The following is a 54,135-nucleotide window of genomic DNA, read 5'->3' on the forward strand; positions in this document are numbered from 1 at the left end:
GCAACTTCTCCACACTCGGGCGTCCATAAGCGACCCGCTGTCCTCGCATGGACCGCGACCCTATGATGATCAAGAACGAAAGCCCCGATCACCCCACCTTCCCCCATGTGCGAAATACGGGGCTAGCTCCGCCCGCGCGCCGTCCCGCCCGTCCCGCCCGTCGCGCTCCGTCCGGAAGTTATGGCTGTGAAGGGTCCCTTCACGGACGCAGAGTCCGTGAAGGGACCCTTCACAGACCGCCATCTTGCCCAGCGGGGGTACGTTGGCAGAGGGCGGCGTCGGTGGAGAGGAAATGGTGGAACCCGATACCGGAACCACTGTCGAGTATTCGGTGGTCGTGCGGCTGAGCGGCGACTGCCCCCGGTCGTGTGCCGAACTGGCCGCATTGCCGGCGTTCGCGCCGAAAGCGGTGATCTTCGAGCTGAGCGGGCTTACCGCGTTCGCGCGCGAAGGCCTCGCGGTGCTGCGGGAGTCGGCTGGTGCGGGCCGGGCCGTGTTCGCCTGCCGGCCGGGCGGCGTCGCACGGCGGGTGCTCGAAGCGGAAGGCGTGCGCGTCGCCGATTCGGTCGCCGCGGCGCTGGCCGACGAGGACGACCCGCTCGGGCCGTCCGGAGTGGCGTTCCGGTCGCTCACCGAACGGCTGCTCACCGCGCCGAGCGTCGGCGCGGTCCTGCAGCACATCGTGGATGCGGCGGCGTCGCTGGTACCCGCCGCCGACCTGGTCTCGATCACGCTGCTCGCCCCGGACGGCCGGTTCCACACCGCGGCATACACCGATCCGGCGGCTGCGGAGCTGGATCGGCTCCAGTACGAACTGGGCGAAGGCCCCTGTCACGACGCCGCGTTGCCGGATCGCCCCGAGTTCATCGAACGCGCCGATCTGCGCGCCACCGGAACATGGCCGGACTGGGCGGCCGTCGCGAGTGGGCTGGGCTGGCGCAGCGTACTGGCGATCGCCCTGACCGACGACACCGTCCCCCGGGTCTCCGGAGCCCTGAACCTTTATGCCCGCACGCCCGGCGGACTGGCCGGCGCCGACCGCGACATCGTGCTGCTGCTGGCCAGCCACGCCGCGCTCGCCGTGGCCGAAACGGACGCGGTGACGCGCCACGAACTGCATCAGGCGCAGCTTCGGACCGCGCTGGACAGCCGGGATGTGATCGGCCAGGCGAAGGGCATCCTCATGGCCCGCCGCGGACTGGACGCCGATGCGGCGTTCGAGCTGCTGCGCCGGGCGTCGCAACAGTTGAACGTGAAGCTGGTGCAGCTCGCCGGAACGCTGGCGCGGCGGCACGCCGAGCTGGACGTCGTGGCGCCGGAGGAACCGGATCCGGTCTGAGCCGGGGCACCGGAGACCCGCGCCGGTTCTGTGGCCCCGCGCACGGTCCGGAGCCGGGCGATTGACCCGGGCGCCTCCGGGTAGCCGTTTTGAGACCGCACTCTCCGAGGAGGTCTCATGTCCACCAACGCTTATCTCTCGTTTCTCGCCATCGGGGTCGCCTTGATCCTGCTGGACGGCCAGATCATCTATCGCAGTGGCAAACGCTACCTCGGGAACGTCGACGGGAGCCCCGCCGCGGCGGCCTCGATGGCGCGGCTGGTGACGACGCTGTTCCACCTGTCGACCCTGGGCGTGCTGGCCCTGATCTCGACCATCGGCATCGGCGGCAGCGATTTGCCCGGCGTAGTCGGGCGAATCGGCGTGCTGCTGCTGGTTCTCGCCGCGGCACACGCCATCACCGTTGCCGCGCTGGCCCGGATCCGGGGCGAGCGGGAGGCGGAGGCGTTCGTCCAGGGCGGTGGCGCGTCGGCCCGGCGGCGGGCTGTCGAAATGCCCGGCCCGACCGTGACGCCGGTGCCGGGGCAGGAAGGGCTGCACCCCGATGTGAGCCCTTCGCTGGAGAACCGTTCTCCCTACACCGCCTCGTGACGATGGCGTGCAGGGCCACGACATGTCGTGGCCCTGCACGAGTGTTTCGCCGCCGGCCTGGCGGACGACGGGTCCTCGATCGCTCAGGACCCGCTTTCCGGTTCGGCGGGCTCCGGGCCGGGCGTCTCGTCCAGCATGTCGCGCAGTTTGGCGAGGGTCTGGGAAAGCAGGCGCGAGACGTGCATCTGGGAGACGCCGATCCGTTCCGCGATTTTCGACTGGGTCAGGTTCTCGAAGAACCGCATCGCGATGAGGGACCGCTCGTGCGGGGTGAGCCGGCGCAGCATCGGCCGGAGGGCCTCGTGGATCTCGGCTCGTTCCAGATCGGCGTCCTCCTCGCCGAGAAGGTCGGTCAGCGCCGCCGATTCCGCTTCGCTGTGGACGGTCCAGTCGAGCGAACTCGTCTGGTAGGCGTTCCCGGCGACCAGTGCCTCGGCCACCTCTTCCTGGTCGATCTCCAGCTGCTCGGCGAGTTCGCGCGCGGTAGGCGCGCGCCCCAGTTGCTGGGCCATCGTCGTGGTCGCCCTGGCGACCGCGAGGTGCAGTTCCTTGAGCCGTCGCGGAACGCGCAGGGACCAGCCGGTGTCGCGGAAGTACCGCCGGACTTCCCCCATCACGGTCGGCACGGCGAAGGACAGGAAGTCCTCCGTGCGGTGCGGGTCGAAGCGGTCCACCGCCCTGATCAGGCCGAGCCGGGCGACCTGGACGAGGTCCTCGCGTGGCTCGCCGCGGCCGCAGAACCGCTGCGCGATGTGCTCGGCGAGCGGCAGATGTTCGTCGATGAGCTTGGTGCGCAACCGTTCCCGGTTCGCGTCGTCTGGGGGAAGGGCACTCAGTTCGCCGAACCACGGCGCGCAGTGCGCGTACCCGTCGGTGTGCTGGTGAACGGCGGTCTTCATGGTCCTCCTGTCCTGGGCTCCTTGGTGAACTCGAGGCAGAGCCGCCATCCGTGCGGGTCCGGACCCGGCTCGGTCCAGGTGGCGACCGAATCGGTCAGCGCGCGCAGAATGTGCCAGCCGACCTCGTCGGGTCCGGGCGGCAGCATCGCCGACGACGAGGTGGCCATCGTCACCGTGATCCGGCTGTTGCGGCGGAATACGCATTCGACCTCGGCACCGTCGTCGGCCCGGAGGGCGATCACCGACACTGCCTCCTCGACCGCGAGTCGCAGATCGGCGAGCTCGTCGAGACTGAACCCGCCGGTACCGGCGAGTCCCTCGGCCACCATCCGGGCAAGGAACAACAGGTCCCGGTCGGCCGGCAGGCGCAACTCGACCATGGGCACAAACGCAGGCACCACCTTCGTAGCCGGACCCACACACTGATTCATCTGCTTGTCATTACCCGGTCCGCTGCGCGGTCAATCATCGTCACAGCGGTGTTTCGCACCGTGACCGAGCGAGTACCCGGGTGCGTGATCCGTTGGTCCGTTGTGGACAGTGGCCCGGTCAGTGCAGATCGAAGCGTGCCTCGACCGTGGAACCGGCCGGGCCGGTATGGAGCCGGACCAGATCGGCGAGGTGGTTGACGAGCAACAGTCCGCGGCCGCGCACCTGTCCGGGCACCGCCGGTCGCCGTCCGGCGAGCGGATCGGCGATCCTGCCCTTGTCGTGGACCTGGCAGATCAGCTGGTGGCCTTCGGTGGCCAGCCGGACCACCGCGGTGCCGCTGCCGTGTTCGATGCTGTTCGACACGAGTTCCGAGGCCACGAGGACGAAATCCGCCAGCCGATCGGCGGCGAAGCCGGCCCGCAGCGCCGCCTCGGTCGCCGCGTGGCGCAGCTGCGGAAGTTCGCCCTCGGCGATGGTCCGCGTGGCCGAACCGGGCGGCGCCGTGAGCTCCTGGTTGCAGTCGCGCAGGACCTCTTCGGGAGCGTATCCGGCGCTCGACCGCCATTCCCCGGTCCTGTCCACGAGCCACGGATGGGTCCGGGCGGCGTCCGCGAGCGCGGCCTCGCCGGCGGATTCGGTGTCGTAGGGACAGAGGACGGTCGCTGTCCGTGCGGAGAAGGACCGGTTGAGCAGGGCTTCGTGCTGCACGCAGGCGGGATATTTGGCGCTGGCACGGCTCGGCCACCGGAGCTCTCCGACGATCCGCACCTGCCGGCCGGGGTAGCCGTCGGCGAAAGCCCGCAGCACACCGGGGATGATGCGGCCGGGATTGCGGCCCTCCTCAGTCATGTCGACCATCCGGACCCGGGCCGCGTCGGCGCCCAGTTCCGCCTTTAGCAGCGCGAGACCGCGCGGCGGTACCGCGACCGCGACCGGATCCCCCGCGGCGACTCCGCCGCGCACGAAAGGAAGCGTCCCGGCGAGGAACTCTTCGGCGTCGCCGTAGAAGAACGCCGAGTGCAGGAACGTCGGTAGCGAGGACATCAGGGACGGCGCCGGGCATACGCACCGGCCGGAATCGGAAGTATGGTGATCATTTCCTCCACTGCCATCAGCGTACTGTCCTCACCACGATAACCGCGCGGTGGCTTACCCGGCGGCTTCGCGGCGCGGGCAGCATAATTCCGGCAGGGCGGCCAGCCGGCACCCGTCCCGGCCGCCGGTGCCGGGCTCACCGACCAGGGGAAGCGAGTGATGAGCGATACCACCGGGCCACCCGGCACGCTGTCGATCGAGCGGGACGACCGCCCCTCGATCGCCGTCGTGACCGTACGGGGCGAGATCGACCTGGCCACCACGCCGGCGTTGAAAGCGGCGTTCGGCGAAGCCCTCGCCGGGAAGCCGCCGACCCTGGTGGTGGACCTGAGCGGAGTGGGTTTTCTGGCGTCGGTGGGGCTGACGCAGCTGGTGATCCTGGCCCGGGACATGCCGGAGGGCACCGCGTTGCGGATCGTCGCATCCGGGCGGGCGGTCTTGCGGCCCGTTCAGCTGACCGGGTTGGAACACAGCCTGCCCCTGTACCCGACGATGGAGGCGGCGCTCGCCGCGGAGTGACCGCGCCCGGTCACACCTCCGTGGCGCCTCCATGCCGCTCGAGCACCACGAGCGCCACGTCGTCCTGGGGCGGGAGAGAGCCGACCATCTCGGCCATGATCCGGGCGCAGGCACGGTCCGGGTCCTCGGCCCGGACGAGTTCGGTGAGCCGCCTCATCCCGATGTCGACCAGCTGGTCCCGGCGTTCGACCAGGCCGTCGGTGTAGAAGACCACGGCAGTTCCCGGTGGAAGGCGCACGGTGGTGGTGCGCCGCGGCGCGGGGTCGATGGTCAGCCCGATCGGATGGTCCGCGGGTGCGGTCACGAGTGCGGCCGGGGCGCCGGGGGAGGCCAGGATCGGCGGCAGGTGCCCGGCGAGGGAAAGGACGAGATGTTCCCGCGCCGGGTCCAGTACGCCGTACGCGACGGTGGCCATCGCGCCGTGTTCGAAGTGATTGGCTTTGTGGTCGAGTTTGCCGAGGACTTCGGCTGGGTCGTCGCAGTCGAGCGCATAGGCGCGCAGGGCACTGCGCAACCTGCCCATGATGACCGCCGCTTCGAGGCCGTTTCCGGCGACGTCGCCGATGACGATGCCGATCCGTCCGCCGGGCAGGCGGAAGATGTCGTACCAGTCGCCGCCGAGCGCCGCGTGGGTGCCTGGCACGTAGCGAGTGGCGACGCTCAGGCCGTCGAAGTCGGGGAGGTTGCCGGGCAGCAGGCTGCGTTGCAGCGCGATGGTCGCCACCTGGTTCTGGAACAGGACCTCCGACTGGATCACGGATGCGAGGTGATCGGCCAGCAGCCGGACCGTTTCGACCTCGGTGGCGGTGAATTGGCGGTGCGCGACCGATCCGACGTGCAGTACACCGATCAATTCGCCTCCGGCGAGCATGGGCACACCGAGCATGGTGTGCAGGCCGCGCTCCCGCAACGGCGCGTTGAGCGCGGTGGGGCCGTCGTCGCGATCGATGACGAGCGGTTCGCGGCGCAGTGCGACGGTACCGGCGAACCCCTGTCCGACCGGAACCCGGACTCCCTGGTAAACCTCGTCCTCCAGTCCGGCGGCGCTGATCGCGACGAGCTGCCGCCAGCGTGCGTCGTGCCGCAGCACGGTCGCCGCGTCCACCCCGACGGCTGCGCACGCCCGCGCCAGGATTTTCCGGAGTTCGTCCGCGAGGTCGGCGTGGCCGGCCGCGGTCCCCACGATCTCGCCCAGCAGAATGCGCGATTCCGGTTCCGGCGCGTGCGGCGGCATGGCTTTACCCTAGCCGGGACGGGCGGGACCGGCCACGACTTGTCTCCGGTCGTGTTCGAAGCGACGGCGGACCGCGTCGCAAGCGCTCGGGCAGGGAAGGAGCCGGCGGTACCCGGGATGGCCCGGCGGGTGGAGAGCAACCGCCGTCGTCAGCGGCGTGCTCGCCGGATCCGGGTCTGCCCCGCGCCGCCGATCGGTGGCCGTCGTCGTGACCGAGGTCCGTGAAGGGTCCCTTCACGGACGCAGAGGCTGTGAAGGGACCCTTCACAGCCTCTCACCCGGCGTGGGAGCGTCACGGTTCGCGAAGGGGAGTGGGCGGGTCGCCGGCCCTTCGAGTACAGCGCCGTCCACATCGAACCGGGAACCGTGGCAAGGGCAGTCCCGGCTGCGTTCGGCCGGGTTGAACCGGACGAAGCAGCCGAGGTGGTGCAGCGGACAGACACCCCGTGCAGGCCGCCGTCGTAATGCCGGTAAACGCCTTTGCGGCCCGTGCCGTCCAGCAGGATCCGCGCTTCGCCGACGGTCGCCGCGTCGACCGGAGTGAGCCGGTCACCGACGGGGTCCTTCGCCACCTTCGCGTTCTGCCACACCAGCCGCACGTCCAGGCGGTCCTCGGCGGCGGTGAAGCGCTCGGGTGAAGGCACGGACCTCGGCGATGCTGCCGAGGTCACAGGTCACCGGCCGCACGTCGGCGCCGGGTACCTGCCACAGGACCGAGCCGGCGGCCTCGCCGGCGCGCTCGTCGGACCGCCCGAGCACCCGCAGCGAGGCCCTCAGCCGGGCGAACCCGGCCGCGGCGGCCAGCCCGATCCCGGAGGCGGCGCCGGTGATCAGCACGACCTTTCCCGGCATGGGCGGGCCGGCCGGGCAGCCTCCGCCGGACTCGCAACCCGAGGTTTCCGTAGCCGAGGACGATGCTCCGGTCCACGACGGTGTCGATGGCGTCCGCGAAGTTCATCCGTCCCGCATACCCCTTGCGCCCTCGTCCAACCCTCCACGTGTGCGACGCGGAAAAAGGGGTATCGCGTCGGCGACTGAGGATGGAGGTGCGCCGGTGAAGCTGGAGCCCGGGCACAAGGGGACCGTTGCGTTGCGGGAATATGTGCAAGCGGTGGCCGGGCTGCTGGGCGTCGAGGCCACGGCCTGCTGGAGTGAGCAGGCGCACCCCGCCACTGCCTACATCGCCTTGGCCGAGACCTCCCGGGAGCATCCCGGGAGGCTGCTGATGGCGCAGTGGACCAGCGACACCGGGTGGTGCCTGGCGCTGGAGCCGGATGCCGTGGAGGCTCCGGTGGTGATCGCACAGTGGCCGCGGCCGCGGTCGCCGAAACCGGCGGTGGTGGCCCGCCGGATACGCCTGCGCTTGAATGCCGGCGCACTGTCCGCTGTGGACGGACGTGGCGGCCGAAGGAGATCTCGTGGCTGAAACAACGGGCGGCGACATCCACTGTGGACGCTCCGGGTGGGATGGCCGCCGCACGGATCGCGGACGCCAGCAGGCAGCAGCCTGGGGCCGGTACACCGCGGGCAACCGCAGCAATCGCCACGCGGGCAGCTCGTCTCCGCGTGGCGACGCGGTCACTCTGCCGGGCGATGTCTGCTCGGCGGGCAAGCTGGGCACGGCGAACCTCCTCCTCGTCCTGTACCGCCTCGGCTACCCCGGTGGACGCGGGCGGGCGCCGGGTTTCGCCGGCTCCTGGCCCGGGTAGCCGGGCCGGGCAACCATTCGAGGAGGAGCCCATGAGCAGCACCATCACCGAAACAGTGGATGTCGACGTCCCGGTGACCACGGCCTACGACCAGTGGACGCAGTTCGAGTCCTTTCCCGAGTTCATGGAGGGCGTCGAGGAGGTCCGGCAGCTGGACGCGACACACACGCACTGGGTCACCCGCTTCGGCGGCGTCGGGCGCGAGTTCGACGCGACCATCACCGAGCAGCACCCGGACGAACGGGTCGCCTGGCATTCCGATTCCGGGCCGGACCACGCCGGGGTGGTCACCTTCCACCGCCTCGCCGACACCCGGACCCGGGTGACCGCCCGGATGGAGATCGATCCGGACGGGTTCGCCGAGAACGTCGCGGACAAACTGGGCATTCTCGATCGCCGGGTGCAGGGGGATCTGCAGCGGTTCAAGCGGTTCATCGAGGAGCGTGGGCAGGCGACGGGAAGCTGGCGGGGCGAGGTGCCACCGCCGGTCGGCTGACGCGTTTCCGGGGCCGCCTCGGCGGGTACGTGTCGCACATGGTTATCGACATCCCGCGCATCCCGCTGGCCGGTGGGGTAGCGCTTCCGCAGGTCGGGCTCGGCGTGTTCCAGATTCCGCCCGGCGACACCGCGGGCATCGTGCGCACGGCGCTGGCGGCGGGCTGCCGGCACGTCGACACCGCGCAGATGTACCGCAACGAGGAAGGCGTAGGCCAGGGCATCCGGGACTCCGGGGTGCCGCGTGAGGACGTCTTCGTCACCACGAAACTGGCGAACGACGCACACGGCCACGACAACGCGATCACCGCGCTCGAAGGCAGCCTGCAACGGCTCGGGACCGACTACGTCGACCTGTATCTGATCCACTGGCCGCTGCCCGCGCAGGACAAATTCGCGCGTACGTGGGAGGCGTTCGAGGAGTTGCAGCGGGCGGGCAAAACCCGTGCGATCGGCGTCTCCAACTTCCGGCCGGTGGACCTGGACCGGCTCGCCGAGGAAGGCGGCGCGGTGCCCGCGGTCAACCAGATCGAGCTGCATCCGCAGTTCCGGCAACCGGAAGCCGAGCGGTACCACCGCGCGCACGGCATCGTCACCGAAGCCTGGAGCCCGCTGGCGAAGGGCGACGTGCTGGGTGCCGAGGTACTCACCGACCTCGCGGCCAAGCACGGCCGGACCGCGGCGCAGATCGTCCTGGCCTGGCATGTGCTCCGGGGCCGGGTGGTGTTCCCGAAATCGGTGCACCCCGACCGGATCCGGGAGAACCTGGACGTGGCCGACATCGAACTGGACGAGGCCGAGCTGGCCGCGATCGACGGACTGGACGAGGGCCGCCGGACGGGCCCGGACCCGGCCACCTTCCAGGGCTGAGCGGGTGCGGCGACGCGAGGAACAGCTGTGAAGGGTCCCTTCACGGACTCAGAGTCCGTGAAGGGACCCTTCACAGCCTTGATCCGGGTGGGGTCGGTCAGGCGGGGACGGAATCGGTCTCGCGGTCCCACGCTCGGTGGCCGGCCAGCGCGATGAGCAACGAGTCCGCGAAGTCGTCGGGCAGGTCTTCCGCGGAAGCGCCGGTCGTGACGACGCCCCGGGCGACCTCGGTCCCCGGGCCGTCGGCGAAATTCTCCCGGACGTCGGCCGTTCGCAAGAGGTTCCGGCCCGAACCGGACGAGCAGTTCCGCTGGTTCGGTGGCGGCTGGGCGGTCAATGCCGAGCTGTCCGGACCGGATGCCTTCACCGCGGCGACCCGGTACGTCCGGGAGGAGGACGTCGCCGCCGGTATCCCGTGCGGCCCGGACGTGGCCCCGATCCGCGACGCCGTGCGGCGGTTCGAGAAGGCAGGCTTCACCGACCTGGCGCTGGTGCAGGTCGGCGGGGCGGAGCAAGCCGGGTTCCTGCGGTTCGCGGAGCACGAGCTGTTGCCCACCCTCCGGTAGGCCCCGGGGGGTGGGACAGCGCTTGCGGATCGGTTCCGTTCACGTCGAGGGCCACACGCATCGACGCTTGTTCTCCGGACCGCCGGGACTCGCCCCGTGCCGAGCCCGACGCGGGTCACTCGCGGCCGAGTGCCCTGGCCAGCTCTTGTTTCGTCATCGTCGAACGGCCGCGGATATTGCGTTGCCGGGCTTCGTTGTAGAGCTGGTCGCGGGTCGGGCCGCCCGGTCCGAGGCGCTTGCCCGAACGGTGCCCGCCGCGCTGCTGCGGGGACTTGTCCCGCAGCGAGGTTGTGCTGGCGCGGGCGGATTCGCCGCTGCGCGCGCGGTTCTTGTTCACCGTCCGGGCGGCGATCTCCGCTGCCCGGTCGTCGCTCGCGCCGCGGTCCTCCTGCGCGTTCTTGATGTGCTCGTACTGCCGTTCCCGCTTCTTGTTCCAGGCCTGCTGCGGCATGGTCGCTCCTTCCGTTCGGGCTGCCGTCCGGATTGCCCGGTGGGCGCGCGGCGAAACACCGGCCGCGACGAGGACGCACACCGGATTCGCCTACCGGCCACGGCCCGCACCGGACAGGGAGCACCCCTGCCATCGACGTTTCGCAGGCGGACATCTTCGTCCTCCAGATTTGATCAAATAATTGATCTTTATACTATTTTTCTGCCTCCTTGCCGTTTCGTGGCGCCGCCGGCGGGTAACTCGTCGTCCAAGCGTCAGAATCAGGAGGTCGGCGATGAAATCAGGAGCGCGGGTCGCGCTTGCCATAGGAGCGGGCTATCTTCTGGGCCGCTCCAAGAAGATGCGGCTCGCGCTGATGATCGCGGCCGCTGGGGCGACCGGGCGGGTGGGTACCTCGCCGGGGAAGCTCCTGCAGAACGGGCTGAAGCAGCTTGCGTCCTCCCCGGAGCTGGGCAAGCTGACGGATCTCGCGCGTGAGGAGCTGCTCGGTGCGGCCAAGTCGGCTGCGGTGACGGCGGCGAGCAGTCGCATCGAATCGCTGAATGAGCGGCTGCAGTCGGGCGGGTCCGAGGAAGACGAGGACGAGCACGAAGAGCAGGACGAGGACGAAGGCGCCGAGGACGAGACCGAAGAAGAGTCCGAGGCCGAGACAGAAGAGGAAAAGCCTCGCCGGCGCCGCGCGTCCAGCAAGGACCAGGACGACCAGGACGACCAGGAAGAAGCCGAACATCCTCGCCGTCGCCGGGCGTCCAGTCGCGAACACGACGACGGAGACGCACATCCTCGCCGACGCGCGGCGGCCGAGACGGAGCCGGAACGCCCGGCTCGGCGGCGGACGGCAAGCCCACGCTCGTCCAGCAGCGCGAAATCAACGCGCCGCACCAGTGAACGCGCGCCCGTCCGGCGGGCCCGGAGGTGACGGTGATGGCGGCCAAGCAACTGGGCAAAATCAAGGACAAGGCCACCGGAAACGGCTCGAACGAACTGACCGAAGCCCTGCGCGGGCTGACCCAGACCCTCAGCGCGAAGGCGACGGACGCACTGGCCAAGCGGATCACCTCGGCCTCTGGCCGGCTCACCGACTACGCGGGTGGGGGCGGCGGCGGTTTGCTCGAAGCGGTCACCGGCGGCAAGCCCGGCGTGCCGGGGAAGGCGGCGCTGGGCGCGGTCAAGGGCGGGCTGTCCGGCGTCCTGGACAAGGTGAAGGACGCGCTGCCCGGCGGCGGGGGTGGTGGCGGCGACAAACTCAAGGTCACCAACATCGTCGAGGAGATCGACATCGGTGCCCCCCTCGATCTCGTCTACGACCAGTGGACGCGGTTCACCGAGTTCCCGCGCTTCATGAAGAAGGTCGAAAACGTCGACCAGGTGAGCGAGGAGAAGCTCGTGTGGAAGGCGCAGGTCCTGTGGTCGCACCGGTCCTGGGAGGCCACCATCCTCGATCAGGTGCCCGGTGAGCGGATCATCTGGCGCTCCGAAGGAGAAAAGGGCCACGTCGATGGTGCGGTGACCTTTCACGAACTCACCCCGGACCTGACCAGGGTCGTGCTCGTGCTGGCCTACCACCCGCAGGGGTTGTTCGAGCGCACGGGCAACATCTGGCGGGCGCAGGGCCGGCGGGTCCGGCTGGAGCTCAAGCATTTCCGCCGGCACGTGATGACTGACGCGCTCCTGCATCCCGACGAGGTCGAAGGGTGGCGCGGCGAGATCCGCGACGGCGAGGTCGTGGACGACGAGGACGAGCACGAGGACGAGCACAAGGAAGAAGACGAGGAACCCGGTACACGCCGAAGGAGCAGACGATGACGACAGCGGTACAGCCCTCCGGTGGGGGAGGTGGACTCGACCGTCCGAGTTCGAGCAGCCTCGCCGACGTGATCGACACCATTCTGGACAAGGGACTGGTCATCGATGCCTACGTCCGGGTGTCCCTCGTCGGGATCGAACTGCTCACCATCGACGCCCGGGTGGTGGTCGCCAGCGTCGACACCTACCTGCGCTTCGCCGAAGCCGTGAACCGGCTGGACATCTCCAACACCGGTCAGAAGGGCCTGCCCGATCTGATCGAGGACATGAGCGAGGGCGGGGCCAAGTCGAAGACCAAGGGAGCGCTCGAAGCCGCAGGCGACGCACTGCGCGATCTCGTCGGTGACGACGACCACGAACCAGCGGAGCGCGGCCGGAAGGGCAGGGACTGACATGGCCGAAAAGGCTTTCTACGTCTATGGAATCGTCCCCGCCGACTGCGAGATCGACCCCGAGACGCGGGGCGTCGGCGATCCCCCGGCCCCCGTCACCGCGGTACGCCACGGCGAACTCGCCGCGCTGGTCAGCGAAATCCAGCAGGACAAGCCACTCGGCCGGCCCGAGGACCTGACCGCACACGCGGGACTCCTCGACGCGGCCGCGGCGCAGGTCCCGGTCCTCCCGCTGCGGTTCGGCGCGGTGGTGTCCGACGAGGAGGCTGTCGCCGCGGAACTGCTGGAAGGCAACGAGGACGATTTTCTCGCCGCTCTCCGGCATCTGGAGGGCAAGGCGGAATACGTAGTCAGGGCCCGCTACGTCGAAGACGCGATCCTCAGCGAAATCCTCGATGAGAACGAGAAACTGGCCCAGCTGCGGGAAACGATCCGGGGCAAGTCCGAGGACGCCACCCGCAACGAGCGCATCGCACTGGGCGAGCACATCAACAACGCCATCGCTGCGAAACGCGACGCGGACACGAAGACGGTGGCCGACGCTCTCGACTCGCTCGCCGTACAGGTCAACGTGCGAGAACCGACGCACGAGGAAGAAGCGGTGCATCTAGCACTACTGGTGGAAACCGAGCGGGAGGACGATCTCGAGGAGGCGGTCGGCGCGCTCGCCCGCGATTGGGAAGGCCGGGCCGAGGTGCGCTTGCTGGGGCCGCTCGCGGCCTACGACTTCGTCGTCACTACACGGCCGCAGGAGTAGCCGATGGGTCTCCTCGGCTCGATCCTCGGGTTTCCACTGGCACCGGTGCGCGGGGTGTTCGCCATCGGCGAGCTGATCCAGCGACGTGTCGACGAGGAGCTGCGCAGTCCCGCGTCGGTACGCGGCGAGCTGGAAGCCCTCGAGCAGGAGCGCGCGGCCGGCGAGATCTCACCGGGCGAAGAAGCCGAGGCACAGCAACAAGTCCTGAACCGGTTGAGCACCGACGAAACGAGGTGACGAACGATGGCAGCGAGGTCACGCGAGGAGATGTCCGCATCGACGGCGGCGGCCAAAGCGCTCAGCCACACCGCGGACCTGATCACGGAAAACCCAGCCGGCGTCACATCCGTCGAACCGGACGATGACGGCTGGCTCGTCGAGGTGGAAGTGCTGGAGGAACGCCGGATCCCGTCCTCCTCGGACATGCTCGCCCTGTACGAGATCGAGCTGGACCCCGACGGCGACCTGCTCGCCTATCGGCGGACGAAGCGGTACGCGCGCGGCCGCGGCGACATCGGGAACGGAGCCGGCTGACATGGCCTCGCAGCAGCCCACCCCGCTCTCGGCGCCGTCGAGCGGGTTGAGCCCCGGCGGCAACCACCAGCCGGCGAACCTCGGCGACATCCTGGAACGGGTGCTCGACAAGGGTCTGGTGATCGCCGGAGACATCCAGGTCAACCTGCTCGACATCGAACTGCTCACGATCAAGCTCCGGCTGGTCATAGCCTCACTTGAAACAGCGCGCGAGGTCGGCATCAACTGGTGGGAGACCGATCCATGGCTGACCGGTGACGGCGGACGGCAACTGGAGGACGAGAATCGCGAACTACGCGCCCGCATCGCCGAACTGGAACGCGCCCCGGAAGCCATTGAGGGGCCTACCTCGTGACTGAGTGTGGCCTCTGGCTGTACGCCGTGACGCGACGAGCCGAGCCCGGGACTGTGACGGGAGTAGCGGCCGAAACACCACGGGCCATCGAGGCGGCCGGGCTGACCGCGGTGGTCGGGGACGTACCCCTGAGCGTGTTCGGTGACGCAGCACTGCACCGCAATTTGGAGGACCTGGACTGGCTCGCCGCGGTCGCGAGGGCACACGACACGGTAATCGGCGCGCTGGTCGCGCAAGGCCCGGTCGTGCCGGTCCGGCTGACGACCGTGTATCGCGACGACGACGGGGTGCGCGCGGTCCTTCGGGAGCGGGAGGCCGAGTTCACCCGCGTGCTCGACAACGTGACCGGTCGGACCGAGTGGGGCGTCAAGGTTTTCCTCGAACAAGAGCCGGAAACCGGTTCCACGGTGGCAAATCCGGCCGCGCGGGGAGCCGGCACGGCATATCTCGCCCGGCGGCGAGCGGCACTGACTGCGCAGCAACAGCAGGAGCGCAGCGCTGGCGAGCAAGCCAGCCGGGTCCACACCCGGCTCGCCGAGCTCGCCGTCGCATCGCGCTTGAATCCGCCGCAGAACCGGACGCTGGCCGGGGAAGACGCACGGATGATCCTCAACGCGGCCTATCTGGTCGAGGACGACAAGGCGCGTTCCTTCACCGAGGCCGCCACCCGGTGCGACCGGGACGAGGAAACGATCCGCGTCCAGCTGACCGGCCCCTGGCCACCCTATTCCTTCTCGTCATGGGAGGAACCATGACCCAGCCGATGCCCGTAGCCGAACGCCCGGTCGCGCTCGTCGACCTGCTCGACCGCGTGCTCGCGGGCGGCGTCGTGGTGAGCGGGGAACTCACCCTGTCCATCGCGGACGTCGACCTCGTGCACATCTCGCTGCGTACCCTCCTGACCTCGATCACCGCGCTGCAGCCGAACGATGACTGAACCGGCTCGCCGCATCAACACCGACCCCGAGAACGTCGAACACGGTCTCGCGAGCCTTGTGCTGACCATTGTGGAACTGCTCCGGCAGCTCATGGAACGGCAGGCACTTCGCCGGGTGGACCACGGCGATCTCGACGACGAGCAGGTCGAGAAGGTCGGGCGCACACTCATGCTCCTGGAAGAGCGGATGACCGAGTTGTGCGACCAGTTCGGGATCGACCCGCGCGAGCTGAACATCGACCTCGGGCCGCTCGGCCCGCTGCTGTCCGACGACGGGTTTCCCGGCACGGGTGCCGGGAACACCCAATCGTCTCCTTAAATCAGGAGTAAGAGCATTTCTCATTTTGTGACGAAGCCCGGCACACCGCCGACCCCATCCATCTCATGCGAACCTTCGGAATCGGCACCAACGCCGCCACGACCTACCTCGAAGCCACCCACCCCGAACGCGCACGACCCGACCCCCACCCAAGCCTGACGATCGCTACCCTCCAAGCAAGCCGATCAACCAAGAATCCACGAACCCGTCGGCTTCTCGCAAGCCCAAACAGGAAACCCGATAGCCCACCCCATCGTGAATGTGACACACCGAGCAACCGTCTGCGACGTGGCGTTCCGGCCGGGCTCCGCCCGAGCCCGGAAGCTCGAAGCTCGCCACGACCGCCAATGCCGACGAGCACTCCGTGGTCAGCCCCGTTCCCATCCTTTGGGTCGTCCTGCCTCGCAAGCCCGGATCGGAGGTGTCGACCGTCGCGCCGCCGGGTAGCCGGGGGACATGGAAATCACCAGCAGCGGAGCGGACTTCCGCCGGGAACTGGGCCAGCAGCTGCGGGTCGATTCGGTCCGGGTGAGCAGCCACGCCGGTTCGGGTCATCCGACCTCGTCGATGTCGGCGGCCGACCTCATGGCGGTCCTGCTCGACGGCCATCTGCGACTCGACTACCGCCACCCCGGCGAACCGCACAACGACCACCTCGTCTTCTCGAAAGGGCACGCTTCTCCGCTCTACTACGCGATGCTGAGGGCCGCGGGCGCGATCGCCGAGGACGAGTTCCGCACCTACCGCACGTTCGGGAGCCGGCTCGAAGGCCATCCCACCCCGAGGATCCCGCCCACGGACGTCGCGACCGGTTCGCTCGGGCAAGGCCTGCCGGCCGGCGTCGGGCTGGCACTCGCGGGCAAGATGCTCGACCGGCTGCCGTATCGCGTCTGGGTTCTCTGCGGTGACTCGGAAATGGCGGAAGGCTCGATCTGGGAGGCATTCGAGCACGCTGCGCACTACGAACTGGACAACCTGGTCGCAATCGTCGACGTCAACCGGCTGGGGCAGACCACCGAAACGATGGTCGCCTGGGACATGGACACCTACGCCGCTCGTGCGGGGGCGTTCGGCTGGCATGCCATCACTGTGGACGGTCACGACGTCGAAGCGATCGAAGCGGCGTACGCCGATGCAGAGCGCACTCGCGGGAAGCCGACGGTGCTGTTCGCGAAAACGAAGAAGGGCAAGGGCGTCGCCGCGGTCGAAGACCTGCCAGGCAAACACGGCAAGCCACTGGACGATCCGGACGAGGCAATCGCGGAACTGGGTGGCCGCCGGAACCTGATCGTCTCGGTGGCGACGCCGGACACGTCCGTTCCGGTTCAGGACTGCCCGATCGAACGGGTCGAACTGCCCACATGGGAGGTGGGGGACGAGGTCGCGACGCGGGAAGCCTACGGAGAGGCGCTGGCCGCGCTGGGCAGTCGCGGCGACGTCGTGGCACTCGACGGTGAAGTATCGAACTCGACGCACAGTGACCTGTTCGCGAAGGCACATCCCGGGCGGTATTTCGAGATGTACATCGCCGAGCAGCAGATGATCGCGGCGGCCGTCGGATTGCAGGCGCGGGGATGGACGGCCTTCGCTTCGACGTTCGCGGCCTTCCTGTCGCGCGCTTACGACTTCATCCGGATGGCGGCGATCTCCCGTGCGGACCTCCGGCTGGCCGGTTCGCACGCCGGTGTCGCGATCGGGGCGGACGGGCCGTCCCAGATGGCGCTGGAAGACCTCGCCGCGCTGCGCGCCGTGCACGGCAGCACGGTGCTGCACCCCTCGGACGCGAACCAGACGGCACAGCTCGTCGCGCAGATGGCGGACCTGCCGGGCATTTCCTACCTTCGGACGTTGCGCGGGAAGACCCCGGTTCGGACCGCGGCGGACGAGATCGTGCGCATCGGCGGCAGCCGGACCCTACGATCGTCCGATCGGGACGAAGTGACGCTCATCGCCTGTGGGACCACTGTGGACGAAGCCGACCGGGCGGCCGGTCTGCTTGCCCGCGAAGGTGTTTCCGCCCGCGTGCTGGATTGCTACTCGATCAAGCCGATCGACGAGGTGGCTGTGCGCCGAGCAGCCGCGGAGACGCGCGTCGTCCTGACCGTCGAAGACCATTGGCCCGAAGGCGGTCTCGGCGACGCTGTGCTCGAAGCCCTTGCCACACTGCCGGTACCGGTGCACAAACTGGCCGTCCGTGAGATGCCGATGTCCGGGACTCCGGAGGAACTGCTGCGCATGGCCGGGATCGACGCGGGGGCGATTGCGACGACGGCGAAAACGCTCGTGGCGGCTTGACCGCCGATCAGGACGCCTTCGGCGTGCTCCTCGACCGCCTTGTACAGGCGCACCGGAATGTTCACCAAGCCGAACGAGAGCACACCTACCAGACCGGGCGCATCACTTCCTCCTGTGGCTAGTGCTGCAGGCTCCGCCGCACCAGCGCGGCCGCGAGGCGGGCGACGTCCTCGCCCGGCACCAGCTTCGCCAACCGGCGCGGATCGGCCGGCAGCCCGGCCCGCTCCGCACCGGCGAGGGCGCGACGATCGAAGTACGGACGCAGCCACGGCCAGACCGCCTGTGCCTCACGGCAGAAGATCTGCGCCCCGGTGGGGCCGATCCGCGGGAACTCCGCGACGAGCTTCTCCAGCTTCCGCGGATCGCGGCCGGCGGCGTCGCCCATCCGTCGCAGATCGTCTCGGTAGCGCTGCCGGATGAAATCGGCGCCTTCGCCGAGATGCTGCGACGTACTCTCGTCGTACCGCACGTAGTGTGCTCGCCCGAGCGCGTCGACACGTTGCTGCCAGGTCGAATCCCGCATCGCGGCGGGGGATCGCCAACCTGCCCGCGAGAGTTCGCGAGCAGCGGCGACCGCGAGGTCCGCGCTGATCCGGGTGGACAGCAGGGTGGTGAGGACCAGCAGCCGGTACAGCGGCTGTGGCTTGTCGGCCAGGGCGATCCCCGCTTCGCGGGCGTAGGTCGTGCCGTGTTCGGCGAGCAGTTCGTCCACGCGGCGCATGGGTGTCACCTCCCTGCAGGTGCGGCGTCCAGCATCTCGCGGAGCTGCTCCAGGGTCTGTGCGAGCAGCCGGGAAACGTGCATCTGGGACAGGCCGATCCGCTCGGCGATCTTCGACTGGGTCATGTTGCCGAAGAAGCGCATCGCGATGATGGCGCGCTCACGGTCGGGCAGGCGGCGCAGCACGGGTTGCAGTGCCTCGTGGATCTCGGCGCGTTCGAATTCGATGTCGTCCTCGCCGAGGAAGTCCGCCGGGGCCGGGGTTTCCGGCTCGTCGGGCAGCGCGCAGTCCAGCGAGCTGGTCCGGTAGGCGTTGCCGGCCACCAGTGCCTCGGTCACCTCTTCGGGGGCGAGGTCCAGGTGCTCGGCCAGGTCGGACCTCGACGGTGCGTGTCCGTATTGCTGGGACAGTGTGGCGGTCGCGTGTGCGACGGACAGGTGCAGCTCCTTCAGCCGCCGCGGGACGCGAATCGACCAGCCCGCGTCGCGGAAGTAGCGGCGGACCTCGCCCATCACGGTGGGCACGGCGAAGGAGAGGAAGTCGCTCGCCCGGTCCGGGTCGAATCGGTCGACGGCCTTCACGAGGCCGAGCCGGGCGACTTGGACGAGGTCGTCGCGGGGCTCGCCGCGGCCGCTGAAGCGTTGCGCGATGTGTTCGGCGAGCGGGAGATGTTCTTCGATGAGCTTGCGGCGCAGGCGTTCCCGCCGCACCTCGTCGGTGCCGGGCAGGGCGTTGAGCTCGTCGAACCACCCGGCGCAGTGCTCGTAGCGGTCGGTATGCGGTCTGCCGGCGGGTTTCATGGTCCTCCCGTCCTGGGCTCCTTGGTGAATTCGAGGCAGATCCGCCAGGTCCGCGCGTCCTGGGCGGGTTCGGTCCAAGCGGCAAGGGAGTCGGTCAGGGCACGCAGGACGTGCCAGCCGACCTCGTCCGGCCCCGGTGGCGGCATGGCCGAGGACGAGGTCCACAGGCTGACCGTGAGCCGATCGCGGCAGCGGAACGTGCAGTCCAGGATCGCGCCGTCGTCCGCGCGGACGGCCAGCGCCGAGACGCCCTCGTCCACGGCCAGCCGCAGATCGTCGATGTCGTCGAGACCGAACTCCGTGGTGGCCGCGATACTTTCGGCCACAAGGCGGGCGAGGAACAGCAGCCGGCGGTCAGCCGGCATGCGCAGCTCGACCTCAGGCGGGGGCGAGAACGCTGGGAGCGCTCCGTCCGCGCTGTGGTGCACACATTGATCCATGTACTGGGAATTACCCGGTGCGCCGGGGCGCCAATCATGGGGCCCGACGACCGGCCCACGATGGTCCAGAGCTGGCAAAGGGGGAATATTTCGCCTGCCACGCGATGGCCGGGTGTTTTCCCGGCGAGCAACGGCCCGTCGGAGGCCGGGGCGCTCTCCGGCGCTCGTGATCCGGCGACCATGGTGGTCAGGGCGCCCGATGGGGCATCCGGTGCCGTCGCGGATGGCAGGTAGTGCACACCATCGTGTGACTTACCGGGGTCCCGTCCTCGCGGACGAGCCGGGCGACGCGCAGGGTCGGGCGGCCGCACTGTTCGCACGGCACCGCGGTGCTGCCCGGATCGAGCTGAATGCGGGTGTGCACGGCAGGACTCCGTCACTGGTGGTGGCCGTTGCCGTTGTCCCGGCCGGTCACGGTGCTGGTCTCTCCGCCTCGGGCAGGCGCGCGGTGAACCGCAGGTGGAACGGGTCGACGGTGGCGGGCAGCGGCCGGCCGGGGGACAGATCGGCCCCGGCGAGGTGGTGGTCGCGGTGCCGCAGCAGCTCGGCGAGCAGTGTGCTCACGGTGAACAGCACGAGATCACGCCCGGGGCAGATCGCGGGGCCCGCGGAGAACGGCACGAGCGCGGGCTGTGCGGCCGCGCGCCCGTCGAGCCAGATCTCCGGGACGAAGCTGTCGGCATAGGACATCCGGCGATGATCGCGGTGGAAGAAGGGAGTGAACACGAGGATGGTGGTGCCGGCCCGTCCCCACGCGGTGGGTTCGGTGGTTTCCCGCAGCAGCATCGGTGTCGTCGGCCACAGCCGGACGGATTCGAGGGCGCACGCGCGCAGATACGGCAGTTCCGGAGCAGGTCCGGTGTGGACGGTTCCGGGTCGGGCGGCCAGCAGCGCGAGGGCACGAAAAGCGGCGATTCCCGCAGCGTCGAAGGCGAAAAGCCAGTGCGCGACTTGATCGGCGACCGGTATCGGGCTGGGTGTTTTCGCGATGGTTTCGGCAAGGCTCCCCGGCTCGGCGCGCCGGAGGTGGCCCTCCAGGCGTTGCCGGAACTGCCGGCGCACCTTGGTGCGGCGCGGGTGCAGGTATGCCCAGTTCGCGTCCAGCCGCAGCCGGGCGAGCATGTCGGTGACGGTGTCGTCATCGCGCGCGCCGGCACCCAGCACTATCCGCCGTACGATACGCCACCAGCTGGTGGCGAACCGGTCCCAATCGAGGCTCAGCGCCTTTCGCAGGTCCATGGCTTCTTCGGCGATCGCCTTCTCGAATGGTCCGGCCAGCTCGTGCAGGGCGTGCCCCGGTTCGAGTACATCCTCGTTGAACCGCCGTCGTTCGTCCCGTTGCGCGAGTGGGCTGATGAGTCCCCGTGTGGCTGGAAATGCCCGAGCGCGGCGCGTTTCTCCATAGTGGACGGACTGAACGGTGCGGGCGCCCCGGCCAGCACCGCGCCCACATCCTCGGCGGAGAACGGCAGCACGATCGAACGTCCGGGCACGCGCAACCGCAGCGGCCGTCCCTCGTACTTGTCCTGCAATCCGGTCAGCAGCCGCACCGATCGCCGGTCCCATTGCATCCGCTGGGCGATCCGCTGCACTCCGGGGCGGCGTTTGAGCACTCCACCGGCCACCGTGGGCAGCAGGACTTCGCCGGCGATCCGGGCGGTTTCGGTGATAGTCGCGGTTTTCATGGCGTCGGTTCCAGGAGGATCTTCTGGGCGCCTTCGAGCTTCTTCTGGAAGATCTCGTAAGCACGAGGCGCGTCCGCCAGGGGCAGCTTGTGCGTGGCGAAGCCTTCGACCCCGAGCGGGTCTCCGTCGGCGGTGAGCACCGGCAGAATGTCGTCGATCCATCGGCGCACGTTCGCCTGGCCGGTGTGGAGCCGGATCTGCTTGTCGAACAGATCCATCATCGGGATCGGGTCGACCATTCCGCCGTACACTCCGGACAACGAGATAGTGCCGCCGCGGCGGACGCTGTCGATCGCGGCATAGAGCACGCTCAATCGGTCGACGCCCGCGGTCTCCGTCAATTTCCGGGCCAGCTGCTGAGGCAGAAGGCCAGTCAGGGTTTGCGCGAGTTTGCCGGCCGGAGCGCCGTGCGCCTCCATGCCGACGGCGTCGATCACCGAGTCGGCCCCGCGGCCGCCGGTAAGGTCGCGGATGGCGTCCCCGATTCGCCGGTGGTCACGCAGGTCCAGGGTGGTCGCCCCGTGGGCACGGGCCCGGGCCAGGCGTTCGGGCACCAGATCCACACCGATCACCGTGCCCGCGCCCTGGTGCTGGGCCACCCGGGCGCACATCTGGCCGATCGGGCCGAGACCGAACACCACGACCGTGCCACCGTCGGGGATGTCCGCGTACGCGACCGCTTGCCACGCGGTCGGTACGACGTCGGAGAGGTAGACGAATCGCTCGTCCGGGGGACCTTCGGGCACCTTGATCGGCCCATACTGGGCTTGGGGCACGCGCAGATAGTCGGCCTGCCCGCCGGGCACCTGGCCGTAAAGGCTGGTGTAGCCGAACAGCGATGCGCCCTTGCCCTGCCCTGTGACCTGGGTCGTTTCGCACTGGGACTGGAGTCCGCGTGCGCACATCCAGCAATGGCCGCAGGAGATGGTGAAGGGCACCACCACCCGGTCGCCGGGTGCGAGCGGGCCTGCCGCGCTGCCGACCTCTTCGACGATGCCCATGGGCTCGTGGCCGAGAATGTCGCCTTCGGTCAGGAACGGTCCGAGTACTTCGTACAGGTGCAGATCCGATCCGCAGATACCGGTCGAGGTGATCCGCACGATCGCGTCGGTCGGTTCCTCGATCACCGGATCCGCGACGGCGTCCACCCGTACGTCCCGTTTGCCATGCCATGTCACTGCCTTCATGCCAGGCCGGGTTCCCGTCGAACTGCCGCGCAAACCCCACGGTCGCGGTACGCCGTGAGCCGAGCTTGCGGGTTCCGCAGGGAGACCACCTCCCGCGTGCGCCTCCTCGGCAAGCTTGTGAGGGCGACGTTCTGGCTCCACGGCCCGTGAAACGCCGATGACCTGTTCTGGTCCTTCACCACCGACGATCCCGGCGACCGCATCGCGAAGCTCGTCGACCGCCAGGGCGTGTCATAGTCGACAATGACCCGAATCTTTTCCCCGTTGACCGTTCCGAAGAATTCTTCGGCGTTCTGGCCTTCCCGCCTCACCGGCGCGGCTTCGTCCAGGACTTTGCTGATCTGCTGGGGGCTGGGGCGGTTGATGCCCGGCATCGCATCGCCGGTATGGCGCGGAAGCGGCGCCGAGCAGCAGTCAGACCGCCGCGAGCCGGCGGAAGCGGCTGCCGTGGAAGACCAGGGGCGGGGCCGGTGCCGTGCGGAGGCTGTGGACTTCCAGCAGGGCGATCAGGTGGTCGCCAGCCGGGACTTCCTCGTGCACCGAGCACTGCAGCCATGCACTGGATCCGCTGAGAAATACGCTGCCGCCGGGCCCTGCGTCCCACGGAACGTCGCGGAAACGGTCGTCTGTGCGGGCCGACAGCCGCAGCGCCGCTTCGTCTTGTCCTTCCGCCAGGACGCTCAGGCCCAGGCGGGGCCGGTCGCGCAGGCGGGGCCAGGTAGACGATGTGCGCTGGATGCACAGCGATACCAGTGGCGGCGACAGCGACACCGAGGTGAAGGAGCTGGCTGCCATCCCATGGGGCATGCCGTCGACGAGGGCGCACACGGCCGTCACGCCGGAAGGGAAGGCGCCGAACGCTTCGCGCAGGCGGCTGTTCGATGTCACGGGCTGCAACTCGATCATGCGTTCCCTCTCTCGATTGGTGGCCGCAGGGCCCGCACTGGGGGGACCGGGCCGGTGTAGCGTTCGACGTCCACTGCCGCGTGCTGGCCGGCGCAGCCTTGGGACAGTCGCGACGACGGGATGTCCGCGGTCAGGACGTTGGGGTTGCCGTGTGCGCACAGCGGGCCTGCCGGGTGATCGTCGACCGGGTCGAACCACGCGCCGGTCGGGAGCTGGGCCACTCCGGGGCGCACGGCGTCGTCGAGGACCGCGCCCGCCAGGCACGCGCCGCGCGTGTTGAACACCCGGACGACGTCGCCGGGCGCGATGCCGCGGGAAGCCGCGTCGCCTGGGTTCAGGCGGATCGCCTCGCGGCCCGCCACCTTGCCCGCCTGGCTCACTTCGCCCGCGTCGAGCTGGCTGTGCAGGCGGGTGTGCGGCTGGTTCGCGATGAGCCACAGCGGCCCGGTCTCGGTCGGCGGCAGCCACACCGGGTGGCCGGGGCAGTCCGGGTAGCCGAAGCCCGCGATGGTCGCCGACGTGATCTCGATGCGGCCGCTGGGGGTCCGCAACGGGTGCGCTTGCGGGGCGGCGCGGAAGTCCGCGAACAGTGTGTGGTGCTCGCGTCCTGGCGGCAGCGGCAGTTCGCCGGCCGCCCAGAAGTCGGCGAACGACGGTTCGTCGCCCCACTCGCCGTAGAGGTGTTCCAGCCACTGCCGCGGGGTGCGCCCTTCGGTGAACGCCGTCGAAACGCCGAGCCGGTCGGCCAGCGCGGCGAAAGTCGCGTAGTCGTCGCGTGCTTCTCCCGCGGGCTCGGCGATCCGGTGCATCGCGATCAGATGCGTGTCCCGGCGGCCCGAGCCGAGGTCTTCGCGTTCCAAGGAGGTCGTCGCCGGCAGGACGATGTCGGCGTGCCGGGCGGTGGCCGTCCAGTGCGGTTCGTGGACGACGACGGTGTCCGGGCGGGTGAAGGCGCGCCGCAGCCGGTTGAGGTCCTGGTGGTGGTGGAACGGATTGCCGCCGGCCCAGTACACGAGCCGGATATCGGGATAGCGGCGGACTTCGCCATTGTAGTCGTAGGCCTCGCCCGGGCACAGCAGCAGATCGGCGATCCGCGCGACCGGGATGTACTCGTCCACCGGGTTGACGCCCTGGGGCAGGGACGGGACGCGCAGCTCGGGGCCGGTGTCGCCGACGTCGCCCATCGAGCCGTAGCCGTGGCCGAACCCCCCGCCCGGCAAGCCGATCTGGCCCAGCATGGCCGCGAGCGCGATCGCCGCCCAGACCGGTTGTTCGCCGTGTTCGGTGCGCTGCAGCGACCACGTCACGGTGATCAACGTCCGATGCGCGGCCATTTCCCGGGCGAGGGCCACGATGTCGGCGGCCGGGATGCCGGTGATCCCGGCCGCCCACTCGGGGGTTTTGTCGAGCAGGGATCGCTCGAACTCCGGGTAGCCGACGCAGTAGCGGTCAAGGAAAGCGCGGTCGTGCAGGTTTTCGGCGACGAGCGTGTGGCCCAGCGCCAGCATCAACGCGGTGTCCGTGGCGGGCCGGACCGGATACCACCTCGCATCCACTGTGGACGGTAGATCGTCGCGCAGCGGGCTGATGAGGGCGACCCGGCCGCCCAGCCGCGCGAGGTGCGCGGAGGTCTGGTGCCGGGTCACCCCGCCCGGCGTGACGTACACGTTCTTCTCCGGCATCCCGCCGAACGCGACGATCAGCTCAGTCCGCTCGGCGATCGTCGGCCAGGTCGAGGCCTGGCGAAGCACGGCGTGGGAGTCGCCGACGACGTGCGGCAGCAGCACCGACGACGTCCCGTTGCTGTAGGTGTTGCGCGAGGCGGTGAAGCCGCCGATCGTGTTCAGGAAGCGGTGGAGCTGGCTCTGTGCGTGGTGGAACCGCCCGGCGCTCGCCCAGCCGTACGAGCCGCCGAAGATCGCCTGGTTGCCGTGCTCGCGCCGGACACGGTCCAGTTCGGCGGCGAGCCGGTCGAGAACGTCCTCCCAGGGGAGCTCGACGAACTTGTCGCGGCCGCGCCGGGAGTCCGGGCCGGGACCGTTCTCCAGCCAGCCGCGGCGGACCGCGGGCCTGGCCACCCGGCTCGGATCGTCCAGCGCGGCGGCCAGGTTGCCCAGCAGCGGTGACGGCGCCGGGTCGGCCGGGTGCGGCTCGACGCGCAGCCGTCCGTCCGGGGCGGTCTCGGCCGAGAACGCTCCCCAGTGCGACGTACTCGGTTTCATGCGCCGACGGCAGCCGCGTCTCGGACCAGCGTCACGAGCGTGCCGTAGTCGCGGGCGTCGGCGAGCGGCGAGAACCCGCGGATCAGCAGCGTGCTGACGCCGAGGCGGGTGTAGTCGAGCAGCGAGTCCGCGACCTGTTCGTAGCTGCCGACGAGTGCCGTGGAGTTCCCGGCCGCACCGGTCGTTTTCGCCACTGCGGTCCACAGGCGCTCGTCGACTACTTCGCCGGTCGCCGCCGCTCGCAGAAGGCGTTGCGAACCCGCGGATCCTCTGGAGTCGCGGCGGCGGAACTCGTCGGCGCGGTCGCGGGTGAGCCGCAGGATGTGGCGGGCGCGGTCCCAGGCTTGCGCTTCGGTGGCCGCGGGGATCGGGCGCAGGCTGACGCTGAACGCGAGTTCCGGGCCGTGCGCGGCCGCCTTGACCTGGCCGATACGTTCGGCGATCCCGGCGAGGGGCTCGCCCCAGAAGGCGTAGACGTCGGCGTGTTTCGCGCCGACCCGGATGGCGTCGGCGGACGCGCCGCCGAAGTAGACCGGGATCCGGCCCTCGGGGCGGATGTCCGAGCGGGCGCCGCGGACGCGGTAGAACTCGCCTTCGTGGTCGAACGGCTCGGCCGAGTCCCAGGTCCGCCGCACTACGGCGAGGAAGTCGTCGGTGCGGCGGTAGCGAGTGGGCTTGTCGGCAAAATCGCCGTCGCGGGCCTGGTCGGCGTCGTCGCCGCCGGTGATGACGTGCAGCGCGATCCGGCCGGGGTGGAACGCGTCCAGCGTGGCGAACTTGCGGGCCAGCTGGGTGGGCGCGACGAACCCGGGCCGGTGGGCGAGCAGGACGCCGAGCCGCTCGGTGGCGGCCAGGACCTGGTCGGCGAGCACGAAACCGTCCGGGCTGCTCGCCGACTGGGCGATCAGCACTCGGTCGAACCCGGATTCCTCGTGTGTGCGGGCGACTTCGCGCAGGTAGTCCGGCTGGATGACCGGGCCGTCCGGCGCGACGGTTTCGCTGCTCTGGCGGCCGGCGGCGTAGCCGATGAACTCGAGGGTCACGGGGTCTCCTGTCCGATGGCGCGGGCAGCGGCGAAGATGTCGCTCATCCGCCAGCTTTCGTTGGCGTGGGTGCTGCGGGCCCGGCCCCAGCCGGAGTCGCGCCGGTACTGCGCGGGCCAGTCCGAGGCCCGGACTGCGGTTTCGTCGACGGCGACGGGCGTGCGGCACTCGGGGTCGACGAACAGCGCGTCGGCCGGGCAGTACAGCTCGCACAGGAAGCACGTCTGGCAGTCGTCCTGCCGGGCGATGACCGGCGGGGCGTCGGGGACGGCGTCGAAGACGTCGCTGGGGCAGATGCGGACGCATTTGTCGCAGGCGATGCAGCGCTCGGCGAGGACGAGTTCGATCACGCGGCGGCCTCCTGCCCGTCGGTCCGCCAGTGCATGCCGAGGGTCTCCCGCCTGCGGAGCGCGGCTTCCTTCACCCAGCGGCCCATGGCGACGAGGGAGGCGGTCTCGCGGGCGACCAAGGCGTTCCGTCCGATGCCGGTGAGCCCGCCTTCGACCTCCGCCCACAGGCCGTCCAATATGGACAAAGAGGAACGGAGGCCGTGCTCGTCACGGAACATGTTCTTGTCGTAGGCGTTGAGTTCTTCGCGGACGGCGCCGATCACGGCGGTGGTGTCCACTGCGGACGGTCGCCGGCTCGGCCGGATCCCGGCACGTCCGGACGGCCGCACCGGCGCGAACGTCGCCGAGCGGGCGTACCGGACCGCTGCGCGCCCGGCCCACGTGCCCGAGGACACCGCCCACGCCGAATTGGGAGATCCGCCGCCGGAGATTGCGCCGACGATCGGCACCCGGCTCGCGACGTCCCCGGCGGCGAACAGCCCGGGCACCCCTGTGGCGCAGTCCGGGGCCGAGACCACGAGGCCGCCGACCCCGCGGATGGTGCCCTCGCCCAGCAGCGTGACCTCGAACGGCTGGGTGTAGGGATCGATCCCGCGACGGGCGAACGGCAGCAGGAAATTCGGCTGCACCACGGGCATCTTCCGGCGCACCCACCCTGGCGCCCGGTCGAGGGTGGCCAATACCGGGCCGCGCAGCATCGCCGTGGCGAGGACGCGGGTGCGGTCCGCGCCGGGTGGGAGGTCGATCCGGCGGCCGTCGGCGTCGGTGTATGTGCCGAACAGGTACGTCATCGATCGCGCCATCGTCGAATACGCCGGGGCGAGGGTGTAGTAGTTCGAGAACTCCATGCCGGAGAGCCGGGCGCCGGCTTCGACGGCCATCAGGTGGCCGTCGCCGGTGTTGCCGCGTGAGCCGAGCAGGTGCGAGCGGAACGCTGTGCCGCCAGTTGCCAGCACGACCGCGCCCGCGCGGACCTGCCAGTTGCCGCCTGCCTGCCGTCGGACTCCGGCCGCGCCGCCGACGGAACCGTCCGGGCGCAGCAGCAGTTCCAGGGCCGGGTGGTGGTCGAGGATCCGGACGCCGGCACGGTGGACCAGGCCTCGCATCGCGCGCAGGTACTCGGGTCCTCGGACGTTGTGGGTGCGGTCCGGTTCGCCGTCCTGCATCGGGAACGGGTAGTGCTTGTCCAAAGTGGGCAGTCGCTCCCACGTTGTTCTCAGGACCCGCAGCGTCTGTTCGGGATCCGCGAGCCCACCCGCGTGCGCATGCCGTTCGGCGATCGCGGCTTCGTGCCGGGAAGGGGGGACGAACCAGTGCGTCACGCCGGCGGTGGCGGTGACGCCGCTGGTGCCGCAGTAGCCCTTGTCCGCCAGGACGACGTCCCCACCGGCCTGGGCGGCGGCCACGGCGGTCCAGGTCGCCGCGAGGCCGCCTCCGATGACCAGCACGTCGGCGTTCACCGGGCTTCGGCCAGTTCGGCGACGCCGAGTTCGGCGAGGAGCCGGGTCCGCAGATCGTCGAACCCGGGGTTGCGGCGGCTGCGTTCGCCCGCGAAGTCGACGCGGTGTTCGGCGGCGAGCCGCCCGGATCGCAGCGCCACCACCCGGTCGGCGAGGAGGATGGCCTCGTCGACGTCGTGGGTGACCAGCAGGACGGCCGGCCGGTGCGCGTCCACCAGATCCCGGACCAGGGCTTGCATCTTGATCCGGGTGAGCGCGTCCAGCGCGGCGAACGGCTCGTCGAGCAACAGCAGCCGCGGCTCGCGCACCAGCGCCCGGGCGAGCGCGACGCGCTGGGCCTCGCCGCCGGACAGCGTCGCGGGCCACGCGTCGAGGTGCCCGCCCAGGCCGACTTCGGTCAGCGCGTGGGCGGCGGCTTCGCGGGGCAGGCCGATGGCGACGTTCTGCCAGACCCGCCGCCACGGCAGCAGCCGGTGTTCCTGGAACACCACCATGCGTTCGGCCGGCGCGTCCAGCTCGCCGCCGTCGGCGGAGTCGAGCCCCGCGAGCAGCCGCAGCAAGGTCGTCTTGCCGCAGCCGCTTTCGCCGATCAGGGCGACGAATTCGCCGGGTGCGAGGTCGAGGTCGAGTCCGTTGAGGACGGTCCGCGGTCCGAAGCTCTTGGTAAGCGCGCGCACGCGCACGGCGGTGCTCACAGCTTCACGGCGTGGTCGGCGATGGTGATCGGGCCGCTGAGGATCTTGCGCTGGGTGAGCCAGTCGGCACCGCGCTGCAGCTGCGCGATCCCCTCGTCGTTGATCAGCGACAGCTTCGTCTGCACGTTCTTCGAGGCCATCTTGTCCAGTACCGGCTGCGGGTAGTGCGAAACGGAGTTGCCGATGTCGAGAGCCTGCTTGTAATGCTGGTTCTGCCACTCGTAGTCGGCCTGGAACGCGGAGATCACCTTGCGGATCGTGTCGGCGTTGCGCTCGGCGTAGTCGCGGCGGACGAGGTAGCTGCTGAAGTCGATCTGGAAGTCCAGTTCGTCGCCGTCGACGAAGATCGGGCGGGCGCCGTACTGGACTTCGGCGATCTCGCGGAAGCCCTGCCAGATGGCCCAGGCATCGATCTTCCCGGCGCCGAACGCGGCGGACGCCTCCGGCGGGTTCAAGTAGGTGACCTTCACCGACTCGCGCGGCACGTGGTACTTCTCCAGCGCCGCGACCAGCAGGAATTCGCCGAGCCCGGCCTTGTTGACGGCGACCGTCCTGCCCGCCAGATCGGGCACCTTCTGGATGCCGGTGTGCGCGCCGGCGAGGATCGCGGTGGTCCGCGGGTTCGACGTGGCCCAGGCTGCGTAGACGAGGTCGGCGCCGGAAAGGATCGCCTGGTCCGCCGGGGTGGTGCTGCCGCCGAAGCTGAAGTCGGCGGTGCCGCCGACGACCGCCTGCAGCGTCGGCGCGTGGTTGGGGAACGGGCCGACCCACTCCACGGCGATGCCCTGGTCCTTCAACGTTTTCTCCAGCACGCCACGGGACTTGGGCACCGAGATGGTGCTGTAGGTGAGCCGGACTTTGCCTGAGGCGCCGCCGCCGGCCGAGCCGGCGGCGCAGGCGGCGAGCGGGGCGGCGAGGGCGGTGAGCCCGGCGGCGGTCAGGAACGTGCGGCGGGAGAGTGTCATGGCGGGTCCTCAGGCGGTCAGGCGGGCGTAGGTGGGGTGCCAGCGCAGCAGCCGGCGTTCGAGCAGGCGGGTGACGAGATCGCAGAGGATCCCGATCGCCGCGTAGATGAGCACGACGAGCACGATCACGTCGGTCTGCAGGAATTCCCGGGCGTTGGTGGCCATGAACCCGAGTCCCGCGTCCGCGCCGAGGGTTTCGGCGATGACCAGGGCGAGCCACGCCGCGGTGAGCGAGAGACGCAGCCCGCCGAGGATCGACGGCAGCGCCCCGGGCAGCACGACCCAGCGGATCCGGGCGGCCCGGCCGAGACCCACGATGTGGGTCATCTCCAGGAGTTTCGGGTCGATCTGGCGGATGCCGAGCACCGTGGTCAGGTACAGCGGGACGGCGGTGCCGAGCGCGATCAGGAAGATCTTCCCGGCCTCTCCGATGCCGAACCAGACGATCACCAGCGGCAGGATCGCGAGGAACGGGACCGCGCGGACCATCTGGATGCTGCGGTCCAACAGCGCTTCGGCCACTTTGGACAGTCCGACCAGCAGGCCGGCGCCGAGCCCGAGGATCGCGCCGATGACGAATCCGGTCGCCGACCGCTGCAGGCTGGCGAGCAGGTTCGACGGCAGCTCGCCGTCGGCGATCAGGTCGGCGGCCTTGGCCAGGACGCTGCTCGGCGCCGGAAGCACCTGCTTCGGCAGCAGTCCGGTCCGTGCGAGGATCTCCCACAGCGCGAGCACGGCCACCGGCGTCAGCCAGGACACGGTCCGATACGGGAACCGCGTCCGCGCGGCCGGTCGTGCGAAGACCGCGGTCATCGAGAGCCCAGCCCGGGGTCTATGAATTCGCTGAGCTTCCTGCCGCCAGGGAACAAGCCCTGGCGGACCCAGGTGCCGTACGTCTTCCGCGGCTGGGCGGCGAGCGCGGCGTCCACCGGGATGCGCTGGTAGGCGGTCTCTTCCGGGCGGATCTGGGCGGCGAGCCCCGGGGCCCGGCGCGCGAACCCCGCGTACCGCCTGCCGAACGCGTCCGGGTTGTTCCCCGGCCACGCGGGGGAGCACTCGATCCGGTCCGGCCGATTGTCGAACAGCCCGGCCGTCTTGAGCCGGGACTGGGTGGTGCCGGTCTGGTCGCCGACGCGCGGCACGACCTCGCCGGAGGCGTCCGAAGGGGACGATCCGCACGCGGTGAGTGCGGAGAGGCCGAGCGGGGCGGCGGCCACGAGCGGGACGAGCCGGGGTTTCGAAGGCATACGGGAGCTCCAATGCGGTGTCGGCCGCGGAAATCCGGTGACGGATGCCGGGTGAAATAGGCACCGGCGTGTGTCTATTCTCCCCCGTGTCCGGGGAGAGTCAACGCTCGCGGCGGGATTCCCACGAGCCGGGAAACGTCTACAGTGGACGAGCGCCGGTCGCGGCGCGTGCGGCGTCGAGGTATTCGCGCAGCGGGCGCCAGCCGGGCACGACGAACCGGCCGCCGCGGCCGGTGAAGGTCAGCGTCGGCAGGGCGTAGCGGACGTGGTGTTCGAGATGCTTCGCGCGGCCGCTGTGCGGGCCGGGCGCGGTGATGTCGAGGACTTCCGGGCATGGGTTCCGCGTCTCCCGCCAGTCCTCGCGTACGCAAGCGCGGGCTTCGTCGCTTTCCATGGCAGTGCGCAGCAGGCCGAGGTCGAGCCCGGGCACGCCGGCGACGGCGGCGAGCGCCCGTTCGGTGTCGTCGGCCGGAGTGCCGTGCACGAACGTCGTTTCCCGCAGCCGCCACAGCACGAGGTCGGCGACGGTTTCCCCTTGAGCTTCAGCGGCTTTCGCGGCGAGCGACGACGGCCAGCTGGTGCGTGCCACCCAGGCCAGGTGCGCCGGTTTCGGGGCGCCGGTGTGCTCGCTGACGGTGTCGATGAACTTCGCGTACCACGCGGCCTCGGCGGCGGGGTCCGGTGCCGGGTCCTCGTCGTCGTCGAAGAGGATGCCGAACACCCGGCGCCACCGGGCACCGGGCAGTTTCGCCCGCAGGAAGCGGAATTTCGGCTCCGACCCCCATGCCCACGGGCAGGCGGGGTCGGTGTACTCGACGACTTCGAGCGCCGGCGTCACGGTCATTGCCCGGGCACGTCGACCGGGGACCAGAGGCTCGGCAGGTTGACGACGATGCCTTCCTGACTGCTGCGCGCGATGACGACGACCGCTTCTTCGTCGGCAGGGTTCTCCTCGCGGTGGGGGACGTAGGGCGGCACGAAGATGTAGTCGCCGGGCCCGGTCTCGATCCGGATTTCCTCCTCGCCGTCGGCGAAGACGAACACCGGGTGGCCCGATTTGACGTAGATCGCCGTCTCGGCCTCGCCGTGGTGGTGGTCGCCCGAGTTGGTGACCGGAGCGACGTGCGTCTCGCCCATCCAGACTTTCGACGAGCCCACGGTCTTGCCGGAGATCGCTTCGAGCCGGGTCATCCCGGTGGTCTGGTTGGTGTCGCCGGTGAGGTCCGCGCCGCGAATATGGCGCAGCGGCTGGTGCCAGAGGTCGGTCATCGGGGTCCTCATCAGTTCTGGGAGTGAGCTATCCGGCACACTCCTGGTGGTAGCCGACAGGTGAGCACTCGGAGGTCCTGGACGCCTTTCAGGTGGCGACGCGGGCCGGGGCCGCGCCGGTGAGCAGATTGGCGATCGTGGTCGCGCGCAGCAGCGCGTCGAGGCCGGTTTCGACGCCGGACCAGAACGGGGCCAGCCCGGCGGCTGTGCCGTGATAAGACAGTGCCGGGCGCGGCTCGCCGCGCACGGAAAGAAACTCGCCGTCGACTGCCACGACCGCGTCCCGGACGGTGATCTCGCGGGCGGTCCGGGCCAGCCAGTAGCCGCCTTCGCATCCGCGCTGGCTGCGGACGAGCCCGGCCTGGCGGAGGTCGCGCATGATCGCCTTGATGAACCGGGCCGGGATGTCCTGGCCGGCCGCGACGGCTTCGCAGGTGATCGGCCGCGTGGTGTCGGCGGCGAGCTCCAGCAGCACTCTGATCGCGTAGTCCGCCCTTGCCGAGATGCGCATGCCCGCCATCATCCCCGGGCCAGGACCGGTCCGCGCGTCCCGGTGCGCAGCCATTCCAGGAACTGGACGACCTCGGCGGCGACGCTGCGGTGCGCGACGTCGTTGAGCACGTCGTGCCGCCCGCCCTCGACCTGGACGAACCGGGCGGCCAGGAGCATCTCCGCGAACGCGCGGGCGGCCTTGGGGCCGGTGACCGGGTCTGCGCCGCCGTGCAGGACGAGCACGGGGACGCGCGGCAGGACCGAGGGGAGGTCGGCGGGCGCGGAGAACAGGGCACCGCGCCGGAACACCTCGTCGCCCTCCAGGAGGTCGCGGTGGACCGGACACGCCGTTCGCGCGTCGAGTTCGGCCTCCCACGAGCGGTCCGGGACGGCCTCGGCCGACAGCGGCAGACCGGCCGCGACGACCGCGTGCACCGGCAGCCGCGCGCCGAGGGTGAGGGCCTCGATCGCGCCGGTGTCGTTGCCGAGCAGGACGACGGGGACCGGGCTGCCGCGGAGTTCGCCCGCGACGTCGTCCGGGGACGCGACGGCGACCACCCGGTAGCCGTCGAAGGCCAGCCGGGTGCCGAGCCGGCGGTAGAGGCCGGGGTGCTCGCCGCGCCCGGGCAGCAGCGCGATCGTGCCGCGGACGGGCACGCCCTCCGGTGGGGCCCAGCGCGTCATACGGCGGCCGCCGCGGCGGGACGGCGCTCGCGGCGGGCCAGCTCGGAGCGCACCAGCGGCAGCAGATGCCTGCCGTAGTCGATCGCGTCGTCGAGTGGGTCGTAACCGCGGATCAGCAGGGTGGTGACGCCGATGTCGACGTAGTCCAGCAGTGCCTGGGCCACCGTTTCCGGGGTGCCGACCAGCGCGGTGGAGTTGCCGGCGGCGCCGGTCGCCGTGGCGAGCGGTGTCCACAGTGCACGGTCGTGGCGGTCGGCCTTCGCGGCCGCGGTGAGCAGCCGGACGCTGCCGACATTGGCCGGCGGTCCGCCGTCGCGCCATTCGCGCGCCGCTTTCGCCGCGCCGCTCGCGACGATCTGGTCGAGGATCCGTTCGGCGCGTTCCCACGCCAGTTCCTCGGTCGGGGCGAGGATCGGCCGGAACGACACGCTGATCCGGGGCGGCGTGAGCCGGCCGGCCGCCTGCGCCGCGGCACGGACGGACGCGATCTGCTCGGCCGTCTCCCTGAGCGGCTCGCCCCAGAGCGCGAACACGTCGGCGTGCCTGCCGCCGACCCGGTAGGCCGCCTCCGACGAACCGCCGAAGTACAACGGGATCCGCGGGTTCTGCAGCGGCCGCACCTGCGGGGTGTAGCCCTCGAGCCGGTAGTGCTTGCCATGGTGGGAGAACGCGGTACCGGATGTCCAGGCGCGCTTGAGGATCTCCAGGTATTCGTCGGTCCGCTCGTACCGCTCGTCCTTGGGCAGATAGTCGCCGTCGCGGGCCTGCTCGACGTCGCTGCCGCCGGTGATGGTGTGCACCGCGACCCGGCCGCCGCTGAAGTGGTCGAGCGTGGCGAACGCGCGCGCGGCCAGCGTCGGCGCGACGAACCCGGGGCGGTGGGCGACAAGCAGGCCGAGGCGCTCGGTGTGCGCGGCGGCGTAGGCGGCGACCTGCTGGCCTTCCGGCCAGCCGGCGCCGTAGCCGATGAGCACGCGGTCGAAGCCGCCGTCCTCGTGCGCACGGGCGAACCGGCGGACGTAGGCGGGGTCGACGACCGGTCCCCGGGCGGGCCGGGTCTCGCTCGCGTCCTGGGTTCCGATCATGCCGACGAACTCGACGGGCATCTGGTTTCCTTTCGCCGCAAGAAGAACGCCCTGCCAGAGAACGGTACGCGGCCCGCGGTGTCAATTGGGCATCCTCACGTGTCCATTTGCTGGACGGCTCTGGCCTGGCCGGCCCGGGCGGCTTATCGTCGCGGCGCGTCCCGACTTCTCCGGAGGTACCCGTGCCCGTGCCGCAGTCCGACCTGGCCGCTTTGCCTGCCATCGTTGCGAAATTGGCGGAGCGGGCCGGCGAACACGATCGTGACGCGACGTTCCCGCACGAGGGCGTCGCTCTGGTGCACGAGGCGGGATTGCTGACCACGACCGTGCACCCGCGCTACGGCGGTCCGGGCGCGGGCGTGCTCGACACCGCCCGGCTGCTGGCGGAGCTGGGTCGCGGCGACCCGTCGGTGGCGCTGGTGACGGCGATGACTCTGTTCGTCCACGGCGCGCAGGCGGTGGATCCGACCTGGCCCGAAGACCTCTACCGCGAAGCGCTCGCCGGACCCGGCCCGGTCTTGATCAACGCGTTGCGGGTCGAACCCGAGCTGGGCTCGCCGACCCGCGGCGGCCTGCCCGCGACGATCGCCCGCCACACCGCGGACGGCTGGCGCCTGTCCGGCCGCAAGATCTACTCGACCGGTTCGGAAGGGCTGCGCTGGATGATCGTCTGGGCCCGCACCGACGAGCCTTCGCCGCGGGTCGGCGGGTTCCTGGTGCGCGCCGGCGAGCCGGGCATCGCGATCGAGCCGACCTGGGACCACCTCGGCCTGCGCGCGAGCGCCAGCCACGACGTCGTGTTCGCCGACGTCCCCGCGGCGGGCGCCTCCGGACTGTCCACACCGGACACCCAGCGTCCGCCGGTCCTGACGTTCCCGCTGGCGCTCCCGGCGATCTACCTCGGCGTCGCCCGCAACGCGCTCGACTGGCTCACCGGATTCCTGCGCGAACGCGTCCCGAGCGGACTCGGCAGACCCCTGTCCACGCTGCCGAGATTCGAGACCGGAGTGGGGGAGATCGCGGCCCGGATCACCGGCGCCGAGGAGCTCCTTTTCGGACTCGCCCGCCGGGTCGACGAGGGCGATCCCGGCGCGGCGGCGCAAGCGGGCGTTGCGAAGGTGCTCGCGACGCGGCTGCTGATCGAAGCGGTCGAGCAGGCGGTCGCGCTGGCCGGGAACCCCGGACTGACCCGGGCCAATGCGCTGCAGCGGCACTACCGGGACGTGCTGTGCAGCCGCGTCCACGCCCCGCAGGACGACGCCGTGCTGACCGGGCTGGGCCGGTCGATCCTGGCGTGAGGTCAGCCGGCGGGCCCGCCGACCAGAAGCGGCCGGCCGCGCAGGAGCGGTACGTCCACGACCCCGTGCGCCTGGCCGGGGACGAGGTGATCCTCCCCAGCCTGGCGCGGCTTTCCGCCGTGCGGTTCACCGACGACGCCGACTCCGAGACCGGCGCGAAGATCGTCGCCTCGCATCCGGCGAAGCTCGCGAAATACCCGGAGTGGGAACGGCGGCTCGACGCGATCCCCGCCTGAGCCTCACGCCAACGCGACCGGCGCCGATCCCTCGAACCGGTAGCCGACGCCGCGGACGGTGGTGATCGGGTCCAGGTAGGGTTCCAGTTTCGCGCGCACCTTCCGGACATGGACGTCCACTGTCCGGTCGCCGCCGCGCCGGCCTGGCCACAGCGCCGTCTTCAGCGCTGCCCGCGTGAACACCCGGTCCGGGTGGGCTCGCAGGAATCGCAGCAGGTCGAATTCCAGCCGGGTCAACGCGAGCGGCCTGCCCAGCAGGAGCGCGCGCCGCGGCCCGGTTTCGATGCGCAGCAACGGGTCCGGCACCAGGCTCAGGTGCGGACGCTTCGGCGCGGGCTCGACCTCGACGCCGGCCAGGCCGTCCAGCGCCGTTGTCAGCAGGCCGGCGACGGTCGCCGCGTCGCCGGCCCGGCCCGTGAGGTCGATCCGGATGGTCAGGTGGAGCGACTCGGATCGCTGCGGCTGGATCGTCATGGCCGCGATTGTGGCCGTGTCCGCCGCGGCCGCGTAGCGCGTCCGCCGTCTGGAACGGCTTGACGGCGCCGCGCACTGTCCACAGTGGAGTTGTCTCATGCTCTGGACAGGGGCGGGCGATGCCCGACAATGGTCGGTGTGACCACGATCCTCGATTTCCTCGCGAAGGCTTTCCAAGGCTGGGCCTCGATTCCGCCGCCGCGCGGAATCCTGCCGGAGCGGCGGGTGTGCACGGCGGCCGAACTCGCGGCCTTCGACCGGATCGTGCGCAGAGAATGGGGTGATCAAGCCACAGGCGACCACGGCCGGCCTCGGCGGTAGGCGATGTTCTCGCGGAGTGCGGGCAGCGTGATCTTGGCGTCGGTTCGCGGTCGGCGGGGCCTGTCCCGCGAGGCATGTCGAGCACCTGCGCCGGGCGCGTTCGCAGTGGTGACGGCGGCCTCGCGGTCAGCGTCTGAGGGCGGCGTCCGGCCCTCGCGCGGTCGTCAGCGGCCTCGCCGGCGACACGACGACGATCTGCGTCGGCCCTGCGGCGTCCGACCGGCTGAGGTGGGGTCTGTGCGAAGAGGTGCCCTTGTCGCCCGGGACGTGCGGTGCCCGTGGCGCGTCAAGGCTGCGGCGGTGTGGCGATCCCGTCCAGGACGATCTCGAGCAGCCGGGTGCTCTGGTCACGACCTGATGGGGAATTCGCGCCTGCCCAGGCCGTCGCGGTGATGATCGTGAAGAGCTCTCCGGGTGTGACGTCGGGCCTGATGCCCACGTCTCGCGGGTCGGGAAATGCCAGTACAGCGTTCCGATGGCCACGTCTGCAGCGCGCGATCTCCTCGAGCGAGGCTTCGGCCCCGCGAGAGTCGAACGCCGAGCGGGCCGCGGCGTGTCGCTGACACTGCGCGCTGGGGAGACACTCGGCCTGGCAGGCGAGTGGTGATGAAGGACGGCCGCATCGTGAAAGGGGGTCCTGCGAAGGCGGTGTTCGACGCGCCTGGGCATGCATATACGAAGGCTTTGCTCGACGCGGTACCACGCCTGCCGCAATGACTGGTGCGGCGGAACACCGCCGTGACCTCCCTGATCGCGTATGTCGGGATGGCGCAGCACGGCATGCCGGTACGCGCATCCCCGTTCTGGTCCGGGTCCGGCCTGGGCACGGAATCGGCTGGGTGATCGTGTGCTGTCGATGTCGTGGCGCGCCACTGCCCGGTGCGTGGAACGACTTGACCGCGCGCGGTCCGTCCTCGGCACGATGACCGCATGAGATTCCAGGTTCTGGACATCCTGCCCCACCTGAGCAACCCGGTGACCGGTCGCCGGGTCCGCACCGACGAGCGGTTCGCCCAGGCGCTGACTTCGGCGCGCTATGCGGAGGAGTTCGGCTACGACGCCGTCGCACTCGGCGAACGCCACGCGGGCCAGTTCCTGAGCAGCGGTGTGACCGTGCTGCTCGGCGCGATCGCCGCGACGACCTCCCGGGTCCGGGTCCAGACCGGCGTCGCGGTGCTGTCGATCCAGGACCCGCTGCGCGTGGCGGAAGACTACGCCACCGTGGACCAGCTTTCGCGTGGCAGGCTGGAGCTGGTCATCGGCAAGGGCAACGAGCTGCGCCAGCTGCCGATGTTCGGCATCGAGAACGGCGACCAGTGGGATGCCTTGGCCGAGAAGTACGAGCTGCTGCGCCGGCTCTGGCGTGAGGAGGAACTCACCTGGGAGGGTCGGTTCCGTGGCCCGCTGCACGGGGTGACGAGCCTGCCGCGCCCGTTCGCCGGCGCGCCCCGGATCTGGCATGGCTCGGCGACCACGCGGACCTCGGCCGAGCTGGCGGCCAAGTGGGGTGATCCGCTCTTCTCCGCCAACGCGATCCAGCCGCGGGACAATTACACCGTGCTGATCGAGCACTACCGGAAGCTGTACGCCGAACACGGCCACGATCCGCGGTTCGCCTTCGTCGGCGCCGGCGCGGGGTTCTTGTACCTGGCCGACAGCACGCGGGAAGCCCGGGAGGCGTTCGGCCCGACCTACGAGAAGATCGTCGCCTTCTTCAACCAGCCGGGAAACCACACCCCGGGCAACGCGATGGAGTTCCCGACGATCGACGACGCGATCGAGCTCGGTCCGGTCCTCGTCGGCAGCGCGCAGCAGATCGCGGAGAAGATCCTGTGGTGGCACGAGGCTTTCGGGCACGACCTGCAGTCGTTCAGCCTGCCGACGATGATCCCGCACGAGCAGCAGCTGGACATGCTCGAACGGTTCGCCGCGGAGGTCGCCCCGATTGTGCGGCAGGCGGCGCCTACGACGCTGTGGACCGACGACGACCCGTACGGCGGCCGCCCGGCCGTGCGCGGGCGCACCGTCGCGGACGCGGCGAGCCTGGTCGAAGGCAGGCCGCACCGCGCTCCGGCCAGGTGAGCCGCCGATCGGTCACCTCGCGCTGTGCCCCGTACCCGGCGACGGCCGCGCATTCTGACCGGGATCGAAGGCGGCCGCCGGCTGCGCCAGCTGGACGAACCGATGCGGGCGCTCGCCGCGCCGGCCGCAGAACAGCTGCGCCGGATCCGGTTCCTGCAGACCCTGCACCAGCGGCTGGTCCGGCAAAGTCGACGGCCCGCGGTCGCTCGGCCTGACTGTGACCCGCTCTGTCGCGCACGCCGAACAGCCGCTGACCCAGCCCGAGGTGGTCGATCAGCTGCGCGGCTTCCTGCGGCACACGGCGACGACGCTGATCCGCGCCAGGGAGATCTCCGGCATCGTGATCGCGATCGACGAGCTGGACAAATTCGCCGAACCGGCGCAGGCGCACGAGTTCGTCAACGAGATCAAGACCGTTTCGGCGTCGGCAACTGCGTGTTCCTGGTTTCGGTGTCCGACGATGCGCTCGCTTCGTTCGAACTGCGCGGCATCCCGGTGCGCGACGCCTTGGACAGCGCTTTCACCGCGATGATCGCGGTGCGCCCGTTCACCCTTCGCGAGACCTACGATTGACTGGACCACCGCTTGATCGGCCTGCCCAGCCCGTACACGTGCCTGTGCTACGTGCAGTCCGCCGGCGTTCCCCGGGAATTGGAACGGGCCGCCGCCGCGCTGGTCCATCTCGAGTTCGAAGACACGAGCGATGACCATGGCTTCCGTCGGCGCTTCGGTCCCCGTCTCAAGCTGGCGCATGTCGCCCGGACGCTCGTTGCGGCCGATGTCGCCTCGAAGCTGCGCGCTTTCACCTTCACGGTGCATCAGCGGCCGCCCGGCGAAGCGGCGTCGGACGTCGTGGTCGCGCTCAACACAGTCGGAGGGCTCGCCCGCCCGTCCGAAGAGGATCTCGTCGCGAGGCTGGACTCGCTGGCCGCGACGCTGTGCCGGCAGGCGGACGACGATGATCCCGAACTGGCGCAGATCTGCTCGGAAGCAGCGGGGGCTGTTCCAGCGGTCGAACCCACATCATCCGAGGACGAGATGGCCGTCTGTCCCCTCAGCGACACGAAGCTAGGAGACCAACCGTGCCAAGCATCGACGACCGATCTCCGCGGAGACGTTGCGGAAGAAGTTGCGCATCAGTGCTGTGTGGGCACGGATACTGGTGTCCGTTGTGAGAGCAGCCGAGCGGACCGGCGAGGCTCGGATGACCAGCGCGGAGACGAGCCGGGTCAGCCGGTGCCGAACGGCACCACGTAGTAGCGAGGATCCGGCCCACCCTGAGTTTGGGTCACTTGGTCGTTTTCCATGACGGGCAAGGCGGCCCCGCTGGCGCCCTGCACCTGTATCGTCGGTTGGTTTGTTCCTTCCACCGTGCACGCGATCAGCGGATTGTCCGAATAGGGCAGCGGGGCGCCCACCACGAACCCATCGGTGGACATCTGCTCCGACCAGCCGCTTCCTCCCTCGTGAATGGACGGTTCGCCGAACAGGCTCACACGGCCCCGGGGAGCCAGCGACTTCTTGCTTGTCAGTGTTCCGTCGACGCGCAGGTCGCCGACGTCCAGCGCGGCGTCCGACCCCCTCACCGTGCCGGTGACCGTCACGGGGCCGAGCGTGGCCTTGGCGGGGAACGCCAGGTTCGCGCCCTCGACCGCGCCGGCGACACGCATTTCGCCACCGACGGATGCCGCCGGGTTCCGGGTGCCCGTGACGGTCAGCACCACACGCCCGCCGCCCGCCAGCTCTGCCAGGCCCGCCAAGCCCGGCAGCGTCGGCTTGTCGACCGTGACGGTGATGGTGTCGTAGCGGATTTCACGGTCTACAATGGACTTGAGGGTGAAGACGGTGTCGCGCTGGATGTCGGTGGCGGCGAAGGGGGAGGAGAACGGCTCCCCCTCGGGCTTGCGATCGCTGTATAGCGTGTGCTCGCCTACCGGGCCGGACCAGTGCAGCACCACGGTGGCGCCGGGCGTGACCAAGGTGGCGGGAGCGGCTTCGCGAGTGTTTCCCTGGTTGAGAACGTGGGCGGTGAAGTCCGCGGTCGTGGACATGGTCGAGCTCCTCACGAGGTGGTGGCGGCCCGGGCGGAGAACTTCGTCACTTCGCAGGTCCCCGAGTTCTCGGTCCAGGGTCCGTGCGTGGTGGCCGAGACGGTCTCCCGGATGATCACGTCCGCCGAGCCGACCCTGCGGTTGACGCGGATCTGCCGGAGCCAGACCGTCAACGCCGGGGTCACGGTTTCCCGGTTTCCATGGGGATTTTCGGTGAACCGCGCGGCACCGTCCTGCGGGACGATGATCAGCACGTCCTCCTGTGGCGCGGCCACCGTCCAGGTGGCGGGCGCGGCGACCCCGGTGATCCCCAGCCCGGTCGTGGCCAGCTGCACGCCGAGCGGGCCGACCGGCAGCAGGATGCTGATTCCCGTGCAGTACACCGGAGCGGAGGTGGGGTTGGTGACGGTGAGTCGCAGGTCGCAGCGCGCGAGTTCACCCTCGCTCGGGCTGGGCTGTAGCGGGTCGGGGTCGGTGGACAGGACATAGGAGAGCGTCATCTCGGAGAATTCGCATCTGGGCGGATTCATCATGGTCCTTCGGCATCGTCGTTCGGTGTCCGTGTCGTTCGGCGTCTGTGGTCAGAGGGCGGGCTGGAACAGGTACACGCTGACCTTGCCGCTGGCTGCCAGGCTCGTGCAGTGCGCGCAGTTCTGGCAGGTCCGGGCGAGGTCGTCGCCGGTCTTGGGGTCGCATGTCGGGCAGTTGACGCGCCATACGACGGTTTTGCCGGCGGCGAACGGCGCCAGCAGGGAGGCCGTGTTGTAGGGGGGCGCCGCCTGGGACCGATAGGTCCAATGACCCGTGACGCTGAGGGTGAGGTTCGCGACACCGTTGACAGTGGACGCGACGAATCCGTCGGTGGTCATGGGCAGGCTGCCGCAACATGTCGGCCATGACTTCCGTTGGAATATCTTGATCTTCCCAGTTGCCGCGAGATGGCCGGCGGTGGACACGTCGTCCGCGGTCAGGTCGCCGGTGATGGTGGTCGCGCCCTGTACCGTCGCGGTTCCGCCGAACAGCAGCGACTTCGTTGTCAACGACGCCGAGGCCAGCCCTCCGACGGTGGCCGTGCCGGTGATGTCGGCCCGCCCGGCGACGGTCAGCGCATTCGGAATCCGTAGCGGCGAACTGTGGTGCACCTCGAAGTCGCCGCCGGGCGGGACGATGACCTTGGGATAGAGGGGAACGTCCACGGCGACTGTGACCGCGTCGTACCGGCTGTCGGTGGTGCCGCCGGATTCGGAGACGGTTTGCAGGACGAACGTCGTGTCCCGTTCCAGCGGCCCGCATTCCGCCCAGGACGCGCCGTCGTTCACGGGGACGCCCACGTTGTTGTCCTGCCAGTGCAGCCGCCGTGCCAGTCCGGGCGCGGGGGTGAAGGTGACCTTGACCGAACTGCCGCGGGTGACCCGCACCACGGGTGGGTCGCCTTCCTTGGCGTCGGCGGCGAAGACGGCGAGATTCGTCGCGCGATGGTGGGGGGCGCGCTTTCCGGCCGGGAACTTGGGCAGCCGTTCCGCCCGGCTTCTGGGTACCGGGTCTTCGCCCTCGAGCGCGGTAATCTCCTCGACCTCGGGATAGCAGACGCCTGCCGCGCTGTTCACGGCGATATCGGCGATCTTGAACTGCTCCGCGTCGCCCACCGGGATGACGGTGGTCCCGTCGGGTGGGGTGATGTCGAAGCGAACGTGCCGGTTGGTGACGGTCCTTTGGCACTGCCAGGCATCCGTGGGTGGCTTGACCGTCACCGCCCTCGGATCATCGGTCAGGTGCGATCCGCCGATACCGACGGGCAGGATGACCGACACGCGCTGGCAGACAACAGGTTTGCGAGTCTTGTTCGAAAGAACGATGGTGATCTTCGATGGAGTGGGGCCGGCGAGATCGGCCGTCAACGGATTGGGTTCGGTGTGGACGGCGCGAGTGAGGATCGGTGTGCCCGGGGTGGTCATGCCTGGCCTCCCGTCGGCAGCCATGCGCTTTGATGACTGACTAGCGGAGGGTGCTGTGTCGCCGAGCCTGACGCGGTGACCTCGTCGCCTGGGCGCAGGGGAATGAGCAGTGAGTCCGACCTAGGAGCGAGGTTGAGTCCGTTGCTGAGCAGCATTGCGGACCACTGCTGGCCGCCCGCGTTCACCTCAACGATGAGCGTATCTTTGTGGAGGTGCGCGCTGAGCAGTTGAACCACCAGGATGCCCTCGGTCTGCGCCACGAAGGGCAGGTTGGGCTTGGTCAGGATGACCTTGACCGGGGGGCCGAACAATGTGACGGAGTTCGTCGCCGTCAGGTTCCGGACCGTGATCGCCGCGGCGGTGACCTGCCCGGAGATCGTCGACGCCCCCGACGTCGGCGTCCCGCGCACGGTCAGCGGTCCAGCGATGGCGATGCCCTGATGCGCGGTCAGCGTGTCGGTCACCGTGGCGGCACCGGTCGCGGTGAGCTGTCCGGCGACCGTGAGGCCGTGTGCATCCGTGGGCGTCCTGCCGGTTTTCAGGTCGCCGCCCAGGGTCAATGACGCCGGGACGCCGACCGGGCCGCGGACGGTGAGCCCGGCCAGCGTCGGATTGGATACCTGCACGGTCACCGACTCGTCGGTGATCTCTCTGGTCGCCGTCGTGATGGTCCGCAGGGTGAAGGTGGTCGTCCGGTTGAGGGGGTCGCTGGCCAGAGTGGACTCGCCGGTGACTTCCTTGCCCGCGAAGCCGTTCTCGGATCTCAGGTACTGCGCGAACACCCACTGCCGGGCAGCCTCGGGTTTGCGCCAGCGCAGCGTGACCGTCGAGCCCGCCCGCACTGTGGTGGCCGGGGCGGGGTTGTTCTCGGACGGTGCTCCCCGGTGTACGGAGAAACGATTCGGCGAGCCCGCGGCGATCGCGGGACGAAACGGCTCCTTCTCGATGTTCCTCAGCCGGACCGTCGTCACACGGTCTTGATCGTCGCCGGGCAGGCGACAGTGCTCGGTCACCGTCACCTCGGTATTCCCGGCGCTGCGGTTCACCCCGACCCCACGAAGGTGGACGACCAGTGTTTCGCCCTCGAAGTCATAGAAGTCGTACTCGGAGGTCAGGACGCACTCGACCGTGCCTTCGGTGCCGGCGATCGCGGCCGACCAGGAGTCGTCGGAGAACCTCACCTCGATGCCGTCCCCGGACTCCACCAGCGACTGCGGCTGGGTTCCTCGCGGCAGCGCGATCACCAGCCTGCTGCACGTTACCTTCTTGCCGGGGGCCGCGGTGATCACGAGGTCGAGTTCAGCGGCTACCAGCGGCCCGGGCGAGGGCGGGCTGGCCATGAGCGGGAACGGTGTCGAGGTCAGGGCGTAGTCGAGTTCCCCGTCCTCGCTCAGGGCGTAGGCGGGAGGCGGATATTCGGGAATCGGATCGCTGAGGTCGTGGGCGCCAGTCATGGGGTCTCCTCGGCGGCGGGGTGGACCTGGAGCCAGCCGGTCCGCAGTCGCGGGAGCGGCAGGGGCAGGACGGGGGCGGTGGTCGCGGGCCTGGTCGCGAAGCGATGCCAGGTCCCCTCAGCAGCGGGCTGGTACCACTGCCAGACTCCATGCTGATCGGGTGGCCGGGTCAGGGCGAGGACGCCGTCGAGTTCGGCGGGATCCGCACCCTCGGCGGCGGGCAGCGGGCGCACCAGGAGCGGCCCGAACCGGAAGGCGGCCGCGATCCGCGCCAGGGGAGTCTCGAACGCCCCGGCCGGCAGGCGCAGAGCGGCGGTCGGCAGGATGCCGGTCGTGGCGTTGACCGTCCCGAACGGGTCCATCAGCAGTGTCAGTCGCGCGGTGCTCCGCTCGTCGTGCGCGGTCGGGTCAAGCGCGGGCAGCGCGATGCCGTGCCCGGCCTCGATCGGCGTCAGATAGCCCGCGCCGTCGCCGATCGTGGCGAGGTCTTCGGGGGACAGGACGCTGTGCCAGGTGTGGTATTCCCGTTCACGGACGTAGCCGACCAGGCCGTCGCCGAGGTCGTCGAGTTCGCCCAGGCGCACCGGCCACCGGATCGTGTCCAGTGTGGACGGTGCTGGATCGAGCAGGTTCTTCCAGGCCGGATCGGTGAGTGGCGGGCCGTCCAGGTCGATGCGGACCCGCGCCCGGACCAGCGCCAGCGGCCGGGCCAGCAGGCGGGCGACGGTGGTGTCGGCGGGGAGTTCGCCGGTCGGCGCGATCGTCGTCAGGGTGCGTTCGACGGCGCCCAGCAGCGCTTGGAGGGCGGCCGGTCCCCGGTCGATCAGTGCGACGACGAAGTCGTGGAGGTGCGGGTGGTGGGCGGCGAGGTCCTCGACGTCGGGGCAGGGCGAGTCCGGCAGGGACAGCCAGCCGGCGATCGCCGCCCCCGAGGTGGAGACGGCCCGGGCGACGGCGCCCAGGCCGGTGCCGTCGGCGGCGTAGCACAGGATCGAGCGGTCGAGGTGGTTGGCGAGCAGCCAGCCGCCCAGGGCCGCGCCCGCGTGTTCCTCGGTGACCGGGATGTCGTCGGCTGCGGTCAGCGGGTCCAGTCGGGTGCGAGCGGCCTGCGGCAGGCGGGGCTTGAGTTCCACGAAGCGCTCCGCGTCCTGATCGATGACGGTGATCGGCTTGTTCTCGGTGTCGCGATCCGGCCGTAGGTCCTCGGCCAGGATCGGCCGGAACTGGCTGGCCGGCGTGCCGTTGCCGATGGTCTCGAACGCGCCGTCGCCGGGCTGCCGCTCGCCGATCGGGTCGGGGATGACGACCGGCGCCGCGCGCCCGAACCGGTCCACCACGCTCACCCGGACGAACGCCAGCTGCCCGGATCGCACGACCTGGAAGCGGGACGGCGGGAACTTGTCATCGAGCCCGGGCAGGGAGGACACCTCTGGTGGGCGGCGCAGTGCGGTCTGCTCGGCCACCGCGTCGCGCACGGCACGGGAGCCGGGTGTCATCACGCTGCGTACGTCCGCAGTGGCGTCGGTGCTGTTCGCGGCGCCGACGAACGCCACGGCCGGGTTCACCGAGCGGCCGAGTAATTGGTCGTTGTGGCCGTCGAGGGTCTGTGCGGTCAGGTCCGCCTGTGCGGCGAGGTCGCCGAGGTCGTGCAGGGTCGCGCCGAGCCCGGCCGGGAGGTTCTGTGCGACTCGGTGGAAGGCGCCGGCCATCCCCATCGCCGGTGTCGGCGTCAGGCACTGGCGTCCACGCAGGATCAGCGGGTCGAGCACCGCGCCGCGCCCGGTCCAGTGGTAGCGGTCGCCGTCGAACGCCCAGTTCGCGAGGGCCGGATCCGCCGCGTCGCCGGGCGCGGTGAACGTGATCGGGTAGTAGTCGGCTTCCCATTGGAAGAACAACGGTGACCAGGGTTGACGCCATGCGGTGGTGCCCAGTTGGGGGACCGATCCGTCCGCTCGTCCGTGCGGATCGGCCATCGCCTCCCGCAGCGCTGCGCGGTCGGCGGCGGTCAAGTCCGTCGCGTCGGCGAGTTCGTCGGCCCCGGCCGGGTCGAGGTGGGCGAACTCCGCGAGGAGCGCGGCCAGTTCCGGTGGGTCGGCGGGCAGATTCGCCGGCTCGGGGACGGTGCCGGTCGGATACGAGACCCGCCGGGTGCGTTCGGTGTCGAGATAGACGCCGGTGACGAGGTCGGCGGGTCGTCGGCAGACGAGCTGCTCGGCCGCGGTGGCCAGCGACATCTGGTCGGACTTCGATCCGCGCAGCAGCACCAGTGGCTCGTTGGGGCCGTAGGCCGCGGGGAGAGGGACTCGTTTGAGGACGAAGTCCGGGATGTTGTTCCCGGCGTAGGCGGCGATCGCCGCGTCCATCTCGTCCGCGGTCATCCCCCACGGAATCAGTGCGCGGGCGTCGGCGACTGCGGCCTCGCGGCGCCGCACATCCTGTTCGGCGTCCGCGATCCGCTCGTCCAACGCCTGCTGGTAGGCACCCGGCGACGCGGGCGCGGGCTGGTCGGGCAGCGGTTCCGGGAACTGCGGCAGCCCCTGGGCCCACCACAGGTCGTAGAGCCGGCGCCGCGCGGCGGTCAGGTCCGCGGCCGCGCTGTCATACGCCGCCTGGTCGGTGTTCAGGCGATCCAGGAACGCGATCGCCGACGCCCGAGCGGCCCGACGGGCGGCCGGGGACTGCTCGTCCGGGCCGGCGGGGATCTGTTCCAGCCGCCATTCGTAACCCGAGGCCGCCGGCTCGAACCACGACGCCAGGGTGCGCCGCGCCGCGTTGAACTCGCCGTCGGCTTCGTCCTCGTCCTCCAGCACACCCAGGTGTAGCGCGCCGAGCAGCGCCGCCGGGCTCAACGCGCCCCCGGCGCCTTCGATGTCGGCGGTGGCCAGCAAGGCTCCGTTGGCGTGTGCGGAGGTGTGGCCGACCGCGACGTCGACTGTCTCGGGCCGCGGCGAGTCAGGCATCTCACCGCCCCGGTTCCAGGTCAGCCCGAGGACCGTGCCATGGCAGATCATCCGGGTCGAACCGGACTCGATCCCTGTTTCCTCGCCCGCGATCTGCCAGCCGAAGTGTTCCAGCAGCGTTGTCAGCTCCGACGGGTCGCGGACTCCGGCCGGGTCGCGGGAGACGGTGCTGTACCAGCCCGCGACCAGGTAGGACACGGTGTGCCGCTGGGCCGGATCCAGCTCGTCGAGCGTGTCGTGGATCGAGAAGACATTCGTGTTGTAGGGCTGGTAGGCGGAGAACGTGGCCACACCCGGCCCGACCGCGGTGAGGAACAGGCCGCCCTCCGGTGGCCCCGGCTCGGCCCAACGGCCCTCGTCCAGCGCGATCCGGCGACCGATACGCGTGACCTGGCCGTCGCGATCGAGGTAGGGGCTTGTGCCCGCCTCAGGATCCAGGTAGTCGCTTTCGACGAGCCACGCGGCACGCGCCCGGGTCCCGTCCTCGTTCCAGGTCCGCACGACCAGCCACCGGTTCGGAACCACCGGGAACTCGACGTCCGCGTCGGGGTGTTCCCCTTCGCCGTGGGTCAGCGCGGCCGGTAGCTGCCACTGGAGGTACACGCCCTCGCGGTCGGGCTGGACAGCGATCTCGGTGTCGATCCCGGCGAACGGCGGCGGCTCCGGGGACAGGCGGTGGCGGACCAGGGCGTAGTTGGCCTGCCACCGCTGGAACGGTTGGCCTTGCCGCACCTCGGTGTTGACGACGAGCGCGTCGAGCTGGATCGGCACCAGAATCGTGGTCGGGGCGCCCATGTCAGACCTCTCCACTGATCGACACCGGGTCGATGAACTGTCGGAACGGAATGTTGACGAGCTGTAACGCGAACGCGGCCGGGCCAAGCTCGTCCCCGCCGGCGAGCTGGCCGGCCGCGACGAGCCGGTCGCGCAAGGCCCCGAGCAGGCGGGTGTTGTCGTGCGGGTGCAGATCCAGCACCCGCCGGCCGGTGGCGCCGGGGCGCAGGTAGGGGGTCAGTCCAGCAGCGCCGGGATCCTCCGGAAAATAGACGCCGGTCAGGGTTTTTCCGGTGTCGCCCGGGCCGAGGGCGCGCAGGTTCACCACCGGCACGCCGGCCTCTGGGTGCGGATCGATGCCGAAGGACAGGCCCTCGGGCGGTTCGGACAGCTCCAGGGTGTCCGGGACGCGGTCGAACAGGACCAGCAGGATGTCGCCGTCGAGGACGTCGCGGCGCAGCAGCCGCGCCGGCTCGCGGCCGTGCCAGCCCTGGATCACCAGGTCGGGGCATTCGCGGGTCAGTGCCGAGCGCATCAGCAGCCCCGCCGCGGGCCAGGTTTCATCCGGGTCCTGCGACGCCTGACGCCAGGGTGCGGCGAGCGCGGCCAGCGCCTCGTCGGTGACGCTGTTCTCCCCGGCGCTGAGCGCGCCGGCCTGTACCGCGCGCAGCCACACGGTGTCCACATGGAACAGTCGTACTGATTCCGGCGGCAGCATCGCCTCGAACGGGACGAGGTGATCGAAGGGCACCGGGTGCAACAGCCGCAGCCGCCGCAGCCACTGGTCGAGCGGCAGGCTGTCCTCCGCCATCGTTTCGCGCAGCATCGACCCGAAGGCGGTCGTGGTCGCCATGGCCGTCTCGCCGAGCAGATCGTTCAGCACGCGGCGCACGGACTTGCGGCGGGGTGGCGTGGCGGTCTGGGTCGGGGGCGCGCCGCCGCCGGCAGCCCGCCGCTCGCCGGGGACGACCTCGCTCAGGGCCCTGATAACCGTTTCGGCGGATCCCGACTCGGCAAGTTCCGTCAAGGCCCGCAGCCGCGGCCGGGGGGTGGACCAGACCGCGAGTGCGGCCGCGTCGGCGTTGTGGATGTCCTCGTGTGCCGAGGCTGCGGCTAGGCGCTGCGCGAGCGCCGCGCCACGGTGCCGGACGCGGGTGCGCCAGGCGTTGAGCCGAGCGGCGAAGTCGTCATCGGCCAGGGCGATCGCGCGGCCCACCGACCACGCCGAGGCCCAGGTCGTGTCGAACATCCCCCGGTGCTCGTCGTAGACCAGCAGTCCTTCGGCGGCGGCCCAGGCATCCTCGGACAGTCCGGCGGGTGGGCGGGCCGGCCGTGCCGTGAACGGTCCCCGGTACCACGCGAATGTTTCCTCGCCAGACGCGACCTGGTAGGGCAGCGGCACCCAGCCCTGGTCGAGGCGCTCGGCGGCGCGTCTGGTCGCGTCGTCCGATCCGGGCTCGGGCTGGGCGTGAGGCATCCGGAGCAGGAGATCCCGTGCCGCGGCGCCGTGGTCGTCGTCGAACAGGAGATCGTGGACGCGTTCGGCGAAGCCCACGGCCCCGCTGGGTAGTGCGTCGAACGACCAGTGGTGCAGGGACGCGAGCCGCACGTCGCCCGCGCCGCCGTCGGAGCCGGCCGTGTCCAGCGCGTCCAGGCAGCCTTCCAACGAAACGAGGTGCGCGACATGGCGTCCACCCGCCGTGTTGGGCAGCCGCGACGCGAATAGCGTCGCGAACTCACCCGGGATCGGGTCCTCGCCCCGCAGCAGGGCATCGGCATGGACGGTCCGCACGTGCGCCAGGTACCGCAGTTCGTCCTGCCGCGGGCAGACCTCCGCGAACACGCCGCCGGGAACGACGATCGTCTCGACCGGCCGCGACGGGTCCCCGACGACCTGGTGGCGCGAGATCCTGGGGCGGACCACGGAGGGGTCCGGCGTGCTCGGCCACAGCAGGTCCTCGACCGTCATTGTCTCGGTCTGCCCGGTCGCCTCCGGGTCGCCGGGCAGTTCCCCGGCGGCGAACACCACCAGCGCCAGCCACGGCGGACGCGCCAGGGCCGGGCCGGTGTCGAGAATGTCGTCGGGATCCAGGGTCCGCGCCCACGGCAGGGTCCTGCCCCTGAGGGTGATGTGCGCGAGTGTCCGGTCCAGTGCGCCAACCGAATCCGGGAACGGGTTGACCGCGTGCACGGTGGCCGGGGCGAGCTGGAACTGCGGCGCGCGAACCTCGAAGTACCGGGTTTGGCCGGGGAGGTAGCCGCCGGTGTCGATGCCCTCGATGGCCTGCGTGGCGCCGATACTGAATTGTCCGGCGGGGATGCGGGGTTGCAGGTCGTCGGTCAGGTCCAGGGTGAAGCCCGCGGCACGGCGCAGGGTTCGGATCCTCGTCACACGTCACTCCCCGAAGAGGTCAGCAGTAGCGGCGCGGCGCCCAGGCCCGAGTCATTGAGGTGCGTCTCCAGACCGGTCAGCGAGTCGTCGGGCAGCGACCCGAAACCGGATGGCGTCAGCAGCGTGCCCAGCGCGCTGTGCAATCGGGTGCGGGCCGTCGCCGTGGTCGTGATGGTGGCGGCGACCACGCCGACGGCGCCCGCAGCCTGACGCGCGCCGTCGCCGGCCGGCCGGCCCGCTGGGTCCAGTGGATTGTCGGCCGGGTCGAGTTCCTCGTACGCGATCGAGCTGTCTTTGATCCGCGGCAGTGGCGTACCGGTGGACACCGGCGGCGGGATCACGACCTGCATACCGGTGCGACGGCCGCGCAGCAGTCGCTCGTCCGCGGAGAACGGGTTGCCCCCGGGTGTTCCCCACAATGAGGTCGGCACGTTGCCCAGGATCGGTGAGTCGACCCAGTCGCCGTCGTCGGCCAGCGGTTGCCACGATGACGTGTCGCCCGCGGCGGGTTTGCGGGCCACCCGCACCCGCAAGGGGCTGTCGATGCCGGTCCTGCCCAGGGGCCGGATGTCGAGCGGGGTGTCCCCGTCCGCCGGACGGTCCTGGAAGGCGGTGCTGGAGGCGGGCACGGCGGTGTCGATCCGGAAGGTCGCTCCTGCGGAGTCGATGAGCCACGGGAGCCGCTCGCTGCCTTCTTTGTCGTCCTTGCCGTCCTCGTCGAGGCGTCCGGCGGGCGGTTCGGTGTCAGCGAGCAGACCGTCCGGGACGGTGATCCGCAGCGCCTTCTCGCTCGGTGGCAGCAGTTCGGCGAACTGCTGCCAGTCGATCGTGGCGGGCTGTTTACGGCCGCGGCCGAAGTCGATTGTCACCTTGACGAACACGAACTTCGCCGTCACGGTGCCACCGGTCGGCGGGCCCCAGATGGCCAGTTCCGCGCCGAGCTCGCCCCGGAAGGTGATCAGCAGCTTGAGTTTCGCACCGACGGTGACGCCGAAACCGGCCTCGAAGCAGAGCGGTTTCCAGCGGGCGTGCACGTGCGCGTAGGCGGTGAGCCAGGCTTCCAGCGGCCCGGACTTGTACCGGACGTCGAGCGTGCCGCCCGCCATGATCGCCGAGGGCGCCATCGCGAAGAACGCTGTGCCGGTGATGTCCACCGCGCCCATCGACCAGCGAAAGCCCAGCCGTGGCACCGCCGGGAAATGGTCGGGTTTCTCGAACAAGGAGTGGTAGCCACCGAGCGTGAGGACGAAGTCCCCGGCACGGGGGTGGGGATCGAACCACTGGATGAACGCGAACCCGCCGGTCAGCGCGCAGGCCGGGTCGATGATGAAGGAGTCGTACAACTGCGCCGTCGCGCGGAACTCGCCGACCGCCGAGCGGAACAGCACACTGATGGCGAGGTTCACCTCGGCCAGCGCTGTGTCTGTCGGCGGCAGCGCGGCGCGCGCGGTGCCCAGCAGACCCAGGGTCAGGCCGTCGCCTATTTCCAGGAACAGCATCAGGCGACCGAGGACGAGTCGGAACGACGTGAAGTCCAGGCCCGCCGCGAGCCAGATCGCGCCGTCGCGGGGCGTCACCCAGCGGCCGGTGAGCTTGTCCAGGACGGTAAGAAGATCGCCGGTGATCCCGGTTACGAAGGGAAACGACTCGACGCCGCCGGCGTCGGGCAGATCGATGTGGCTGTTGTAGCCGAAGCCGGCGTTGACCGCCGTGACCCGGAAAATCGGCGGCCCGCCGAGTGCCGCCTGGCCACGGCCGAACACGAACAGGGAGGGCTTCGCGCCGGTCTTGCGCAGGTAGGCGCCGAGCGCGGTGACACCGAACTGCGGCATCTGCACGATCAGCACGCCGGCGAGCATCAGGTCGTCGCCTTGGCGGGCGGGAAGTGTCTTGTTGACCAGCGTTCCGGATATCCGCAGCGGCGGCCGGTCGAACTCGGCACTGAGACCGGAAAGCTTCCAGGTGAAAGCCAGGTCGTCCAGGTCCACGCCCAACGCCAGCCCCTGCACGGCCAGGGTCAGGCCGCCCGCGCCGAGTTCGGCGTCCAGGTTGAGCAGCGCAGCGCCACGGTCGAAACCGATGTCGACCGACCGCAGGAACAACGGTCCGAACGAGTGGCCGACATCGGACCGGGCGCTCGGGGCGTCGGGGGCGGACAGGTCACGGACTGCGAGCGGAACCTGGTCCCGCGATGCGGCGGGCAACGTGGCCCGGGGCGGGGCGCCGCCGGTGAGCGGCACCGCGGGCATGGCGAACGGCTCGCCGCCGAGCACGCACGCCAGCGACAGGTAGACCCCGCGAGCCAGGGAGCCGTCCTGGGTCAGGGCGGGCAGGCGCGGAAAGACCGTGCCGGTGAACATCTCCAGGACGGCGAGGTCGGCATCGACCAGGCCGCGTTGCACGGCGGTGATCGGGGCGTCGGCGGCGGTGATCGCGATCGCGTCCACGCCGAAATCGGCGTCGGTGGGGATGCCGCCCCCGATCAGCGGGAGGTCGGACAGGGACCACCCCAGGCCGTAGCCGGCCAGGAAGACCTTGCGGGTCCGGCCGGCGTCCGGGACGAGGCCGAGGACGATGCCGTTCCCGCTGACGGTCGCGGCGGCCAGCACAGTGCGACCGGAGCCGAGGTCGCGGCGCAAGCCGATGGAGGCGAGCGAGGGCAGCAGGCTGGCCGGGGCGTCCGAGGGCAGTTCGAGACCGAAACCGCGCGCCAGCTCAGCGGCGCCGATGCCCGGGGATCCGGTCCAGGCCACCGTCACGGTCTTGCCGGACGGGCCTGCCGAGAACTCCCCGCGAAACTCCAGGATCCGCTCAACCCCGGCGGAGGTGTCCACCGGGACCGCCAGCAGGACACCGAGATTCCGGGACTGCCCGCCGCGCTCGGCGTCGAAGGTCACGGTCAGCAGCGACAGCTTTTCGTCGAGTTCGAACCGTGCTTCGCAGGCGACGCTGACGTGCCCGGCGGAGTCGAAGGTGATCGCAAGGCGGTCGAAGGCCATCCCGCTCAGCACGTCCGGGGGCTGGATGCCGAGGGAGTCCAGGACCTCGGACAGCTCGATTGCCTCGGCGGTGGCGGTGAACGACCAGTCACCGCCGGCGGCCCAGGCGCCGAGCACGTGGAAGGCGCCGTCTCCCACCTGCCAGACCGCGCCTACGGTGGCGCTGACCGTGCCACCTTCCTTCACCACGCGCAGGTCTACCGACGAGAGCGCGATGCCTTCCACGATCGTCCACACGTTGTCGAGGTCGAGTTCGAGCGCGTAACTCGGCTCGCCGCCCATCTCGGCGGACA

At 70.3% G+C, this 54,135-nt stretch carries 59 protein-coding genes and 2 pseudogenes (1 of these 61 only partly in view); 25 read left to right on the forward strand and 36 right to left on the reverse strand.

Going from position 1 to position 54,135, the window contains the following annotated elements; all coding sequences use genetic code 11:
* Positions 1-292 precede the first annotated feature (292 nt).
* Entirely contained in the window at positions 293-1,339 is a 1,047-nt protein-coding gene (locus D5S19_RS18635) for a GAF and ANTAR domain-containing protein (protein ID WP_233574025.1), read from the forward strand.
* A gap of 117 nt (positions 1,340-1,456) precedes the next feature.
* Positions 1,457-1,930: a hypothetical protein gene (locus D5S19_RS18640; protein WP_120024624.1), complete on the forward strand. Its 474-nt coding sequence runs from the start codon at positions 1,457-1,459 to the stop codon at positions 1,928-1,930.
* A gap of 83 nt (positions 1,931-2,013) precedes the next feature.
* Here D5S19_RS18640 and D5S19_RS18645 read toward each other — a convergent pair whose 3' ends face one another.
* The 3 genes from D5S19_RS18645 to D5S19_RS18655 form a co-directional block, all read right to left on the reverse strand.
* Positions 2,014-2,829, reverse strand: a complete 816-nt coding sequence (locus tag D5S19_RS18645) for a SigB/SigF/SigG family RNA polymerase sigma factor (protein WP_120024625.1) — start codon at positions 2,827-2,829, stop codon at positions 2,014-2,016.
* Positions 2,826-3,209: an ATP-binding protein gene (locus D5S19_RS18650; protein ID WP_120024626.1), complete on the reverse strand. Its 384-nt coding sequence runs from the start codon at positions 3,207-3,209 to the stop codon at positions 2,826-2,828. The genes D5S19_RS18645 and D5S19_RS18650 overlap by 4 nt, the downstream gene beginning before the upstream one ends.
* 169 nt (positions 3,210-3,378) lie before the next feature.
* A complete protein-coding gene (locus D5S19_RS18655; protein ID WP_120024627.1) occupies positions 3,379-4,305 on the reverse strand; it encodes a sensor histidine kinase in 927 nt (308 codons plus the stop codon).
* Positions 4,306-4,515: 210 nt separating this feature from the next.
* Between D5S19_RS18655 and D5S19_RS18660 the strand changes: the two genes are divergently transcribed.
* On the forward strand, positions 4,516-4,875 hold the full coding sequence (locus D5S19_RS18660) for an STAS domain-containing protein (RefSeq protein ID WP_120024628.1): 360 nt from the start codon (positions 4,516-4,518) through the stop codon (positions 4,873-4,875).
* 10 nt (positions 4,876-4,885) lie between these two features.
* Here D5S19_RS18660 and D5S19_RS18665 read toward each other — a convergent pair whose 3' ends face one another.
* From D5S19_RS18665 to D5S19_RS33215, 3 genes are all read right to left on the reverse strand, one after another.
* Positions 4,886-6,109: a PP2C family protein-serine/threonine phosphatase gene (locus D5S19_RS18665; RefSeq protein WP_120024629.1), complete on the reverse strand. Its 1,224-nt coding sequence runs from the start codon at positions 6,107-6,109 to the stop codon at positions 4,886-4,888.
* Between the two features lie 264 nt (positions 6,110-6,373).
* The gene (locus D5S19_RS33210; protein WP_233574031.1) at positions 6,374-6,541 is read right to left on the reverse strand and encodes a Rieske 2Fe-2S domain-containing protein; all 168 of its coding nucleotides are present in this window, start codon (positions 6,539-6,541) and stop codon (positions 6,374-6,376) included.
* 117 nt (positions 6,542-6,658) lie between these two features.
* Complete coding sequence (locus D5S19_RS33215; RefSeq protein ID WP_120024630.1) at positions 6,659-6,961, reverse strand: SDR family NAD(P)-dependent oxidoreductase; 303 nt, start codon at positions 6,959-6,961, stop codon at positions 6,659-6,661.
* Positions 6,962-7,163: 202 nt separating this feature from the next.
* On the opposite strand from D5S19_RS33215, the gene D5S19_RS18680 reads away from it, so the two are divergent.
* From D5S19_RS18680 to D5S19_RS18695, 5 genes and pseudogenes are all read left to right on the forward strand, one after another.
* Positions 7,164-7,535 (forward strand): DUF6292 family protein, encoded by a 372-nt coding sequence (locus D5S19_RS18680; protein WP_098509903.1) that lies wholly within the window; start codon positions 7,164-7,166, stop codon positions 7,533-7,535.
* A complete protein-coding gene (locus D5S19_RS31745; RefSeq protein WP_147397444.1) occupies positions 7,528-7,818 on the forward strand; it encodes a hypothetical protein in 291 nt (96 codons plus the stop codon). Before D5S19_RS18680 ends, D5S19_RS31745 begins: the two co-directional genes overlap by 8 nt.
* Positions 7,819-7,849: 31 nt before the next feature.
* Positions 7,850-8,314 carry an SRPBCC family protein gene (locus tag D5S19_RS18685; protein ID WP_120024631.1) on the forward strand — a complete coding sequence of 155 codons (465 nt, stop codon included), beginning with the start codon at positions 7,850-7,852 and terminating at the stop codon, positions 8,312-8,314.
* 38 nt (positions 8,315-8,352) lie between these two features.
* The gene (locus tag D5S19_RS18690) at positions 8,353-9,183 is read left to right on the forward strand and encodes an aldo/keto reductase (protein ID WP_120024632.1); all 831 of its coding nucleotides are present in this window, start codon (positions 8,353-8,355) and stop codon (positions 9,181-9,183) included.
* A gap of 299 nt (positions 9,184-9,482) precedes the next feature.
* Positions 9,483-9,749: pseudogene (locus tag D5S19_RS18695) on the forward strand (LLM class F420-dependent oxidoreductase); the annotation flags it as partial.
* 115 nt (positions 9,750-9,864) lie between these two features.
* On the opposite strand, the gene D5S19_RS18700 reads toward D5S19_RS18695, so the two are convergent.
* A complete protein-coding gene (locus tag D5S19_RS18700; protein ID WP_120024633.1) occupies positions 9,865-10,200 on the reverse strand; it encodes a plasmid stabilization protein in 336 nt (111 codons plus the stop codon).
* Between the two features lie 274 nt (positions 10,201-10,474).
* Between D5S19_RS18700 and D5S19_RS18705 the strand changes: the two genes are divergently transcribed.
* The 11 genes from D5S19_RS18705 to D5S19_RS18755 all read left to right on the forward strand — a co-directional run bounded on the left by D5S19_RS18705 (position 10,475) and on the right by D5S19_RS18755 (position 17,595).
* On the forward strand, positions 10,475-11,119 hold the full coding sequence (locus D5S19_RS18705; RefSeq protein ID WP_120024634.1) for a hypothetical protein: 645 nt from the start codon (positions 10,475-10,477) through the stop codon (positions 11,117-11,119).
* Positions 11,120-11,124: 5 nt separating this feature from the next.
* On the forward strand, positions 11,125-12,006 hold the full coding sequence (locus tag D5S19_RS18710) for an SRPBCC family protein (RefSeq protein WP_120024680.1): 882 nt from the start codon (positions 11,125-11,127) through the stop codon (positions 12,004-12,006).
* The gene (gene gvpJ / locus D5S19_RS18715) at positions 12,003-12,398 is read left to right on the forward strand and encodes a gas vesicle protein GvpJ (RefSeq protein ID WP_120024635.1); all 396 of its coding nucleotides are present in this window, start codon (positions 12,003-12,005) and stop codon (positions 12,396-12,398) included. The genes D5S19_RS18710 and gvpJ overlap by 4 nt, the downstream gene beginning before the upstream one ends.
* Position 12,399: 1 nt before the next feature.
* The gene (locus tag D5S19_RS18720) at positions 12,400-13,155 is read left to right on the forward strand and encodes a GvpL/GvpF family gas vesicle protein (protein WP_120024636.1); all 756 of its coding nucleotides are present in this window, start codon (positions 12,400-12,402) and stop codon (positions 13,153-13,155) included.
* 3 nt (positions 13,156-13,158) lie between these two features.
* Positions 13,159-13,392: a gas vesicle protein GvpG gene (locus D5S19_RS18725; RefSeq protein ID WP_120024637.1), complete on the forward strand. Its 234-nt coding sequence runs from the start codon at positions 13,159-13,161 to the stop codon at positions 13,390-13,392.
* 6 nt (positions 13,393-13,398) lie between these two features.
* Positions 13,399-13,689 carry a gas vesicle protein GvpO gene (locus D5S19_RS18730; protein ID WP_120024638.1) on the forward strand — a complete coding sequence of 97 codons (291 nt, stop codon included), beginning with the start codon at positions 13,399-13,401 and terminating at the stop codon, positions 13,687-13,689.
* Position 13,690: 1 nt separating this feature from the next.
* Positions 13,691-14,044: a gas vesicle protein gene (locus D5S19_RS18735; protein WP_120024639.1), complete on the forward strand. Its 354-nt coding sequence runs from the start codon at positions 13,691-13,693 to the stop codon at positions 14,042-14,044.
* A 53-nt stretch (positions 14,045-14,097) separates the two neighbouring features.
* Positions 14,098-14,799, forward strand: a complete 702-nt coding sequence (locus D5S19_RS18740; RefSeq protein ID WP_233574026.1) for a GvpL/GvpF family gas vesicle protein — start codon at positions 14,098-14,100, stop codon at positions 14,797-14,799.
* Positions 14,796-14,981 carry a gas vesicle protein gene (locus tag D5S19_RS18745; protein WP_120024641.1) on the forward strand — a complete coding sequence of 62 codons (186 nt, stop codon included), beginning with the start codon at positions 14,796-14,798 and terminating at the stop codon, positions 14,979-14,981. Before D5S19_RS18740 ends, D5S19_RS18745 begins: the two co-directional genes overlap by 4 nt.
* Positions 14,974-15,300 (forward strand): gas vesicle protein K, encoded by a 327-nt coding sequence (locus D5S19_RS18750; RefSeq protein ID WP_120024642.1) that lies wholly within the window; start codon positions 14,974-14,976, stop codon positions 15,298-15,300. Before D5S19_RS18745 ends, D5S19_RS18750 begins: the two co-directional genes overlap by 8 nt.
* Before the next feature lie 456 nt (positions 15,301-15,756).
* Complete coding sequence (locus D5S19_RS18755) at positions 15,757-17,595, forward strand: transketolase (protein ID WP_120024643.1); 1,839 nt, start codon at positions 15,757-15,759, stop codon at positions 17,593-17,595.
* 118 nt (positions 17,596-17,713) lie between these two features.
* Here the strand turns inward: D5S19_RS18755 and D5S19_RS18765 are convergent, their stop codons facing one another.
* From D5S19_RS18765 to D5S19_RS18860, 20 genes and pseudogenes are all read right to left on the reverse strand, one after another.
* Entirely contained in the window at positions 17,714-18,316 is a 603-nt protein-coding gene (locus D5S19_RS18765; protein ID WP_120024644.1) for an endonuclease, read from the reverse strand.
* 5 nt (positions 18,317-18,321) lie between these two features.
* Positions 18,322-19,116 (reverse strand): RNA polymerase sigma factor SigF, encoded by a 795-nt coding sequence (locus tag D5S19_RS18770; RefSeq protein WP_120024645.1) that lies wholly within the window; start codon positions 19,114-19,116, stop codon positions 18,322-18,324.
* Complete coding sequence (locus D5S19_RS18775) at positions 19,113-19,481, reverse strand: ATP-binding protein (protein ID WP_147397446.1); 369 nt, start codon at positions 19,479-19,481, stop codon at positions 19,113-19,115. The genes D5S19_RS18770 and D5S19_RS18775 overlap by 4 nt, the downstream gene beginning before the upstream one ends.
* A 486-nt stretch (positions 19,482-19,967) precedes the next feature.
* A pseudogene (locus tag D5S19_RS34190) lies at positions 19,968-21,241 on the reverse strand (cytochrome P450).
* Positions 21,238-22,428: a zinc-dependent alcohol dehydrogenase gene (locus D5S19_RS18785; RefSeq protein WP_120024647.1), complete on the reverse strand. Its 1,191-nt coding sequence runs from the start codon at positions 22,426-22,428 to the stop codon at positions 21,238-21,240. Before D5S19_RS18785 ends, D5S19_RS34190 begins: the two are co-directional and overlap by 4 nt.
* Complete coding sequence (locus D5S19_RS18790) at positions 22,425-22,802, reverse strand: hypothetical protein (RefSeq protein ID WP_120024648.1); 378 nt, start codon at positions 22,800-22,802, stop codon at positions 22,425-22,427. The genes D5S19_RS18785 and D5S19_RS18790 overlap by 4 nt, the downstream gene beginning before the upstream one ends.
* A 40-nt stretch (positions 22,803-22,842) precedes the next feature.
* A complete protein-coding gene (locus D5S19_RS18795) occupies positions 22,843-23,334 on the reverse strand; it encodes a flavin reductase family protein (protein ID WP_120024649.1) in 492 nt (163 codons plus the stop codon).
* Positions 23,331-25,556, reverse strand: a complete 2,226-nt coding sequence (locus D5S19_RS18800; protein WP_120024650.1) for a molybdopterin-dependent oxidoreductase — start codon at positions 25,554-25,556, stop codon at positions 23,331-23,333. The genes D5S19_RS18795 and D5S19_RS18800 overlap by 4 nt, the downstream gene beginning before the upstream one ends.
* Positions 25,553-26,599, reverse strand: a complete 1,047-nt coding sequence (locus D5S19_RS18805) for an LLM class flavin-dependent oxidoreductase (protein ID WP_120024651.1) — start codon at positions 26,597-26,599, stop codon at positions 25,553-25,555. The genes D5S19_RS18800 and D5S19_RS18805 overlap by 4 nt, the downstream gene beginning before the upstream one ends.
* Positions 26,596-26,949, reverse strand: a complete 354-nt coding sequence (locus D5S19_RS18810) for a 4Fe-4S dicluster domain-containing protein (protein WP_120024652.1) — start codon at positions 26,947-26,949, stop codon at positions 26,596-26,598. Before D5S19_RS18810 ends, D5S19_RS18805 begins: the two co-directional genes overlap by 4 nt.
* Positions 26,946-28,409, reverse strand: coding sequence for an FAD-dependent oxidoreductase (locus D5S19_RS18815; protein ID WP_120024653.1), 1,464 nt, complete (start codon positions 28,407-28,409; stop codon positions 26,946-26,948). Before D5S19_RS18815 ends, D5S19_RS18810 begins: the two co-directional genes overlap by 4 nt.
* On the reverse strand, positions 28,406-29,104 hold the full coding sequence (locus D5S19_RS18820) for an ABC transporter ATP-binding protein (protein WP_120024654.1): 699 nt from the start codon (positions 29,102-29,104) through the stop codon (positions 28,406-28,408). The genes D5S19_RS18815 and D5S19_RS18820 overlap by 4 nt, the downstream gene beginning before the upstream one ends.
* Positions 29,101-30,069 carry an ABC transporter substrate-binding protein gene (locus tag D5S19_RS18825; RefSeq protein ID WP_120024655.1) on the reverse strand — a complete coding sequence of 323 codons (969 nt, stop codon included), beginning with the start codon at positions 30,067-30,069 and terminating at the stop codon, positions 29,101-29,103. The genes D5S19_RS18820 and D5S19_RS18825 overlap by 4 nt, the downstream gene beginning before the upstream one ends.
* A 9-nt stretch (positions 30,070-30,078) precedes the next feature.
* Positions 30,079-30,882 carry an ABC transporter permease subunit gene (locus D5S19_RS18830; RefSeq protein WP_120024656.1) on the reverse strand — a complete coding sequence of 268 codons (804 nt, stop codon included), beginning with the start codon at positions 30,880-30,882 and terminating at the stop codon, positions 30,079-30,081.
* Positions 30,879-31,316 (reverse strand): type 2 periplasmic-binding domain-containing protein, encoded by a 438-nt coding sequence (locus D5S19_RS18835; RefSeq protein ID WP_120024657.1) that lies wholly within the window; start codon positions 31,314-31,316, stop codon positions 30,879-30,881. Before D5S19_RS18835 ends, D5S19_RS18830 begins: the two co-directional genes overlap by 4 nt.
* 139 nt (positions 31,317-31,455) lie before the next feature.
* The gene (locus D5S19_RS18840; RefSeq protein WP_120024658.1) at positions 31,456-32,160 is read right to left on the reverse strand and encodes a DsbA family oxidoreductase; all 705 of its coding nucleotides are present in this window, start codon (positions 32,158-32,160) and stop codon (positions 31,456-31,458) included.
* Complete coding sequence (locus D5S19_RS18845) at positions 32,157-32,585, reverse strand: cupin domain-containing protein (RefSeq protein WP_120024659.1); 429 nt, start codon at positions 32,583-32,585, stop codon at positions 32,157-32,159. Before D5S19_RS18845 ends, D5S19_RS18840 begins: the two co-directional genes overlap by 4 nt.
* Positions 32,586-32,673: 88 nt before the next feature.
* Positions 32,674-33,150, reverse strand: a complete 477-nt coding sequence (locus tag D5S19_RS18850) for an RrF2 family transcriptional regulator (protein ID WP_233574029.1) — start codon at positions 33,148-33,150, stop codon at positions 32,674-32,676.
* Positions 33,105-33,761, reverse strand: coding sequence for an alpha/beta hydrolase (locus D5S19_RS18855; RefSeq protein WP_120024660.1), 657 nt, complete (start codon positions 33,759-33,761; stop codon positions 33,105-33,107). The genes D5S19_RS18850 and D5S19_RS18855 overlap by 46 nt, the downstream gene beginning before the upstream one ends.
* On the reverse strand, positions 33,758-34,867 hold the full coding sequence (locus tag D5S19_RS18860) for an LLM class flavin-dependent oxidoreductase (RefSeq protein ID WP_120024661.1): 1,110 nt from the start codon (positions 34,865-34,867) through the stop codon (positions 33,758-33,760). The genes D5S19_RS18855 and D5S19_RS18860 overlap by 4 nt, the downstream gene beginning before the upstream one ends.
* 167 nt (positions 34,868-35,034) lie before the next feature.
* On the opposite strand from D5S19_RS18860, the gene D5S19_RS18865 reads away from it, so the two are divergent.
* Both D5S19_RS18865 and D5S19_RS18870 read left to right on the forward strand, forming a co-directional pair.
* Positions 35,035-36,144 carry an acyl-CoA dehydrogenase family protein gene (locus tag D5S19_RS18865; RefSeq protein WP_233574030.1) on the forward strand — a complete coding sequence of 370 codons (1,110 nt, stop codon included), beginning with the start codon at positions 35,035-35,037 and terminating at the stop codon, positions 36,142-36,144.
* Positions 36,141-36,380, forward strand: coding sequence for a hypothetical protein (locus D5S19_RS18870; RefSeq protein WP_120024663.1), 240 nt, complete (start codon positions 36,141-36,143; stop codon positions 36,378-36,380). The genes D5S19_RS18865 and D5S19_RS18870 overlap by 4 nt, the downstream gene beginning before the upstream one ends.
* 3 nt (positions 36,381-36,383) lie before the next feature.
* Here D5S19_RS18870 and D5S19_RS18875 read toward each other — a convergent pair whose 3' ends face one another.
* Entirely contained in the window at positions 36,384-36,854 is a 471-nt protein-coding gene (locus D5S19_RS18875) for a winged helix-turn-helix domain-containing protein (protein ID WP_120024664.1), read from the reverse strand.
* A 138-nt stretch (positions 36,855-36,992) separates the two neighbouring features.
* Here D5S19_RS18875 and D5S19_RS18880 point away from each other — a divergent pair, with 138 nt between their 5' ends.
* Positions 36,993-37,175 carry a hypothetical protein gene (locus D5S19_RS18880; protein ID WP_147397447.1) on the forward strand — a complete coding sequence of 61 codons (183 nt, stop codon included), beginning with the start codon at positions 36,993-36,995 and terminating at the stop codon, positions 37,173-37,175.
* Positions 37,176-37,461: 286 nt separating this feature from the next.
* Here D5S19_RS18880 and D5S19_RS34195 read toward each other — a convergent pair whose 3' ends face one another.
* On the reverse strand, positions 37,462-37,848 hold the full coding sequence (locus tag D5S19_RS34195; RefSeq protein ID WP_407641761.1) for an SbtR family transcriptional regulator: 387 nt from the start codon (positions 37,846-37,848) through the stop codon (positions 37,462-37,464).
* A gap of 257 nt (positions 37,849-38,105) precedes the next feature.
* On the opposite strand from D5S19_RS34195, the gene D5S19_RS18890 reads away from it, so the two are divergent.
* From D5S19_RS18890 to D5S19_RS31755, 3 genes are all read left to right on the forward strand, one after another.
* Complete coding sequence (locus D5S19_RS18890; RefSeq protein ID WP_120024666.1) at positions 38,106-39,257, forward strand: LLM class flavin-dependent oxidoreductase; 1,152 nt, start codon at positions 38,106-38,108, stop codon at positions 39,255-39,257.
* 217 nt (positions 39,258-39,474) lie between these two features.
* Positions 39,475-39,789: a hypothetical protein gene (locus D5S19_RS31750; protein ID WP_147397449.1), complete on the forward strand. Its 315-nt coding sequence runs from the start codon at positions 39,475-39,477 to the stop codon at positions 39,787-39,789.
* Between the two features lie 53 nt (positions 39,790-39,842).
* On the forward strand, positions 39,843-40,514 hold the full coding sequence (locus tag D5S19_RS31755; RefSeq protein WP_147397450.1) for a hypothetical protein: 672 nt from the start codon (positions 39,843-39,845) through the stop codon (positions 40,512-40,514).
* On the opposite strand, the gene D5S19_RS18905 is transcribed toward D5S19_RS31755, so the two are convergent.
* The 7 genes from D5S19_RS18905 to D5S19_RS18935 form a co-directional block, all read right to left on the reverse strand.
* Positions 40,487-41,308, reverse strand: coding sequence for a hypothetical protein (locus tag D5S19_RS18905; protein ID WP_120024669.1), 822 nt, complete (start codon positions 41,306-41,308; stop codon positions 40,487-40,489). The two genes, D5S19_RS31755 and D5S19_RS18905, sit on opposite strands and share 28 nt — an antisense overlap.
* A gap of 11 nt (positions 41,309-41,319) precedes the next feature.
* Positions 41,320-41,808 (reverse strand): hypothetical protein, encoded by a 489-nt coding sequence (locus tag D5S19_RS18910; RefSeq protein WP_147397452.1) that lies wholly within the window; start codon positions 41,806-41,808, stop codon positions 41,320-41,322.
* 81 nt (positions 41,809-41,889) lie between these two features.
* Positions 41,890-43,263, reverse strand: a complete 1,374-nt coding sequence (locus tag D5S19_RS18915; protein ID WP_120024671.1) for a cupredoxin domain-containing protein — start codon at positions 43,261-43,263, stop codon at positions 41,890-41,892.
* Positions 43,260-44,717, reverse strand: a complete 1,458-nt coding sequence (locus D5S19_RS18920; RefSeq protein ID WP_120024672.1) for a hypothetical protein — start codon at positions 44,715-44,717, stop codon at positions 43,260-43,262. Before D5S19_RS18920 ends, D5S19_RS18915 begins: the two co-directional genes overlap by 4 nt.
* The gene (locus D5S19_RS18925; protein ID WP_120024673.1) at positions 44,714-48,472 is read right to left on the reverse strand and encodes a hypothetical protein; all 3,759 of its coding nucleotides are present in this window, start codon (positions 48,470-48,472) and stop codon (positions 44,714-44,716) included. The genes D5S19_RS18920 and D5S19_RS18925 overlap by 4 nt, the downstream gene beginning before the upstream one ends.
* Before the next feature lies 1 nt (position 48,473).
* Positions 48,474-50,843: a hypothetical protein gene (locus tag D5S19_RS18930; protein WP_120024674.1), complete on the reverse strand. Its 2,370-nt coding sequence runs from the start codon at positions 50,841-50,843 to the stop codon at positions 48,474-48,476.
* Positions 50,840-54,135, reverse strand: the 3' portion of a protein-coding gene (locus D5S19_RS18935; protein WP_120024675.1) for a DUF6603 domain-containing protein. It continues 988 nt past the right edge of the window; 3,296 of the gene's 4,284 nt are visible here — the last part of the coding sequence; the start codon falls outside the window, past its right edge; the stop codon is at positions 50,840-50,842. The genes D5S19_RS18930 and D5S19_RS18935 overlap by 4 nt, the downstream gene beginning before the upstream one ends.

Origin of the sequence: Amycolatopsis panacis, assembly GCF_003600245.1 — a bacterium.
In the GTDB taxonomy this organism is placed as follows: domain Bacteria; phylum Actinomycetota; class Actinomycetes; order Mycobacteriales; family Pseudonocardiaceae; genus Amycolatopsis; species Amycolatopsis sulphurea.

Excerpts from the sequence above, each read along its gene's own strand:
- D5S19_RS18775 (WP_147397446.1), bottom strand. The coding sequence starts at position 19,481 with ATGCCGGCTGACCGCCGGCTGCTGTTCCTCGCCCGCCTTGTGGCCGAA.
- D5S19_RS18825 (WP_120024655.1), bottom strand. The coding sequence starts at position 30,069 with ATGACACTCTCCCGCCGCACGTTCCTGACCGCCGCCGGGCTCACCGCC.
- D5S19_RS18650 (WP_120024626.1), bottom strand. The coding sequence starts at position 3,209 with ATGGTCGAGTTGCGCCTGCCGGCCGACCGGGACCTGTTGTTCCTTGCC.
- D5S19_RS18745 (WP_120024641.1), top strand. The coding sequence starts at position 14,796 with ATGACCCAGCCGATGCCCGTAGCCGAACGCCCGGTCGCGCTCGTCGAC.
- D5S19_RS18750 (WP_120024642.1), top strand. The coding sequence starts at position 14,974 with ATGACTGAACCGGCTCGCCGCATCAACACCGACCCCGAGAACGTCGAA.
- D5S19_RS18685 (WP_120024631.1), top strand. The coding sequence starts at position 7,850 with ATGAGCAGCACCATCACCGAAACAGTGGATGTCGACGTCCCGGTGACC.
- D5S19_RS18860 (WP_120024661.1), bottom strand. The coding sequence starts at position 34,867 with ATGCCCGTCGAGTTCGTCGGCATGATCGGAACCCAGGACGCGAGCGAG.
- D5S19_RS18705 (WP_120024634.1), top strand. The coding sequence starts at position 10,475 with ATGAAATCAGGAGCGCGGGTCGCGCTTGCCATAGGAGCGGGCTATCTT.
- gvpJ (WP_120024635.1), top strand. The coding sequence starts at position 12,003 with ATGACGACAGCGGTACAGCCCTCCGGTGGGGGAGGTGGACTCGACCGT.
- D5S19_RS18845 (WP_120024659.1), bottom strand. The coding sequence starts at position 32,585 with ATGACCGACCTCTGGCACCAGCCGCTGCGCCATATTCGCGGCGCGGAC.
- D5S19_RS18925 (WP_120024673.1), bottom strand. The coding sequence starts at position 48,472 with ATGGGCGCCCCGACCACGATTCTGGTGCCGATCCAGCTCGACGCGCTC.
- D5S19_RS18875 (WP_120024664.1), bottom strand. The coding sequence starts at position 36,854 with ATGACGATCCAGCCGCAGCGATCCGAGTCGCTCCACCTGACCATCCGG.
- D5S19_RS18640 (WP_120024624.1), top strand. The coding sequence starts at position 1,457 with ATGTCCACCAACGCTTATCTCTCGTTTCTCGCCATCGGGGTCGCCTTG.
- D5S19_RS18655 (WP_120024627.1), bottom strand. The coding sequence starts at position 4,305 with ATGTCCTCGCTACCGACGTTCCTGCACTCGGCGTTCTTCTACGGCGAC.
- D5S19_RS18660 (WP_120024628.1), top strand. The coding sequence starts at position 4,516 with ATGAGCGATACCACCGGGCCACCCGGCACGCTGTCGATCGAGCGGGAC.
- D5S19_RS18905 (WP_120024669.1), bottom strand. The coding sequence starts at position 41,308 with ATGTCCACGACCGCGGACTTCACCGCCCACGTTCTCAACCAGGGAAAC.
- D5S19_RS18795 (WP_120024649.1), bottom strand. The coding sequence starts at position 23,334 with ATGATCGAGTTGCAGCCCGTGACATCGAACAGCCGCCTGCGCGAAGCG.
- D5S19_RS33215 (WP_120024630.1), bottom strand. The coding sequence starts at position 6,961 with ATGCCGGGAAAGGTCGTGCTGATCACCGGCGCCGCCTCCGGGATCGGG.
- D5S19_RS18770 (WP_120024645.1), bottom strand. The coding sequence starts at position 19,116 with ATGAAACCCGCCGGCAGACCGCATACCGACCGCTACGAGCACTGCGCC.
- D5S19_RS18700 (WP_120024633.1), bottom strand. The coding sequence starts at position 10,200 with ATGCCGCAGCAGGCCTGGAACAAGAAGCGGGAACGGCAGTACGAGCAC.
- D5S19_RS18910 (WP_147397452.1), bottom strand. The coding sequence starts at position 41,808 with ATGACGCTCTCCTATGTCCTGTCCACCGACCCCGACCCGCTACAGCCC.
- D5S19_RS18635 (WP_233574025.1), top strand. The coding sequence starts at position 293 with ATGGTGGAACCCGATACCGGAACCACTGTCGAGTATTCGGTGGTCGTG.
- D5S19_RS18840 (WP_120024658.1), bottom strand. The coding sequence starts at position 32,160 with ATGACCGTGACGCCGGCGCTCGAAGTCGTCGAGTACACCGACCCCGCC.
- D5S19_RS18690 (WP_120024632.1), top strand. The coding sequence starts at position 8,353 with ATGGTTATCGACATCCCGCGCATCCCGCTGGCCGGTGGGGTAGCGCTT.
- D5S19_RS18920 (WP_120024672.1), bottom strand. The coding sequence starts at position 44,717 with ATGACTGGCGCCCACGACCTCAGCGATCCGATTCCCGAATATCCGCCT.
- D5S19_RS34195 (WP_407641761.1), bottom strand. The coding sequence starts at position 37,848 with ATGCATGCCCAGGCGCGTCGAACACCGCCTTCGCAGGACCCCCTTTCA.
- D5S19_RS18765 (WP_120024644.1), bottom strand. The coding sequence starts at position 18,316 with ATGCGCCGCGTGGACGAACTGCTCGCCGAACACGGCACGACCTACGCC.
- D5S19_RS18785 (WP_120024647.1), bottom strand. The coding sequence starts at position 22,428 with ATGAAGGCAGTGACATGGCATGGCAAACGGGACGTACGGGTGGACGCC.
- D5S19_RS18790 (WP_120024648.1), bottom strand. The coding sequence starts at position 22,802 with ATGCCGGGCATCAACCGCCCCAGCCCCCAGCAGATCAGCAAAGTCCTG.
- D5S19_RS18755 (WP_120024643.1), top strand. The coding sequence starts at position 15,757 with ATGGAAATCACCAGCAGCGGAGCGGACTTCCGCCGGGAACTGGGCCAG.
- D5S19_RS18735 (WP_120024639.1), top strand. The coding sequence starts at position 13,691 with ATGGCCTCGCAGCAGCCCACCCCGCTCTCGGCGCCGTCGAGCGGGTTG.
- D5S19_RS18850 (WP_233574029.1), bottom strand. The coding sequence starts at position 33,150 with ATGGCTGCGCACCGGGACGCGCGGACCGGTCCTGGCCCGGGGATGATG.
- D5S19_RS18725 (WP_120024637.1), top strand. The coding sequence starts at position 13,159 with ATGGGTCTCCTCGGCTCGATCCTCGGGTTTCCACTGGCACCGGTGCGC.
- D5S19_RS18890 (WP_120024666.1), top strand. The coding sequence starts at position 38,106 with ATGAGATTCCAGGTTCTGGACATCCTGCCCCACCTGAGCAACCCGGTG.
- D5S19_RS18665 (WP_120024629.1), bottom strand. The coding sequence starts at position 6,109 with ATGCCGCCGCACGCGCCGGAACCGGAATCGCGCATTCTGCTGGGCGAG.
- D5S19_RS18645 (WP_120024625.1), bottom strand. The coding sequence starts at position 2,829 with ATGAAGACCGCCGTTCACCAGCACACCGACGGGTACGCGCACTGCGCG.
- D5S19_RS18720 (WP_120024636.1), top strand. The coding sequence starts at position 12,400 with ATGGCCGAAAAGGCTTTCTACGTCTATGGAATCGTCCCCGCCGACTGC.
- D5S19_RS18710 (WP_120024680.1), top strand. The coding sequence starts at position 11,125 with ATGGCGGCCAAGCAACTGGGCAAAATCAAGGACAAGGCCACCGGAAAC.
- D5S19_RS18855 (WP_120024660.1), bottom strand. The coding sequence starts at position 33,761 with ATGACGCGCTGGGCCCCACCGGAGGGCGTGCCCGTCCGCGGCACGATC.
- D5S19_RS18830 (WP_120024656.1), bottom strand. The coding sequence starts at position 30,882 with ATGACCGCGGTCTTCGCACGACCGGCCGCGCGGACGCGGTTCCCGTAT.
- D5S19_RS18915 (WP_120024671.1), bottom strand. The coding sequence starts at position 43,263 with ATGACCACCCCGGGCACACCGATCCTCACTCGCGCCGTCCACACCGAA.
- D5S19_RS18730 (WP_120024638.1), top strand. The coding sequence starts at position 13,399 with ATGGCAGCGAGGTCACGCGAGGAGATGTCCGCATCGACGGCGGCGGCC.
- D5S19_RS18800 (WP_120024650.1), bottom strand. The coding sequence starts at position 25,556 with ATGAAACCGAGTACGTCGCACTGGGGAGCGTTCTCGGCCGAGACCGCC.
- D5S19_RS18835 (WP_120024657.1), bottom strand. The coding sequence starts at position 31,316 with ATGCCTTCGAAACCCCGGCTCGTCCCGCTCGTGGCCGCCGCCCCGCTC.